Here is a 57,671-nt window from a genome sequence, read left to right on the forward strand (position 1 = left end):
CAGATGTTGGTTACCTAAGGGAAACAAAAATGCGACTCAACAAGTCGCATTTATTGAAAACTGAATCACTAACTGTCCAAAGAAAATACTAGATGACAAACCTCCCAGAGAGATTTGCAAAAGGGCTAACTTGAAATTTGACGAAAAAACTTTTACTCTCTAACGGAGATATTAAAAGTCTTCCTCTTGTAAACTATCTGCCAAATTTGCAAAATCCTCAATGGACAAAGCTTCACCACGTACATTGGGCTTAATGTTAGCCTTACCCAAAGCTTGCGTTAACCTTTTTTTTACCTCTTCTGACTTACCAAAGGCGCTGGTCAAGTTGTTCCAAAGAGTTTTGCGACGATGAACAAAGCTGATTTTTGAAACATGAAAAAAGAAATCTTCATTTTTGACTTGAACGAGTGGTTGTTTGCGACGAGTCATTTTTAAAATCGCAGAGTCCACATTTGGTGTTGGTACAAAGACTGTACGTGGTACAACAAAAGCAACTTTAGCTGTCATATAATATTGCACCGCAATTGATAATGACCCATAATCTTTGGTGTTTGGCTCTGCCGAAATACGGTCTGCCACTTCTTTTTGCATCATCACGACAAATTCCGCAAATGGGATTTTTGATGCAATTAAGTGCATCAAAATTGGTGTTGTGATGTAGTAGGGAAGATTTGCCACGACTTTAATTGGAAGGCTTGGGTTAGCAAATTCTTTGATACGACTTTGTAGGTCTGATTTCAAAATATCTTCATTGATAACTTTCACATTATCAAAATTGCGGAGCGTATCAGCTAAAATCGGAATCAAACGGTCGTCAATTTCAAAAGCCATGACTTCGGCAGCATTTTCAGCCAAAAATTCAGTCAAAGCACCGATACCAGGACCGATTTCAATAACATTGACGTTCTTATCAATTTCAGCAGTATCCACAATTTTCTGAAGAATGTTTGTATCTGTCAAAAAGTTTTGTCCAAATGATTTTTTAAACGTAAATCCATGACGCTCAAGAACAGCATGCGTCACACTGTAATCTGCAATTCTCATAGTATCTTCCTTATCCACAGGTTATCCCCAGAATAAAGTTTTCTTTCCTTTCATTTCTATCAATGCAAGTTACTATTGTATCACATCTGGCTCAATCGCAAAATGCTGCGACGCTTTCGCATGGTTGCTGTGATATGTAACTGTTTTTCAAGGAGGTACAGGCACTCACTACCAGCTTTCAAGATTTCAGCACCAAAATCCGTCTCTAGTAGTTCATTTAATATCTCTTGGTCAAGCTGGTCATTGGTAAATACCAAGTGAACACGTGAGTCATCGTAGCTTTCATCAAAGGGACTTTCAGAAAGAGCCGTCGTAAACCGTGCTTGCGTTTTGAGGATAACCGATAAATCAGCACCGATTTTTGCCTGAATCGTGTCATGAATCAATGCACAAACGTCATCGTCAGACAAGGTCGTCTCAAAAACGCTATTGCCACTTTGAATATATGTCTTAACATTGTCAAGACCTGCTTCTGTTAAAATCTCTGCCAGATAAGCCATTTTAGGAATACGATTCTGCCCAACTGGTGTAACTCCCCATAAAAGCGCAAAAGCGCCATTTTTTCATCCCTCATATCTCTCCATAGCTTCCTCTACTTCGGCTAAAGTGATGCCAAAGAGCTCTAGGCGTTTGAGAAGTTGTTTGCCGTTGCTGTAGCCAATGCGGAGCTTTTCGCCCAAATATTCACGGCGCCTGCGGCTATCATTTCCCATTAAAAGCCCCATACGCATTAGGTCAGCTCTTGTGATGTCGAATTGATTATCACCATCAAAATTTCCTAATACACCAGAAAGAGCTTTTTGCAAATCTTCGAAACTTGCGTGTTCAACACCGAGTGAACGCCCTTTACTTTTTGATTTTGGTGCAGCTTCATCACGATTTAAAAAAGCGTGTTTAACATTTGGGATAGCGTTCATGATGATTTTGCGAATGCGTTCTCCGTTATAATCTGGATCCGTAAAGACAATGACCCCACGAAGGTCATTTAATTTTTTGATACATTCAAGGTCACCTTCATTGATAGCTGACCCGCGAGTTTCATAGGTATCCACGTCATAAAAACGGCGCAAATTTGCAGTATCATCTTTTCCTTCAACGACTAAGACTTCGTATATTTTTTTCTTAATCAATACGGAACAACCTCACTGCATTGTCATAGGTAGCTTGTGCGACTTCTTTCACAGACAGACCACGAAGTTCTGCGATTTTCTCTACTACATAGCGGGTGTAAGCAGTTTTATTTTTACGACCACGTTTTGGAACAGGAGCAAGATAAGGAGCATCCGTTTCAACCAAAATCTTATCAAGCGGTAATTTCTGTGCAGCTTCTTGAACATCAAGCGCTTTTTTAAAGGTGACAACCCCTGAAAATGAAATCATCATGCCAAGATCGATAAAACGCTCTGCCATTTCCAAAGAACCTGAAAATGAATGAATAATTCCGCCGCGAGGCCCAACGCCTGCTTCTTTGATGACAGCATAAGTATCTTCAAGCGCATCACGAGTATGGACGATGAAAGGAAGGTTATGGTCTTTTGAAAGCTGAATCTGACGTTTAAAAACCTCAATTTGAACGTCCTTTGGGTCTTCCATCCAATGATAATCTAGCCCAATCTCACCAAGACCAATCACTTTGGGGTGTGATAGATTGGCAACAATCATATCCTCAATTTCTTGAGTATATGAACCTGCTTCCGTTGGATGCCAACCAATAATTGCATAGAGGTTGTCATAAGCATTTGCTAACTCTAAAGCACGATTGATAGTAGGATGATCAAAACCCACGACATTCATCTTGGTCACACCAAACTCACGTGCCAAAGCTATTTCCTCTTTTTCTTTACTTTCAAAATCATCCACATTAAGGTGAGTATGAGTATCAAATATTTGCATTATGTCTCCTTCGTTTATTTCTCTTATTATATCATAAAAACAGAAATCCTAAGATCTCCGTTTTAAAGCTATTTTGTTGTGAAATCTTGAAGTTGACCCGTATAGTTTGCCCAAGATTTTGACAAGAAAGCGTCATTAAGATGATAATTGGGTATAGCTTGTTTTTCTTCCAAAAAAGGAGCTATTGCCTTATCAAAAGCAAGCCATCCCTTCCAGCCCATATGGATTGTATCTTGCATAAAATAAGCTTTATTACCATCTTTTGAGAAGTCCGCTATATTTGTGAAGCCTTGACTCTCTAATTGATACTTAATTTTAGCTACTGCCTTTTGATACATCTCCTCATTAAGCCCTGTATAGGCAATCCATTTGCTATTGACAGAAGGAATAACAAAAATGACCTGACTATTGTTTTTAGCAAATTGACTCAGAACCAATTGTAAATCATTGTACTCAGGAGATCTGAGATAAGAAAACTTTTTTTGTGCTCCTTTGAGACGTTTTAGCTGATAACTGACACGCTGCGTGTAAAAACTGTTATCAATGTTAAAAGAATTATTCGTCGTTGACTTCTTGGCAATCTTTGTAGCTAATTTTTCTAAAGTTTTATAAGAAAAAGGCTGAGGAAGATGGCTAGCTTTCTTGACAACTTTTTCTTGGTAAGATCTTGAGAACGATAGTTTACTAAAGAGAGCGTCTTCTTTAAGAGCTATAAAACGTTCAACAGCTAAAATGTTCTTATCCAGACTGGATAAGGACTCTCCTTTTGAAACTTTAGCTACTAATTGATGTAACATCCCTTGGGGATAGAGTTTTAAAAAACGTTTAGCTGCATAGCGGTCATAGATGGTATCTGTTTGATTTTCCAAAAAACTGATCATCTGACCACTTGAAAAGTAATTTTGAAAAGCTGAAGCATTTGCTCCTTTTTTGACAAACCACTGTGGCGAAATAAAGTAAACTGCTTTTTTATTGCGCATCTGACTACTTATTTGTTGCATTCCAAAATATTGGGTCAGAGAAGCGGCTCCTTTTTGCCCTAGTAGATAAGGGGTATAGCTACGATTATAGGCTTCTGCCAACATAGATGGGTGGAAACTGTCCATACGATTCCACTCACTAGAGCCAAAAAAAGGAACAAAATTCTGCTTTTTATCGCTTAGCGCTCTGATTTTTTTAGCACGACTTTTAAAACTGATGTGTGTCAGAGCTACGGCATCATTTTTTTCTTCCTCAACAGAATGTGTTATTTTCGTAGGATAAACTATCAACAAAGCTAAAATAAGAAGAAAAGCGCAAACGACCGGCCCCAAAATCTGCCAAAGACGTCTAAGCATTGCGCAACTCCGTTATTCCAGCAATAATTTTATTAGCTGTATTCCAGTCGTCACGCCCAAACTCAGACACAGGGACAGTGATATCAAAACGGCTCTCAAGCTCCACAATCAACTCAACTGTACCCATGCTATCTAGTACACCTGCATCAAACAAATCCTCATCCATCATGTCAGAAACATCCTCCATGAATAGCTCATCAATAATTTCAATAACTTCTGATTTAATATCCATCATTTACTCCTTCATTTATTTAGGAAACCACAGTTGGTCTAAAAAGCCTGAGAATAATAAGAATGAGACCATCACAACATTAAAGGTAATGACAATACTCACCCCTCTAGTAAACCTATTTTCAGGAAGGGGGGGCTTACCAGTAGCTTTTCGTTCTTTATTTATTTTTTTCTTCTTACGTAGCCAAGCATCATTGATAATCAAACCTATTCCATGAAACAAGCCATAAGCGATATAATACCAGGTCACACCGTGCCAAAACCCCATGAGAAGCATATTGACCAGATAAGCAACACTTGATGTGGTATTGCGGTTTTTAAAGACCTTATTTTTAACTAAAATTTTTACCAAACGCATGAACACAAAGTCACGAAACCAAAAGGATAAACTCATGTGCCAACGATTCCAAAACTCTTTAAGATCATGCGATATAAACGGTTTATTAAAGTTTATCGGACTCTTGATACCCATTAAATTTGACATAGCTAGAGCAAAAAGCGTATAACCTGCAAAGTCAAAGAATAGGTCAAAACCAAAGACATACATGACACCTACTGTCGGAAGATTAATAACCCCACCATGCTCCAAAGCAAGCTCTTTTAGCGGTGGTAGAAGCAATTGTCCAAAAAAATAATCAATGATAAACTTATAAAGAAAACCTAACATGAGATACCAGATAGACTTCTCTAGCATATCAAGCAACTCATCGCGATCTGGGATACGTTCATAATCATCATTAAAACGTTTAAAACGATCAATCGGACCACTAGAAAAAGTAGGCAAAAACATCAAAAACCGTAGGAACTGCCACAATGTAAAATCTGTCAAAACACCATCTCTCATCTCAATAATCAGCCCAACCGCTCGGAAAGTGAGATAAGAAATTCCCAAAAAACCAAACAGACTCTGATTAACTGTGGCAATAGGCATTATCTTAACAAAAATAAGAGGCAAAACAGATAGAAGACACCACAAGTAAAAAATCCATTTGCCATTGCGTTGTCGTCTATAAACCTTATAAGAAAAGACAAGAATCGTTTCCCAAATAACATAGGCTAACAGCGACTTAAGTTGCAATTGTCCTTTCCCTGTCAACATCAAAATGATAAAGAAAAGACTGAATAGAGCCTCATAAATGGGAAAGCGTTTTTTGAAAAAGAGACCTATATAAATTGGCAAAACCGCCAAAATGAGGTAAAAGAAATATTGCAGATTACCATAAGCTTCCATGTGAGGGAGAGCATTCCATAATTGCATCATAAACGATTAACCTCGCTTATCAAACGTTTAATGTCAATTTTACCATTTGGTGTCAATGGTAGATCCTCTTTATAGAGAAATTTTGATGGCATCATATAATCCATCATAATCTCTTTCAAATCTGTTTTTATTGCCTTTGTAATATCCAAATCCCTCTCAAATTGTTGGCGAACACCTGTTTTTAAAACAATATAAGCCAAAAGGTTTTGCACTTTATGATCTTTATTGTAGCGTGGCACAGCAACTGCTGACTCAACATAGCGAGACTTTAACAAATTTTGTGAGACATCTTCTAGCTCAATACGGTAGCCGTTAAACTTAATTTGAAAATCCTTACGACCACCATAAAGCAAAAGCCCCTCGTCACTCATCTGACCCAAATCACCTGTATGATAAGCAGGCTGACCTTTAAAAATAAAGAAAGCTTCTTCTGTTTTTTCAGGATTGTTAAGATAACCTTTGGATACTGCAGGACCTGTGACGATGATTTCGCCTTGTTGACCATTTGCGACAATCTCACCTTCATCGTCTACAATGAAAGTAGGCGAATCTGGTTTTGGATAACCAATTGGCAAGCGTTTATAACTCTCTAACATCTCATTTGTAATAGCAACTGCTGACAAGGCAACGGTCGCTTCAGTTGGACCATAGGCATTAACAATACGAGCATGAGGAAAACGTTGACGCAATTTTTTAGCTGTCTTAACCGTCAATTCCTCACCATCAAAATAAAAATGTGTCAATTTTGGCAAATACTCCTCAGAAAAAGTATCTGATAATAAAGCCATATCCACAAAAGAAGGTGTTGAAGTCCAAACTTGAATCGGTAAATTCGAAATCGTCGCGAAAAGTTTTCTAAAATCACCAATAATCTCCTTTGGAAGAGCATAAAGCGTGCCACCCATAGCTAGCGTCGGTGCCCAATACATAACAGATAAGTCAAAAGAGTATGGTGGTTGTGCAAGCATTTGAGGCTGTTTAGGAACTGAAAAAGTCGCTTGACTAATCATCCAATTGGTAAAACTCAAGAGATTCTTATGCGAAATTTGGACACCCTTAGGCTGTCCAGTCGTTCCAGAAGTAAAGATAATATAATAATTATCATCCCCCTTAACAGGATGCACCAAGTTGTATGAGCTTTTCTTTTCAAAGATAGAGTGCAATTGTATCAAGTCTATAATCCTTACATCTGTCAGCGTTAATGGAAATTCCCCAACGCTAATCACGAGGCTAGGATGCGCAATAGCTATGATTGCTTCAATACGATCTAGCGCAGAGTGCTGATCAACAGGTATATAAGCATGACCAGACTTTGTCGCTCCAACAAAAGTTGCTAGCATCTCATACTCTTGTCCACCAAAAACAAGAATAGGTGACTGTGGATCCAATCCTAGGCTATCAATATAGGAAGCTAAACTATCGGAGTCACTCTTTAATTGTGCATAACTATATGTTTTTCCCAAAATATCATAGACAGGAAAATCAGGTTGCTGATGAGCAAACTCATCAATCGTTTCAATCATATCTCGTATCATAGATAACTCCTAAAATTCATTGTAGATAAAACTACCCTGACCACGACCAAGGTAATTAAAGAAGTAGAGTAGCATCATAAAGATAACAAAGAAAAACAACGTTTTTAATAAAAATCGGAGATACTTATTCATCTCGTACCTTCTCTCACATTGTATTAAACACTTACCTTTTTGAAATGAAAAATTAAAATGCTCACTTTCTTAACACTTATAATATAAGAGGAGAACCTCTACATTTTCTCATATCATTGTACTATGATTGTAGCAATAATACAAGAAAAAACCAATTGTGCTCATAGGTAACCGCTTTTAGTGCAAAAAGCCAACAGTCTCGAGTTTCCGTTGGCTTTTCCTTTATAAATCGTCTTAATTAAGCTGCCAATACTTTACGTCCTTTACGACGACGGGCAGCAAGCACACGACGTCCATTTTTAGTTGACATACGATGACGGAATCCGTGTTTACGTTGACGACGGATTTTACTTGGTTGATAAGTACGTTTCACTTTTAGTACCTCCTCATAGATTTCGTATTCGTTTAGCCGGCTATAGTTGATCAGTTACTAAACATACCTTATTATTTTACATCAGATACTATTTAGTTGTCAAGTGCTTTTTGATGATATGATTTGCCGACTTTAGCAAAACATTAATCTTTAACGGTGACGACAACATAACGATTAGGATCATTTCCTTCAGAGTAACTATCCACACCATTGATATGTGCAATCGTTTTATGAACAATCTTACGTTCGCTATTGCTCATCGGATCCATTCTAAAATCTTGACCACTAGCAAGAACACGACTCGCAATTTTCTGACTAAAATCTATCAAAGTCTCTGTACGATGTTCAACATAATCATGAACATTAACAGATACAGAAAAGGTTTTGGAATAGTGGTCATACAAATAATTCTGAGCTAATAGTTGTAGAGACTTTAAAACCTTGCCATGATAACCAATGATACGCCCTGGCTCTGGCGTCTCAATCTGCAAACTGATATGACGACGTTTGGTCATTATCTCTATGCTAGCCTCCAAATCCATCTCATAGATTATGCTTTCCACATAATTTTTCACTTGAGTAGCTGCTTCTAAAATATCTACTGTTTGCACTTTCGCCTTTTCATTATCAAAGCTTGATGCGACAAAAGTTTCAAAACTATCATCCGTTGCAGAAGATGCTGATGCTTCGTCTAAAGATTGACTCATCACAAGCTCACTATCGGTTTTCTTTTCCGTTTGAGTTTTAATCACATCTTGAGACACAACCACCTCACCTTTAGCAGAATATGGTTCATGACTTGTGTCTACAATAGTAACACTCTCACTTGGTTGCATCATATCTTGGTTTAAACGTTCTGTAATGCTGGTCACTTTATGATGTGCGGAGGAAACTTTAGCTGTTTTTTTTATCTCTAAGCTTTCAATATCAACTTGAGCAGGTCTTTTTCCGAAACCTAAAAATCCCTTTTTCTCACGTGCAATCACACGAATATGAGCTTTTAGGCGAGTCAAGTTTAGCTCATCAAGACCTTTAGAGATAGCTTCCTCTACTGTTCGCCCTGTAAATACTACCATATTAACTCCTTATTTCCGTTTTTTATGCGCTTTTTTCTGAGCACGACGGATACGTGCCTTACGCTCTTTTTCCTCTCTCGTTGCCACCTCACGCGCTTCAATAATTTTAAAAGGATTATTGAGTAACATGATTTGAAAGACCTGAAAAGCATTGGATACTGTCCAATAAAGAGCCACACCACTCGCAAAATTAAACCCAAAAATAAAAATCATTATTGGAAATCCATAGGTCATGATTGTCATCATTGGATTTTTCTCAGGAGCAGCTTTGTTAATCAACCAAGTTGACAAGAAAGTAAATAAAGCCGCTAAAAGAGGTAAGATAAAGTACGGGTCAGGTTTTGCGAGATCCAACCATAAGAAAGAGCCCTCACGTAAAAAAGAAACACGTGTCAAAGATTGATACAACGCCCACAAAATCGGCAATTGAATGAACAAAGGAACAAAACTTGCATAAAGGCTGACGCCATTTTCCTTGTAGAGCGCTTGCTGTGCTTCTGCTAATTTTAGACGACTATCGCTGTCGCGCCCTGCATATTGACGTTGTAATCCCCTTAACTTTGGCTGCAACTCTTGCATCTTCTGACTAGACTTCATCTGTTTACTAAAGAGAGGCATCAAAGCAGTTCGCAAGATAATAGTAAATAAAATAATCCCAATCGCTACACTTCCACCAAATGATAACCAGTCAATGGCCTTAGCAAAGCTGTAAACAATCTGACTCCAAGCTCCTTTTGAATGTCCTGTGACATCATCTCGTCCACAAGCAGAAAGCACAAGCAGTGCTAAGCTACCCAACCCCAATAGTTTAACGTTTTTTTTCACCTTCTATACCTTCCTGATAAATCGTTGCTAATCTTAAGACATGCAAAAGATTTTTTTTCATCTCGTGATAATTCAGTTGCTCAACACCTGACCTTGCAATCACCACAAAATCCTCTGGCATGAGAAAGGGCTTTGCTTCCTGCAGAATATGACGAAGGCAACGCTTGATGCGATTACGTGCTACAGCATTCCCTAGCTTTTTACTCACCGATAGTCCAACACGAAAATTCTTCTGCTCTATCTTTAGATGATAAATAACAAATTTTCGATTGGCAACACTCCTACCCTCATGAAATATCCTTTGAAAATCTTTATCACTCTTTACACGATAGGTTTTCTTCACAGTCCACTCCAAGTTTTCTATTTCTTTTTATTATAGCATATTTTCCCCATTAAAGCATCCCTCTTAGTAGCTATTTTCTTAATAAAACATAAAAACCAGACAGCGTCTGGTTTTCCTATATAAGAATGTTTGTACCAATTTTTAAATGACGCTCTTTTACCAACTAGCAGTTACCCCAAAGTGATCACTAAGAACAGGAGAGCTGTTTCCATTAAAAACTATTTGTGAGCTCTTAATGGGTGTATCTAAGTTTGTAAAGATATAATCAACTTTCAGAGCCTTTTTATTTCCTTCCCAACCATCAATATTAGCTTTGATAGTATGATTACCTGAAATCTCACTGGCAACGGTGTGACTGTCTCTTAAATCTAGCTTACTGTCAAGCACCATCTGATAACCTTCATAGCCATAAGGGTTGTTGAAATCCCCCATGATAAGGACTGGCATCTCTTTAGCAAGCAAAGCATCTTCCAATTTTTTCCATTCACCTTGAAATCCCTTATTCCACCATGATAGATGAACACTGACTGCTAAGATAGATTTTTGATTTAGCTCTGTCTTGACAGCCAAAGCCCGACGGGTGTGATAATCTGCCTCTTCATTCACATCAGATACCAAAATATCAAAAACTTCAATTGGTTGCTTAGATAAAATAGCAACTCCCTCATGATACTTATCATAACCGATATGATTGTAAGCCCAAGACCAATAGTAAGTTTTGCCTTTTTCTAAAAGTGCTAAAATCAAGAGCAAGGCGTAATTATCTACATGAATAGCAGGTGATGCCTTTAAAGCTTGATAGTGAGGCACGCTAGTCGCCACTTGACTGGTCATTTCTTGATTGATTTCCTGTAGACAAATAAGATTGTAATCATTTGTTGCGATATCATCTGCCAACTTTGCTAATTTTTCTAAAGGATTATTTTCCAACCAAGAATGCGTATTTAGGGTTAGAACCTTTGTTCCATCCTTTCCTATGTTATTTATCATTGAAGTACCTCATCACTTTAATTTAAGAAGAGTCTAGAAGCAATTGCTCTAAACTCGACATTCATTATATACTTAATGGTTAGAGTTCAACGGTTACAACTGGGGTTTTCGCTACTTGTTTACCCTCTTTGTTTAGTATCACACTCTTAATTTCAGCAGTATTTGTAAAGGCAACGATGATTGTTGTTTCACGTCCTGCTGCCTTGATTGCATCAAGGTCAGCTACAAGAAGCAAATCGCCCACTTCTACACGTTGACCGTCTAATACTTTAGCAGAAAATGGAGCTCCATTTAGTGCAACCGTATCAAGACCTACATGAACAAGGACTTCAAGACCGTTATCAGTCAATAAGCCGAGAGCATGTTTTGTTGGAAAGACACTGGTTACGATACCAGACACAGGTGCATAAACATTGCCATTTTCTGGTTCAACTGCAAAGCCATCACCCATCATTTTTTGTGAAAAGACAGGATCTTTGACAGCTGTAATAGGAATTACCTCACCGTCAGCTACAGAGGCAACCGTATCGCTCACCCCTTTAAACGGATTAGCTTCTGAAGGCTTGTCCTCAACTGCTCCAAGGTCGATTGTCGGAATATCAACGCCTGAATCAAGAAGATCTTGGATGTCCGATTTCAGAACATCAGCTTTTGGCCCATACACAGCCTGAACACCTGAGCCCTTAATAATCAATCCCATGGAGCCCGCACGTTTCCATGCATCTTCACTACCAACTTTTTTGACATCATTAACCGTTATGCGAAGACGAGTCATACACGCATCAACATCAGCGATATTTCCTTTACCGCCAAGAAGATTGATAATGGTAACAACTTGTGAATTGACGGGAACGTCAACACCAGCAGTTGCAGTATCCGTTGTCACATCAGAATCATCATAGTTACCGTTACGTCCTGATGTAGCAAGATTAAATCTCTTAATCATAAAATTAGAGATGAAGTACATAGCAACACCAAAAAGAGCGGTAACCCAGATAAAGTTCAACACATCTCCTAATAGTCCTGCTTTAATCGCCATTGGTACACGGGTCAAGAACTCGATATTACCAAATGAATGGACACGCAAATGAACGAGGTCAGCCATCGCAAAAGCACACCCTTGAACAACAGCGTAAACAAGATAGAGCGGAAGAGCCGCAAACATAAACATATACTCAATAGGTTCAGTAACCCCAGTCAAGAATGTTGCTGCTGCTGCCGAGAGGAACATAGACTTGTATTTGCGTTTTTTATCGTCATCAACATTGCGGTACATAGCAAGAGTAAGTCCCATAAGAACACCAGATGCACCAATCATCTGACCGACTTTAAAACGTGCTGGAGTGACCGTGTGCAAAAGATCATTATAAGCGGCAGTATTTCCTGAGCCTTTAAGATTGATAAGGTCAGTGACCCAAGCAAGCCACAGTGGATCTTGACCTAGCACTTGTGTCCCTCTAGCGGCACCTGTTAGGACAGTATAAGTACCACCCAGTTGTGTATAGTTCATTGGGATTGTCAACATGTGATGTAATCCAAATGGAAGGAGCAAACGCTCAAGAGTACCGTATAAGAATGGTGCTAAAAATGGTGCTGTATCTTGTGAGCTTGCAATCCACATACCAAAATCGTTGATACCTGCTTGGATAAGTGGCCAAATGACAGCAAGAACAAGAGCTACAATTGTTGAACGTAGAATAACGACGAACGGAACGAAACGTTTTCCATTAAAGAATGAGAGAGCATCCGGAAGTTTACGGAAATTGTAGTATTTGTTGTAAGCTGTTGCACCGACAAAGCCAGAGATAATCCCAACAAAAACACCCATATTGAGCGCTGGTTGACCTAGCACGTTGATGAAATAATCTGAGATGTGCATCACTCCGCCAAAGACATTGTGAACTGTGCCTTTTCCTGAGGCGATTTGATCAACACTAACACCGTAGAAGTGACCTGTAATCAAGTTAATCAAGATAAAGGCAATACCTGCGGCAAAAGCACCACCTGATCGCTCTTTTGCCCAACTACCACCGATAGCTAAGGCAAATAAAATATGCAGATTGTTGATAACTCCCCATCCGATTTGGGCAATAATATTACCAACTGTCGCCAGAATATGTGAGTTAGCATTGATAAGAGGTAGTGAGTTACCAACGCTAACCATCAAACCAGCTGCTGGCATAACAGCGATAACGACCATCAAAGCCTTGCCAAATTTTTGCCAAAATTCAAAGCTGGTCAAATTTTTGAACAACTGTTTCATATAGAGAACTCCTTTTCAGGTTACATTTAGCTCAATTTTGTGCAACCGTTTGCATTTGTTGACTCTATTTTATCATATTTTTTCATTTTGTAAACCTTTTCTAGAAAAAATATTTTTTATTTAGCAAGAATTTTCGCAATGACAAAAAGTACTTTTAAAGTAAGGGCTAACTTGACGAATGAGTTAATTCTAAGGCATAGCTAATAGCAGAAAGAGCATACAAGGGAGCTGTCTCTGCTCGCATAATCCGAGGTCCAAGACCAACTGTTTTTGCTCCTAGTCTCTCAAATGCAGCCATTTCATCTGGTGATATGCCCCCTTCTGGACCAAAGATAAGGAGGATTTTGTCGTTTTTAGACACATCACCTAAACTCGCCACAAAAGCTGTTTGCTCTCCTTTTTTGGCTGATTCCTCATAGGCGACAAGAACCTTGTCAAACTGCTCAAACCGTGCTAGAAAGTCTTTCTGACTAGCAAAGAGTTGCACATCAGACACATGATTTCTCTTACTCTGTTCGGCTGCACCTAGGGCAATTTTTTCCAGTTTTTCTGCTTTTTTAGCTAATTTTTTACTGTCCCACTTGACAACCGACCAGTCAGCTGGAAAAGCCCATAACTGACTTGCCCCTAATTCAGTTGTTTTTTGAGCAAGAAACTCTAATTTATCCCCTTTAGGAAAACCGCATGCAATCGTCACTTGAACAGGCAATTCCACCCAATCGGGCAAGGCTTTGACCAGCTTAAAACGACAGTCCAGCACATCAACTACTCGTGCCACATGTTTCACACCGTCATCAAAGACCAAGACCACCTCATCGTCCTCTTTCAAACGCATGACCTGAAACATGTGCTTAATAGTATCTTTATCTCTGATAGTGACTTCTGAACTTGCCTGTCCTTTTACAAAATACTGTTGCATTTATCCTCCTACAACACCTGAAATATCCTTTGTTTTCTTGAAAACACAAGCATGCCATTCCCCTTGAATCATCAGAGTTTCTAGGAAAAATCCTGCTTTCTCAGCCGACTCTCTCACCATTTCCCACTTGGAGGCGATAATCCCACTCATAATCAAGTAACCCTCATTTTTGAGCAGACGATAAGCATCATCTGTCAAATGTACTAAAATATCTGCTAAGATATTCGCCACAATCACATCCGCTTCTCTTTCTACTCCTCGCAAAAGGTCACCCGTTGCCACAGTGATATTATCAGTATGTTCATTCAAGTCAATATTTTCCTGAGCCACGCGCACTGCCACATCATCTAAATCATAAGCATAAATCTCTTTTGCTCCCAAAAGTGAACTAGCAATCGCTAACACACCACTTCCAGTCCCAACATCCAGCACCGTCTCACCCCCACGCAAAACCTGCGAAAGGGCAAATAAACTCATCTTCGTTGTCGGATGTGTTCCTGTTCCAAAAGCCATACCAGGATCCAGACGAATAACCTTTTCATCTGCTGTTGCTTCGTATTCCGTCCAAGACGGCACAATCGTTAAATCGTGCGTGATACGAGCAGGTTCATAATATTTCTTCCAATTATCCGCCCAGTCTTCCTCCTCCAAATCCTGATGAGAAAAATGGACTGTTGCTGGATTGATAAAATCACTCACTTTCTCCAAACGCTTTCTCAACTCAGCTACCACATCTTCAATAGCTACATTTTCTGGATAATAAGCAATCATGGTAATTTGTTCAAGTTGCTCCTTTTCAGGCACAATCTCCCCAAATAAATCCGCTTTGTTCAAATAATCTGCCGTATCTTCAATAGCTACCCCTTGAGCGCCTTGCTCAATCAAGAGATTAGAAACAATCTCCTCTCCCTCTCTATCTAGAGTCACCTTTAACTCTTGCCACATAATTACTCCTTATAGTTCTCTTTCTTCAATCTCTTTTAGGCTAATGCCCTCTTTATTTTTCCATTCAACTCGTCCATTAGCACTCATACCAAGAACAAACATCACTGCATAAGACGCACTATTAAAAAGCTGGTCTTCTTGTAAAACCCCATCCTTAATAAGCTGTTTTTCCATCAACTCAAGTCGCAAATCAATTATTTTTGGTGAAATGGCATGCCGAGCCTCTGCCACATCAATCATGCTCCCTTTCAAAACAACAAATCCTTCCGATGTCTGCTTACAAGTCGCCTGAATCGCTTTGTTAGATTTCTTTGTGCGACGTTTTAAATAAAGAAGGTCGTCATTCTGACCTCTTTCAGACTCAACTGGTTCTTTCTGGTTAATCGGCACAAACAATTTATAACCTAAACTACCAATAATCATCAGAGTATTATCGAGAATCTCGTCCAATTCTGCCTGTTTTTCTTCCGTCACATGACCAGGATTGGGGTCATTGTTATTTTTGACCACAAAACGCCCTGCCTCCTTAGCTAGATTGGTAAAGGAATTTTCCAAATAACTGATTTCTGTTGAACCAAAAGAGTTGTTTTGAGTTGTCAAAATCATGACATCATTAAAATAATCAGCATGAGCATCTCTCGTATGCTCTAACACTCGAAAAAGAACTCCCTCACCATTTTTTCTAGTCGTTGCCTGTCCGATATAGGCCATCTCCTTTTGCGTCTCATCATCGCGACCCAAAAGAAAATAAATACCACTTTGTTTCAAGTCTTCCCTATCTTTGACATCTTTCAGATACTTACGAGGAATCTTATAAAGCACCCCTGTCCAATTGGAGAGGGTACACTTCATTCGACCTGTCACATCACCATCCATCAGAAAAATATTGATATTTTTGCTCCTAGCCATCAACTAATACCTCGGATAAGGGTGGAAATCTTTTTCATCTACCCCTGCTCTGCCATTTTCAAAAGCCTGCTCGTCCCAAGTCATGGAAAATTCTTCTGCCGTATCGTCTGCCAAAAAGTCCATGAGGTCATCTATCCCCTTATGGGCAGTTTCGGCTAGAAAATCAACAAAATAAGCTAAAAATTCGCTAGATAATCCCTTTTTCTGCTCATAGGGAATGGTTGTGAGGTAATCCCCGGCATCAACCTTAGACTTCATGGGATTGTAAAAAAGAACAGCCTCCTCAAAGAAAATATCATCTGCCGTTTCATTGCCTTCATCGTCCACTGTTGCAACGCCCGCAGCATTTTTTACCTCTAACAAAAAAGCCAACTCCACCGCATGATTCTTCTTATCCCAGTTTATCTCGTAATCATAGGGAAAGTTCCTACTCATCATTTCATCTAAAACATCTAAAAATCCGTACTTGCTCATCTTGCCTCACTTACCTTAGAATATGATAGAATATATAGATAAGTGTACCATAAATCCCATAAAAATAACAGAAAGGACAAACCATGAACGACAATCTAGCACTTCGTATGCGTCCAAAAACCATTGACCAGATTATCGGACAAAATCATCTGGTTGGAGAAGGTAAAATTATCCGCCGTATGGTAGAGACAAAACGTCTATCCTCCATGATTTTATACGGTCCCCCAGGGATTGGAAAAACCAGCATTGCCTCTGCTATTGCAGGCACTTCAAAATATGCCTTTCGTACCTTTAATGCTACCATTGACAGTAAAAAACGTCTACAAGAAATCGCTGAGGAAGCCAAATTTTCAGGCGGTCTAGTCTTGCTCCTTGATGAGATTCACAGACTAGACAAAACCAAGCAGGATTTTTTACTTCCTCTACTTGAAAATAGTACCATTACTATGATTGGTGCAACCACAGAAAACCCATTCTTTTCAGTTACCCCTGCCATTCGCAGTCGAGTTCAGATTTTCGAACTAGAGCCTCTGACCAATGATGATATTAAAAAAGCTGTTTTAATAGCTGTCACAGACAGGAAGAGAGGTTTTGATTTTCCCATTGAACTAGACCCTGACGCTCTTGATTTTATCGCAACCAGTACCAACGGTGACGCTCGCTCTGCCTTAAATGCACTCGAATTAGCTGTTCTCTCTACTTCTGAAGAAACAGACGGCACACGGCATATCACCCTTGATATTATGGAAAATTGCTTTCAAAAAAGCTATATTACAATGGACAAAAGTGGAGACGGACATTATGATGTCCTATCCGCTCTCCAAAAATCCATTCGAGGAAGTGACGTCAATGCCAGTCTTCACTATGCAGCTCGCTTGATTGAAGCTGGTGATTTACAAAGTCTAGCCAGACGGCTCATGGTCATCGCCTACGAAGACATTGGACTTGCCAATCCAGATGCTCAAATCCACACGATGGCAGCTCTTGATGCTGCTCAAAAATTAGGATTTCCAGAAGCTCGCATTCCAATTGCTAATATCGTCATCGACTTAGCACTCTCTCCGAAATCCAATTCAGCTTATATGGCAATGAACGACGCTCTTACTGATTTGCAAAAACAAGGACATCTGCCTATCCCTCGTCACATCAGAGATGGTCACTACAAAGGTAGCCAAAAACTAGGTAATGCTCAAGGTTATCTCTATCCCCATGATTTTCCTGAAAAATGGGTTGACCAGCAATATTTACCCGATAAAATCAAACACGCCAACTATTTCACCCCAAATCAAACGGGTAAATATGAACGCGCATTGTCGGCTAACAAAGAGCGTATCGACTATTTATTGAATGAAAAAAGGGCATTAAAGAATAGTACTATCCTTTAGCAATCGTTTTCCAAAAAAATAAAATTTTCCTCTTGAAATTTTCTGAGAAAATGGTATCATAGGAGTATAGAAATATGCTGTGGCATACGAATTCACAGCGAGTGTTGACCGACTATTTTCTGTATTTTAGGGAAACATAAGTCTTCTAACAGTGTGCAAGCCGTTCCATGCGGAAGCGACTGAAGTTAGAGCGAGTTGCCCACCTGCTTATTTGTGCGGGTTCAATACAAAACGTGAATCACGGTGCCAATACAGCAACTAGCCTCCTTAGCTCAGTTGGTAGAGCAGTGGACTCTTAATCCATGGGTCACAGGTTCGAGCCCTGTAGGGGGCATTATAATATGCTTTGAAAGCCTTGTTTTAAAGGCTTTTTTCTTTTTTGGCACAAACCGCATTTTTCTGTGATAACTTATGACAAATAATGTCATGTTTTTTATAACGTTTTTCTTCTAAGAGATGACCGTACGTTTTCGTTACCTGCTCAATATCTCTGTTCCCACCACATTTGAGACAATCCAAATACCATTAGCCAACAAATAATACAGCAACTTATTTACATCTGCTGATGTCAGAACATCTATACGTTTTAACCACCTTATGCTCAAAATCAATACACTCCCAAGTCAAACCTAGATTTTCACCAGTTCGCAAAACTATTTTCAATGCTACAAGTATGAAAAAGACGACTTCCAATCGGAAATCGTCTTTTTTAATATTGTTGAAGATCCTACACCTAGACTTCAGTAGCTCTTCTATGTGGCATTTTGTTTTTTTATTATATTTACTGAAATCATCTACTGATTTTCAACTACTAGGAATATCTAAATCTAGCTTAGTAGAAAAATCCTTCATACTTACTATCCGAGAAACAATTTTTGAACATTCTTCACACTGTTAAAGTGTTAAACTTGATTTATCACGAAAAATGTTATAATCATCAATCATCCATTGCAGCCTTCCATATTTCTATGTCTACGACACGATTCGCTACATGCTCTATAAAGTAATAATCATGACTAACAAAAACCAAAATACCTGAAAAAGTGTTTAAAACTTTCTCACAAGCTTCGATGGTTTTCATATCGAGAAAGTTGGTAATTTCATCTAGCAGCAAAACATCCAAGTCACTGACCAACAAAGCCAAAAAGCTGATTTTCACCCGCTCACCTTGGCTGAGGTCTTTGATTTTCCGAAAGACTTTCTCTCTTTTAAAATCCAAAAGGGCGAGTAAGGTTCTCAGCTGATTTTCATCCAAACGTCCATCCGCTTTTTTGCTCACCGCTACTAAAACGGTGTCGTTGCTATCTAGAAAATCCAGATGTCTCTGGCGAAAATAGCCAACTTTATAGGCTTTTGGAAGCACCTTCATCAAGTAATTTAAAAAAGTAGTTTTTCCAGATCCATTAGCTCCCTTGATAGCCAACCTATCACCGCTTTTAAGCGTCAAGTCTTGTGACTTCCAAAGAAGTCTCTCACCGACAAAGGCGCTGTAAGCTGGTACGACTAACTGCCTTTTCGGACGGAGACTGACCTGAGTCAAAAATGAGATGCCATAGTCCTCTGTCACTTGCTTAGGTGGCTTGAGCTGGTTTAGCTTGTCCTCTTGTTGTGTAATCCCCTTTTGCAGTTTCTTTTGCTTGACATTGATAGTCGTTTTCACCCCTGCAATACGGTACTCAGAAGTGCTCATTTTTCTAGGCTTGCCCTTCTTCTTATCTTTCTTTTCCTTCATCTGCTGGAGCGATTTCTTGATTTTTCGCTTTTCACGCTCATAATTTTTGAGCTCACTTTGATAATGGCTGGTCTCGTAAGCTCGCTCGATCAGATAGTCCTCATAGGTACAGTCGTACTGCTTGACTTTCCCTTGCTCAATGACCCAGATTTTAGTAGCAACTTCTTCTAAAAGTGCCCTATCATGGCTAGCGATACAAAAGCTAGACGGAGAGCGCTTAATCATGGCGACAACTTTTTTTAAAATTGCGATTATCTAGATAAGTCGTCGGCTCATCAAGGAGGAAAAGGTCAGTGGGCGTCCTAAGAAGCTCTAAAAAATTTGCAATAGCAAGCTCACCACCACTTTTAAGGTCATCATCAGTCAATATCAGCTCACCAAAACAAGTCGAAGCATTGCTAGAAATGCTCCCCGAAAAATCTGTCAACTCACCTGATATTATCTTAAGTAGACAGGTCTTGCCAGCACCATTTTTCCCAATGAGACCGATGATATCTCCCTCCTCGATGGTCAGCTTATCTAACGAAAATAACTCTTTTCCCTCTATCTCTAAATGAATATCCTTTAATACGTGTAATGTCATAACAATACCTCTAAGATTCAAAAGCTCGTTGAATACTAGACAATCTTCCAGCAGCAACAGCAGCAAATAACATAATCACTGCAAATACAATAATCAAGATAGAAATAGGAGATATGATTACTAGAAAACCTGAAGTCAGAGCTGCTAAAGGATTTACCAAAGAAAACAACGTTAATATAGAACCTATGACACTTCCAATAATAACTTTGGGAACTTTAACCTGAAGACTACCAAAGTAAACAATAGAAAATACTGTATTTAGCACAGCATAGCTGAACCACATGGCTAACATAACAATATAGGAAATAATACCACTTAATAAGGCTAAGTTTATTCCTAAAAATAGTAACACCAAGCTTTGGCATAAAAGCGTTATCTTAAAAAGACTATACTTATTCTTAAAATTTAAAGAGTATTTTGATAACAACCATCCGCCCAATACACCACCTAAGGCAAAGGATAACTCTAACCCACTGTAGGATATGTTCCAAAAAGAAAAGTGGTCATTTGCAATCTTCGGCAATAAAAGAAAAATACTCCAAAAAGCAAAATTCATAATTAAAGCAATAGGCATTAAATCTCTAATATACGGTGTTTTTAAAATATAACGAATTCCACTAGTGATGTTTTTAAGAACAGATTGTGCCTGTAAAGGATTCTCAACGTGAGTACCTAATAACAACACAAAAGAGATGACTGCTAAAAGCAAAGAAAGAATGATAACTGCCCTAAAAGATAAAAACGTAATATATCCTGCAGAAACAATAATAGCCATAATACTAGCCAATTGAGTTAGACTAGCAACAACAGAATTAACTTGATAAAGTTCATCTTCCTCCTTTACTAAAAAAGGAATGAGCGATTCCAAAGTCGGAGATAAAAGATTGCCAATAATTGTAGAACTAAGCATAAATAAAGGTAATAAAATCTCTATACTTACACTCCCCTCCAAGAAAAATATTATTCCCAATAAAACGATCTTCAAAAATTTCAGACTTTTTATAAAGGATAACTTATTAACTCTATCTGATATGCCACCGCCAAATGTTGATAGTAGTACCCCACTTAATTGACCAAATCCAATTACAGACACCATAAATTGACTCAAAAAGTGGTGATAAGTAAACCAATAAATGTAAATCGTAAGTGCAGCTGAAAGTGTGGTATCAAGAATATCCGAAGCTATGATTCTTTTAAGTGACATATATTACTCCTTAAAGAAATGGAAAATGTTTTTTTAATAACAACATCTTTGTCGCTAGCTTTAAAAAACGTTTCGTTAATGGCACTGTATCACAATACAAGGTTGCTTATAAATCTCTTCTTTGCCACATAAAAGGGTGCAGATGTATTGGAAGGACAAAATTACCAAGATCTGAACCACCAAAAAATACCTCAGAAAAATTATTTTCTCCAATCATTCTCAATTCTTGAGATTCTATAATTGCCGCACTCATAGCCTTTTCTGCATTATCACTAGTAGCACAAGGGCGAAATGTACTCCCCTCAGTAAAGTGATAAGTAAAGAAATCTTTCAAACCTAATTGAATTAATCTAAACCACCTATGTCGCTCATTATATCATAAAATATATATTTTGTTAATATCTTGACTAGTTTTTATTTTCAAAAAATTATATAAAATGTGTTTAAAAATAAAATAAAAAACATTAGACAAAATTCCTTTTTAGGATAGCTTATGACGAATTGGCTCATCTTCCCTATCTTTTTCCTCCAAAATATTTCAACAGAATATACCGAAAAATCTGAATTTTTTATTGACATTATCTTTCATACGATGTATAATTGTCATGAAAATATGAAGAGGATAATCTTGAACTAACCATTCTTGGTTAATCACTTTTTATTATAAACGGAAAAGATTAATTTATGAAATATAAAACAAGCTTAACTGCTACTACATTAAAATCTAGCGAAAACTTGATTGGCATTGGTAGTAAACAATATACTGTTAACGATAATGAATTTAACCTATCATTAAAAATTTTAGAATTTTTGATGATAGAGAGATGAAGAGGAAATTTTAAAGTGGTTGACTGATAACAACTCCTTTGAAAAGTATACCTTACCGAATACTAAAGACCCTTATTGTAATATATGTGGCGGTACACCAGATGATTAAAAAGCAGATTTTTCATTACTTATTGGCGACTTTTTTAGTCACAGTTGCCTATACATTACCCCATTCAATATTGACAGTCTTATTATTAAAAAAAGGACTATCAATTCCTCAAATATTGCTCATACAATCAGCATATAGTCTGGCCATCATACTGTTTGAATTTCCAAGTGGTATGTTATCAGATAATTGGTCAAGAAAATATCTCTATTTATCATCGAGATTTCTGCTCATCCTGATGTTTCTTATTGTCCTTACAGCTTCTAACTTTTATTTTTTATATTTAGCTTGGTTTATCTATGGGATTGCAGCAGCATTTGAAAGTGGTACCTTAGACTCCTATTTAATCAATGCATTGAAATTATCAGCTAATGATAAACTAATAGAATCTTTTATCTCTAAAGATAATAAAATCCAGTTTATATCTATGATTATAGGGAGCGGTATGGGAGGCATTCTATATTTTATGATAGGGATAAAAATATATATTATTGCCATCGTATTAGTTTGTTTATCCATTTTTGATATTGGATTTTTCTTTAAAGAAGATAGGAATAATCACAAAGAAAAAATAAATCTGGATACTTTCAAAAAACAACTTTCTATAAGCTTTAAAGAGTTAAGAGAAAATAGTGTACTCAGGGTGATTATTATTTTCGACTTATTAACACAATTATTTTTTCAAGCACATTTTCAATTGTGGCAACCCTTTTTATTGGAAAAAGGTATTGATAAACAGTATTTCACATACTTCTATTTTCTTTTTCAAATAATCAGTATTCTATCTTATTCTATACACACAGAAAAACTACAAAAATGCATTCGTTATCGAGCTTGTTTTCTACTAGTTCTTACTTTACCCATATTTTTCTTCTCAAAATTACCTCCTGTTTATCTTATAGCCTATATTTTATATGTCTTTATATTTTATATCATTCAATTTGTCCTAACCATCTACTTTAATAAACAGGTATCAACAAAAACCATATCTTCACTCATATCTCTTAAGTCAACAATCTCTAGGATAGGCGGTTTATTTATTTTATATGCTTTAAGCTTCTTATTAAACTATACTACTGTTAGCCTAGTGGTAAGCTCGGTATTTATTGCCTCTCTTTTATCTATATTGTTATTATTAAATCACTTTCTTAGAGTAGAGAAACATTTTTAATAGCCAAAAAACTAGCCTCTTTAAAAGACTAGTTTTTTCTTTTATTTTTAAATTTTCTATAACGATGTCTCCAACGGTAATAATCCAATGTTAGGAGGATTTTATTTTTAATAGGATAATCGTGCTGGATAAATTTGGCACTTTCCCAAAAATGCTTGATGCCTAGTGTTTGCCAATTGGATTGAATCAAAAATTGCCCACGACTACGCTCCTTTTGTTCCTCTCTTTTGTAAAAAAATCGGCAAATCTTAGCCAAACGAATCGTTGGCTGAAAGTTGTTTTCTGCTGTGTAGGGTTCTGTTGCTATATTAATCAAGCCACCTCGCAGAAGTTCTTGCCAAAATCCACGATTGGCATAAAAATATTGGCGCATTGGCAATTGCAAATCTCTTGGTAACTGCAAGATACGGTGCATCCCATTGAGTTCTTCGACTTCAACATAAAAGTAAATTTTTCGCTTTGTCATTACATTTTCCAACTCTTCTGATGTGCTTCAATCAAACCTTTTTCTGTTTGTTCTTTATTATACCATATCTGAGCTGACATCATGAAAAAGTTGAACAGGACTCAACTTCTAGCCCAAAACGAGAGCATCATCTGTCAGTTCTTGACCACTATTTTTATGAAAGAGATCCATCAGCTGTGCTACAGTGAGAGTCTTTTTCTCCTCACCAGAAACATCTACAACAATTTTCCCATGATAGAGCATAACAAGACGATTACCATAGGTAATAGCATGTTCCATATTATGAGTAATCATTAAACTCGTGAGTTTTTGCTCCTTGACAATTTTATCGGTCAACTGCATAACCATCCCACTAGTCTTAGGATCTAAGGCAGCTGTATGTTCATCTAAAAGGAGGACTTTCGGACGAACAAGCGTTGCCATAGACAAGGTGAGCGCTTGACGTTGCCCTCCAGAAAGAAAGGCAGCATCAGTTTTGAGACGGTTTTCTAGACCTAATCCAAGCTCGCTAAGTACTTCCTTAAAGAAGTTGCGTTCTTTATCTGTAACAGCATTTTTGAAAAAGCTACGTTTTTTACCACGACGATAGGCAATTGCCATATTTTCTTCGATAGTTAGATTGGTTGCCGTTCCCATACGAGGATCCTGAAAAACACGACTGATAACATTTGCTCGTTTCTCAACAGACTCTTTTCGAATAGACTTGCCCTCAAGCCTAATATCACCTTCATCAATGGTAACAAGACCTGCGATACTGTTTAAGAGAGTGGATTTCCCAGCTCCATTACCTCCAATAACGGAGATAAAATCACCCTCATTGATAGTCAAATCAAGCCCACGCAAAACATGATTTTCGTTGACGGTGCCTTTTTCAAAGGTTTTATGAATACCAGAAAGTTCTAATAAAGTCATTCTTAATCACCTTCTTTCGTTAATGTTTTTGAAGGGCGTACGCCCAATTTTTCACGTAACTCTGGAATATATAGAATAATTGCGAGAAGAAGCGCTGATACCAGCTTAATCATTTGTGCCTCTATATCAGTCGTTAAGATAAAGACAATAATCAAGCGATAAATAACTGAACCCAAAACCAAGGACCATAGACGCTTTCCAAGTGGTAAATACTTAATAATCACTTCAGCCAAGATAATAGAGGCTAAACCAATAACGATAGTTCCTACTCCCATATTAAGATCGGCATAGCCATTATTTTGTGCTAAAAGGGCACCTGATAAAGCAATAAGACCATTCCCAATCATATAGCCTAAAATCTTCATCCGATCGACTTTGATACCATTGGCTTGTCCCATAGCGACGTTATCTCCTGTCGCACGTAAAGCTAGACCAAGCTGTGTATTCAAGAAAAGATATAAAATCAAAATAACTAAAATCACAAAAATGCTACCAATCAACAACACTGAGCTGGTTCTATCCAATCCCAGTTTTGCTACCATGGTCACAATTGTCTCATGTGTAGACAGATAAACATTTGAACTACCTAGAATGAGAAGGTTGACCGAATAGAGACCTGTCAGAGTGATAATCCCTGTCAAAAGAGATGGAATTTTCATTTTAGTATGCATGATGCCTGAGACAAAACCAGCCAACATTCCACCAAGCATACCAAGGATAGTTGCTAAAATAGGATTAATATCGTGCATGATGCAAAGTGCACAAACCGCTGCTCCCATAGGAAATGCACCTTCAGCAGATAAATCTGCAATATCTAAAATACGAAAGGTGATGAAAACACCTATTGCCATAATGGACCACAGTAGTCCTTGTGAAATTCCTGATAATACAATATCGAACATAAACTTCCCCTACTTACTATTTGTTATTTGACTCACATCAATACCTAAATATTTGGCTATTTTCTTATTGACGACGACCTTGACTTCCTTAGGGTATTCAGATGGTACATCTGAAGGCTTTTTTCCTTTTAAAATCTGAATCGCCATTTTAGCAGTCTGACGCCCTAGACTTTCATAATCTGCTCCGTAAGTGAATAAGACGCCTTGCTCAACAACATCGGCAGAACCTCCTATAACAGGTACTTTCATTTCCTTCGACAACTCTGTTACCAAATTGATGGAGCTAACAATAGTGTTATCCGTTGGAATAAAGAGAACATCACATTTTGACATGAGACTCTTTGCTGTATCTTGTACGTCGTTAGTTGAGGAAATACCCTTAATCACAGTTTCAATGCCAGCTTTTTTAAAAAGCTTCTTTGCCTGATTGACCTGCACCTCTGAATTGCGCTCACTCGTGGTATACATGATACCAACTTTTTTGACGTTGGGTATCACTTTTTTAAGCAATGTCACTTGCTTTGCAATCGGTGCCATATCACTAGTCCCCGTAGCAATGCCACCTGGATATTTCATACTTTTTACCAAACTGGCAGACACAGGATCAGTCACATCTGTAAAAATAATGGGAACATCTGTAGACAAACTCGCTAGCGATTGCGCAGCTGTTGTTGCAATTCCTAAAACAATATCGTTTTTCCTAATAAGCTTTTCAGAAATAGACTGAAGGTTAGACTGATCACCTTGGGCATTTTTATAATCAATCACAATATTCTTACCATCTACATAACCCTCTTTTTTCAGCTCATCAATAAATCCCTTTCTGGAAGCGCTCAGAGAAGGATGCTCCACATACTGCAAAATACCTATATGCTTAGCACTCCTATCAGCTGTTTTTTCACGTTCTGATGTACTTGAACATGCACTAAGTCCTGCTACAGCAATGATCAACACTAACAATCCCTTTAGGAAACGTTTCATTATTTCTCCTCTTCTAAAATGCTATCAAAAAACCAGCTAGAGAGATAAACTAGCTGGTTGATGCCTATCTGAGTACAGTGCAACAGCCAGTTAGAATATATTATTATCTAATCGGCTAATCACAAAAGGCTCTAGCTCCATAGATACAAACACCTAACGTTCGTACCACATAACTACAAACGTCTATCTAGAAACTAAAATAATATTCCTTTTTTATCTTCACAATTGCTAGTACACTTGGCATCCTATTTTCCTCATATTAGGGTTCAAAACACCCACTATTTAATACTACTATACCGTTATTTAAGAAACTTGTCAATAGATTTTTCAAGGATAAAACGCTAGAAGTCAACTCCTAGCGTTTTTGATGTATAACAGCTAATTTTGTTTGTAAATCATCAATCACACGATTAACATTTTGTTGCCCTTTGTAAATACCGTAGCCAAATAAAAGCATTCCTAAACATCCAATAATAACTAATCCTATACCGCTAAAGCGTAATAGTAGAGAGACTTTGGAGAAATAAAGAGCTACTACGCCAAGACTAGATACAATGAAAAGTGAGCTAAACCAACGCTTGAGATTAGCAATCATGTGTTTTTGGTAGCTGATTTCAGTCTGATAACCTGATAATAACTCTTTTTCCGTCATAATGGCTCTCCTAGTATTTAAGTCCTGGATTGAAGAATCCTAACAATACACCAACAAAAGCAATTGCCACTAAAAGTAACATGACTTTATTTGGTGAGATATTTTTCTTAGCCATTAGCCACCAACAAAAGACGATAAATAAAGCGGTTAATAGTCCTAGATAAACAGCGTCTAATTGATCTTGCAGGACTAGAAAAGCTTTTCCAGATGAGTTGGTTAATTTGAACGAAGTCTTTACAGATACCCATGTGGCAGCAACACCACCAATAACCATTCCTCCAATGATCCCAATAGCTCTTCTGATAGCTTGACCTTTGGGTCCTACTAGAAATTCAACTGCCTTATCCCCTAGCTCATAACCTTTGAAATAAGCAAACCGCATCCCAAAATAGGCTAATAGATTCCAAACGATGATGTAGAAAATAGCACCCACAGGTGAGCCACCTGTTGATAGACCTAGTGCAATCCCAAGTAGAACAGGAATGAGTGTCCCTACAACAAGGGAGTCACCGATACCTGCAATAGGGCCCATAAGCCCTGCACGCATCCCATTGATAGTCTCATCATCAACACCATCACCGTTTGCTCTAGCTTCTTCAAGACCAGCTGTAATACCAACAACTAGTGTCCCTAATTGTGGTTCTGTGTTAAAGAAAGCAGTATAGGTTTGCATTGCTTCTTTCTGTTCTTTTTTATCTGTATATAGTTCTTCAATGATAGGCAACATAGAAGTCAGATAACCAAAGGTTTGCATGTGTTCTTGAGAGAAACAAGTCAAGTGCCCATAATACCAGTGATGAAATGACTTTGTTAATGTTTTTTTCGTGAGTCTTTTTCTTTCCGCCATCTTAGATGTCCTCCTCATCATCTTCAAACTCAAAACTATCGTCACTTGTGCTTTCTTTTTTTATTTTAACCATGTCAATCTCAAAGAAGAGAAGCGCAAAAATCAAGGAAATAACAGCACAAGATACCAAATTAAGCCCTAGAGAAGCAGCCAGAGTAAAACCGACAAAGAATGGAACAAAGTCTGTCACTTTTTCAACCAGCTGTTTTAGTAAGATAGCTATCCCTACACATGGCAACAGAGCTCCTACAGTAAACAACGTTTTCATAGGGACACCATCCATTGGAAGAGCATGTTGCAAACTAGTAACCGCTGTCGCTCCTAATTTACACATAATCAATGTCGGTAAAAAAGAGAAGAGAAAATGTGAAATCCAAGGATAACCCCAATCAACAGCGTATAATTTTTTAAATTTCCCTTCCTCAACTGCCTTCCAACCGATATGTTGCCAGACAAGGTTCATAGTAGCTGTTCCGTAAAAGAGAACAGTCCCTATCGTTCCCACTAATGTTCCCATTGATTTGGCAAGGTCTGAAGCTTCTGATGAGTTTACGGAAATTCCTTGCGATTGAATGGCTACCATAGCAAGTGGAATGCCAATATAAGAAACTGCACGTACATCAGCAGATACTGTACCACCTGGTGTAACCAGAGCAATATAAACTAACTGCATAGCTACTCCACAAATGATACCTAGCTTAATATCTCCTAGAATAAGTCCACACACCAGTCCTCCAACTAAAGGACGTCCCAACGTATAATTACCAATACTAGAACCACCCATACCAGGCATGGATGCTAAGCTTGCAAACAATCCCAATAAAGCAGCCTGTAACCAAGATATTGTCATTTTAAACTCCTTTCTAGAAACCTTAGCCCTTTATCCTCAATAACCAAATTTGCTCTTGAAGTCAGACCAGTAGCCAATCGAAACATCTGGTAACAACTGAAACTTCACTTTATAGCCTGCTTCTTCAATCGCTTGAATAGCATCTGCTTCTTCTTGTGTAATAGACTGATTGTTTCCCAATTTAACCGCACCTGGTCTATCGTTAGCAGGTCCTACGATAATTTCCTTGACATCATCTGGAACAAAGCTTTGATCTACTAGGATTTCTTTCATATCGATAGGGTTTTTAGTGATAAGAAAATAACGGCTATCAGACTCTAATACTTTTTGAGATTTTTGAGCAAAAGCCTCTTTTGTCCAGACAAATGTTTTTTTATCAGAAGCACCCTTATAAGCTTGTATTAGTACTTTGTTTTTGGCAGCAGCATCATTAACTGCAATCAAGCCATCACAAGGATATTCTTTTGCCCAGCGTGTAACGGTTTGCCCATGAATCATACGATCATCAATTCTTACAAATGAAACAGTCATCTTTTTTCTCCTTTTCTTTTGTTACTATCAAATATCATCATCCATCACATCTTCATCAGAAACTACATCAAGCTCTTTCAAAGCAGCGCTTGCTTCCCCTAAAACCGTCTCAACAAACTCTTGCCCCTCAATAATGTCTTTCATAACGACTGCATTTAACGCCATCGGAAGATTCATCCCTCCTAAGACAATAGCATCATCTAAATACCCCAACTCATCTAGCACCTTGCAAGCTGTCGTCAAAGGACTGCCACCAACAATATCTGCTAGAATGACCACACGATCATCCTCTTTTAGATGCGCAATGGACTGCTTGAAATGATATTCAAAATCATCAGCACTCATGCCATCTTTAAGACCATTTGCAATCACATCACCAATCTTATCTTGGGCAAACATGGCAATAGAGGTCTTGAGACCAGAAGCAAACTCACCATGACTCACTAATAACAGATATTTCATAGCTCTTCCTCCTTTACTAACTGTATTTTACAACAAAGAAACCGTTTTCTCTATGGAGGATTGTCACTTTATACAGATGACAAATGTCATCATCTAAAAAATCCTAAAAGCAACCTGCTCTTAGGATTTAATCATTAGCTAATTGTTTTTCAATAGTAATTAAGTCATTATCAACTGTTTGTTGTTGAAGTGCTTTATTAATGAGATAGTCAGACTTGGCAAGAAGATTTTGATAGCCTTTAACCATTGGTTTTGCCTGCGAATGTTTGAGAATGTAATCAAGCGTTTGTGAAGTAATAACATCTGATCCTAGGTGCTTACTCTGAAAGATCTGTCGTGTTTCTTTGCTAAGCATTATCTTTTTGATAACGGAGGCTCCTTGGGAATATTTGACTAAAGATTGTTGCGTCTTATCCGAGATAAACTCGCCTAAAAGTTGACCAGCTAGCTTGGCATGCCTTGTCTTTTTACCAATAGCCAACAAAGAGACAGACAATTGACTTGCTTTGATGTGAGAGGACTCAGCAGGAAGAGGTAAGCAAGTCCAGGAAAAAGTAGTGTACTTAGCGCTGCGATAAGGGTAGGGCTTATAGGTACGATACTGAGCAAGCGTTATCGGTTTAAAAGCAACTTCCCCTTGATCAAAATCACTATCTGTCGCTTCTTTTACCTTAAGTTCTGAAAGCTGATGAATATAGTTGAGCGCTTTTTTCATCTGGGGAGTATTGATTGTCACATGATCATTAGCCGTTACAATCTGCCCACCGTAGGCTGATAGAGCCATTTGCCAATCATAGCCTGTCAAAGCGTAAACTTGCTGTGTGGGACTATCTGAATGCGTTAATTGCTTACAAATGGAAAGAAAAGTTGTCAAGTCCCATCCTTTTGGAGAAATAGCAATACCTTCCTTATCAAGAATATCGGTATTGACACAGAGAATGGTAGGATTACTTTCAAAAGGGAGAGCGTATTGTTGATGATTATAGCGACCTGCAGCTAAAGCAGATGTATAAAAACGGTAAAGTACTTTCTTTTTCCCAATCGAAAGAGAGGAGAGATTTTTCAGAGCATCTATCGAAGCAAGACGACTAAAGTCATCATCTGGCAGGATAAAAACATCTGGCTCATGACCACTCACGATTTTCTGTGCTAACCAGTCGGCATAGTCTTTCTTTCGAATACCTGTTTCATAAATAACCTTAACCTTAGGGTGCTTTTTCTCAAAGCGAGTAATCGCCTCATCAATCACTTTCGTATGTGAAGAAGGGACAGCCCAGCTACTGTCAGCATAAATACCTAGCTTTAGCACTATAGGTCGCTGTTGGTACCACCTGTAGCCAACAACCAAACCTATCACTAAGACTAAACCTAATACAACAAAGTACAAACGTCGCCTAATCATCGTGATTCCCCACTTGATAAGAGGTCATACCTGCCTGCGTTGCCCAAATAGCTAACTGCATGCGGTCACGCAAACCTAACTTCGCAAAAATTGTAGACAAATAGTTACGCACTGTTCCCTCAGATAAGAATAAATCGGCTGCAATTTCTTTATTTGATTTGCCATAAGCAACATCCTTGATAATCTGATGTTCTACGGTAGACAAACTTTCGATTTTTTTAGGAGCGACCGAAACGGTAAAGTTTGACTGCGCCATTTGCGAAAAAATGGTCACCACTTTACTAGCAATATCAGGATTGATCATCGCACCTCCACTATAGACTGTGTGAATAGCTTTGTGTAACTCTTCTGTTGAAACACCTTTTAATAAATACCCTGATGCGCCATACTTAAGGGCACTAAAGATAAACTCGTCATCATCAAACGTTGTTAAGATAATAATTTTAATATCACTATATCTTTCTTTGACACGCTTGGTACACAAGACACCATCAAGAGTAGGCATCCTGACGTCCATCAAGATTACGTCTGGACGAATCGTTTTTAGTTTTTCTAAAACCTCTTTACCATCTGAAGCTGTGGCTACAACTTTTATATCCTCAAATGAGCTCAAAATAATACTAAGTGACTCTCGGATAAGTTCTTGGTCATCAGCAATCAATACTTTAATCATAGTTACTCTCCTTTTTGCCTTGGAATATCAACAATCGTTTTAAAGCCATCTTCACTCCGAAATACTACCGTTGCTCCTATGATAGCGAGACGCTCGCGCATCTGCGTAAGTCCATAGCCAAAATGCAATGTCTCAAAACCTATCCCATCATCTTGGATAATCAGATGGTAACTGTCATCTCGTGTCATCGAAATGTCCACATGATGTGCACCCCCATGACGAAGACTATTTGTTAAGGACTCTTGAACAACTCTAAAGATAATATCTTCTTTTGTAACTTCCAAATCAACAGCACCCCATTGATAATCGAGTGTAATCGCTAAGTCTGATAACACCTCATAATCACGGATAATCTTCTCCAGTGCCACTTGTAAAGACTGCTCTTCAAGTGCGCCTGGTCTTAACTTTTCAATGGATCGTCTTACATCTTTGATACCTTCTCTGACAACTTTTGAGATATCTTTCAATTGTTTTTTAGCTCTGTCAGAATCAAAGTCAATCAAAACTAGAACAGCATCTATCCCAGCAGAAATTCCTGTCAAAGCATGCCCTAGTGTATCGTGTATCTCTCTTGCAATGCGCTTTCTCTCTTTATCTTTTGCATTTTTTTCGCTAATAGCGAGATAGCTGTGCAGTTCTCTATTTGCTTGCTCTGCCATACGAAGTTCCTCTTCAATCTTATGCGTTTCTGCCACAGAGTAAATAATAGCTAAGATAAGATTAATAATAAAAATCATCACGCTGAAAGAGGAAAGAAAGGACTTGATAAAAAGGGTTAATATATGGTAGTGAGTTGGCAGAAAACTAAGATAAACCTCTAGTGTTGGTAATTTAACAACCATTGCCAAAATTTGACTGTTTGACAACAAGAGCATCGCAAAACTAAGAATGAGAAAAATAGCCCAATAACGCTTCTGTCTAGCAGTGTAAAAATCTGTATAAGTCTGGAAAATATCTAACAAAACAAGAAGGATAACACCATTGTAACTCCCTTGTAAAAAGCTAAAGGTAATCAATAACAAACAAATTTCAAGAAGCAAAAACCATTCTTCGTAAAAACTCTTTTCAAACAGAAAATGACGCAAATAAATGAGAGAAAGTAGCAACACAAAAGAGAAAATGCTCCCCAAAAATATCAAATGCGGTGCCATGGGGATAATACCAATCTTATCCAAAAAGTCTTGGCTAGCACCTGTCTGCGTGATATAGGTTGAGCAGAGCAGATACAAAGAAGCATGATAAATCACTGCAAAAAGTGTCACCACTATAAAACTTCTCCAAAGAAACAGGCGTGATTTTGCATAAGTCATTATTGCCACCCCATTTCTATAGGACTATTGCGATCATACCAAGATACTTTAATAGTGATATTTTTAGGCACTTTCTTTCCCTTTAGAAGCGAATAGACAGAAGCTGACGCTTGTTTTCCCATGGTTATCGGCGATTGGGCAACCGTTCCTTTTAGCATTGTGGTTTGACTCAGCAACTGTTTCAAATCTCGTGAACCATCTACACTATAAATAGCAACAGAGGTCAACTGATGCGACTGAAGAGCAGCTAGAGCTCCAAGTGCAACACGATCATTTAGTGACATAATAACATTAAAATGCAATCCACTTGCAATCACACGCTCAACTTGTGGCATTGCTACTTCTGTCTGTCCTTTTGTCTCTTTTCTAGCAACAATATGATAATCACTATGGGAAGCCAGAGTGTCTAAGAAACCTTGAACACGACTGCTTGCTGATACTGTCTTTTTATGCTCTAAAATCAAGATATTGGCACTTTTTTGATCTGCCATCACATGATGAGCAATTATCACACCTGCTTGATAGTTATCAGATACAATGGTTGTATCAGCTAGCTTTTTATCTGATAGCTGTGTATCAACGACTATGATTTTAATTCCTTTTTGCTTTGCCTTTCTCAAACAGCTAAGCAACTTCTGACTATGACTATCAACTGGGTTAATGATAATCGCATTAACCCTTTGATCAATAAACATTTTGATTTGCTGACACTGTCTCTTGACACTTAATTGTGGGTCTCGTGTATAGACACGATTGCCCCGCTTTTCTAGCTGACGTACAATCACATCATTTACCACTTGATAAAAATCATTATTCATCGTCATGTAGGTCGTCCCAACAATTATTTGGTTAGGATTCAATGCTCTTTGTTGCCCCCAAAGATATACCCCTAAAGTCAATAGCACCGTGATACCAGTGACAATGATAGGAAATGACAATGTCTTTTTCATACTAGCCTCTTCCTTAAAGCAATATAAAAATAACCTCCCTTTCACTATACCATAGAAACAAACTTTTTGAAAGGTAACTTTTTTGCATCACAAAAACCCTTGAAATATCAAGGGTTTGTTATTTATATTACATCATACCACCCATCATTGATGGATCCATAGCTGGAGTTGCTGGAGCCTCTGGAGCTGGCTTGTCCGCAACGACCGCCTCGGTTGTTAAAATAAGACTTGCTACTGAAGCAGCATTTTGAAGAGCAGAGCGGGTCACTTTGACAGGGTCAATGATACCTGCATCAACCATATTAACCCACTCACCATTAGCGGCGTTAAAACCAGTTCCTAGTTCACTATTTTTCAAGCGCTCAATGATAACAGAACCCTCATAACCAGCGTTATAGGCAATTTGGCGAACAGGTTCTTCAAGAGCACGAAGCACGATATTACGTCCTGTTGCTTCATCACCTGAGAGTTCGAGACTTGCTACTTTATTGACGACATTGACTAGAGCTGTTCCACCACCAGCGACGATACCTTCTTCGACAGCTGCACGTGTGGCATTTAAAGCATCTTCAATACGAAGTTTCATTTCTTTTAGTTCGGTTTCAGTAGCTGCACCAACTTTGATAACTGCAACACCGCCAGCAAGTTTTGCTAAACGTTCTTGTAATTTTTCACGATCAAATTCTGATGTTGTACTTTCAATTTGTGATTTGATGGTATTGACACGGTTAGCGATAGCCTCTGCTTGACCAGCACCTTCAACGATAACTGTATTATCCTTGTCAACAGTTACTTTAGCCGCTTGACCTAAAACTTCCATTGTTGCATCTTTCAACTCAAGACCAAGGTCTTCTGTAATAACAGTACCGCCTGTTAAAATAGCAATATCCTCAAGCATTGCTTTACGACGGTCACCAAATCCAGGAGCCTTAACTGCTACAACATTGAATGTACCACGGATTTTGTTAAGGACAAGTGTTGGAAGAGCTTCACCGTCAACATCATCAGCAATGATAAGAAGTGGACGACTAGTCTTAAGCACTTCTTCAAGAAGTGGCAAAATGTCCTGAATGTTTGAGACTTTTTTATCTGTAATCAAGATGTATGGATTTTCAAGATCAGCAACCATTTTTTCATTGTCAGTAACCATGTATTGTGACAGGTAACCGCGGTCAAATTGCATACCTTCAACAACATCAAGTTCTGTCTCCATACCACGAGATTCTTCAATAGTGATAACACCATCGTTGCCAACTTTTTCCATAGCTTCTGAAATGTATTCACCAACTTTTTCTGATCGTGATGATACAGCAGCTACTTGGGCAATCGCTTCTTTACCTGACACAGGTTGAGAAATAGCTTTCAACTCTTCAACAGCAGCAACTACAGCTGCTTCAATCCCACGACGAATGCCAAGAGGATTTGCTCCTGCTGTTACGTTTTTAAGTCCTTCGCGTACAATAGCTTGGGTCAAAACAGTTGCTGTTGTGGTACCATCACCTGCAATGTCGTTTGTTTTTGAAGCGACTTCAGAGACGAGTTTAGCTCCCATATTTTCAAAATGATCTTCTAATTCGATTTCTTTGGCGATAGTCACACCATCGTTTGTAATAAGGGGTGAGCCAAAGGATTTTTCAAGGACAACATTGCGTCCCTTAGGACCAAGCGTTACTTTGACTGTGTCTGCTAAGATGTCAACACCACGTACCATCGCTGTTCTTGCATCTGATGAAAATTTAATATCTTTTGCCATTTTATTACCTCAACTAAATTTCGTTTCTATTATCTATTAGCTCAAAATCGCCAATACATCTGACTCACGTACAATAACATAAGTCTCGTCGCCGTCTTTGACTTCTACACCTGAATATGACTCAAACACAACAGTATCACCTACTGACAAGCTAGGAGATACCAACTCGCCACTAAGGGTACGTGTCCCCTCACCAACAGCAACTACAGCTGCTGTTTTAGTTTTGTCTTCGCTAGCACCAGCAATCACAAAGCCACCAATTTTTTGTTCTTTTTCTTTTGTTACACTAAGAACCACACGGTCTCCTAATGGTTTTAACATAATATGACCTCCATGTCTATTCATTTTATTAGCACTCTTCATATATGAGTGCTAACTTATAATTCTATTTTAGCACTTAGTCAGAAATAGTCAAGAAAAAACAACTCGAATTTTCTAATTTTTATTGAAACTTTTTTATCTTCCTTTTTTCGCATTTACATTCAATGGGGTAGCACATATCAAAAAACACCCTTACACCGATAAGACTATCTATCAGCATAAAGGTGATATTATATTCGTTATCCACTAATCCACTGCAAAAACCAGTTGTTGTCTACGACAACCAATTTTAAGACTTTGTGCTGTATCTAACTCGCCACTGAGGAGCATCTCAGCTAGTGTATCCTCAACATCTGTCTGAAGTGTACGACGCAAAGGTCGTGCGCCCATATCTGCATCATATCCCTTCTTTGCCAAATATTTGAGAGCTGCTGGTTGTATTTTTAGGGCAACACCTTTTTCAGCAAGACGATTAACTAGTGGTTTAATCATAATCTTAACCACCTCTTTTATATTCTCTTGTGTCAAACTATGAAAGACAACTTTCTCATCAATGCGGTTAAGAAACTCTGGACGATAGGCACGTTTCAACTCTTCAAAAATACGAGACTGCACTGCCTGATAAGAGTGCGCCATAGCTTGCGCTCCAAAGCCGACAGTTTTATCATCACGTAGTGCAGTAGCTCCCAAGTTGCTGGTCATGATGATAATCGTGTTTGAAAAGTCGACTTTGCGACCTTTACTATCTGTTAAGATACCATCATCTAGTACTTGTAATAAAAGATTGAAAATATCAGGATGTGCTTTTTCCACCTCATCAAAGAGAAGAACAGAGTAAGGTTTGTTGCGGACTTTTTCTGTCAACTCTCCTCCCTCATCATAGCCAACATAACCAGGGGGTGCTCCATTTAATCGGCTTGCTGCAAATTTCTCCATATACTCAGACATGTCAAAGCGAATAAGTGCGGACTCATCGCCAAAGAGAACTTCAGCCAGTGCCTTAGCAAGTTCTGTCTTTCCAACACCTGTCGGACCAAGAAACATAAATGAACCAATTGGACGTTTACCTGATCGAATGCCAGATCGGTTACGACGAATAGCACGGCTAATGCTAGAGACCGCCTCATCCTGACCAATCACGCGCTTATGAAGTTCTTTTTCCAGATTGAGGTATTTCTTATTATCAGAAGCAGTCATCTTCTCAACTGGAATACCTGATAAGCGACTTAGAGTTGTTAGAATATGATCTGATGTTACTTCTTGGTATGGCTTCTGCCTTTGACTTGTAGCTTTTTTAAGCAATTTTGTAGCCAATGCTATATCAGCATTTAAGATAGCTTCGTCCACAGGAGTTAAAAAGCCAGTGTCTTCTTTTTTTATCATCGTCTGGATAGTCGCACTCGCCTCATCCAACAAGTCAATAGCAGAATCCGGCAATTGTTTGCTGGTCAAGTACTGGTGAGCTGCTGTAACAGCTGTTTTGACTGCCTCATTTGAGATGCTCACATGGTGAAAATCTTCATAAGAGGCTTTTAAGCCGAGTAAGATTTCATAAGCCTGATCAACCGTTGGTTCTTCAACTAAAATCTTAGCGAAACGGCGAGACAGTGCTGCATCTTTTTCGATATGTTTTTGGTATTCTTCTTGAGTAGTGGCTCCTACAGTGCGCAAAGTTCCACGAGAAAGAGCTGGCTTTAAAATATTTGCCGCATCCAATGTACCATCAATCCCACTTCCAGAACCCATAATCGTATGCAACTCGTCAATAAAGAGAATAATATGTCCATCTTCCTCAATATCTGTGATAATCTGATTCATACGCTCCTCAAAATCCCCACGAAAGCGAGTACCAGCAACGACACTCATCATATCAAGCTCTAGCACACGCATATCCCGTAGCTCATAAGGAATGTCACCTGTTGCAATACGCTGTGCCAAACCGTAAGCAAGAGCCGTCTTTCCAACACCGGCATCACCAACAAGAACAGGGTTATTTTTTGTTTTGCGACTTAGCACTTGAACCATTCTGGTAATTTCTTTATCTCGACCAAAGACAGGCTCTAGCTTCCCAGCTTCTGCCTGCGCTGTCAAATCACGAGTAAAATCTGCCAAATCTCCAGCCGTGCCTTGCGGACGCATCATATCCGAAAAATTACCACTAGATTTTGTCGACTTAGGACTACGAAGAGCATGGATTGACTTGATATTTTCCTTACTAAAACCAGCGTTGCGCTCAAGTGACTTTCTCAAATCTAAAAGACGTAAAGAATCTCCATCATCCTTATACTTAAATCCTGCTAATTCCAGAAGTCTTGTCGCTAATAAATCTTTATTAAGCAAGATAGCAAGTAAAACATGTTCCGTACCAACAGCTTCACTTGATGTCACTTTTTGCATCTTTTGCGCTAAGTCCATCACTTTAGATAAAGCCCTTGATTGAGGACGAAAAGCAACTGTTACATCGCTCTTTGGCGATTTATTCATCGCCAAAATTGCAGCATTCTCATAATTCTCAGGAGACACCTTATCCTCGTATTCTGCAAAGGTCAACCCAGCAATGGAATCTCTAATTCCTACCATAGCTAATAAAACATGCCAAGTCTCCAAATAAGCACTTTCATAGCGTGCAGCCTCATACTGAGCAAGGCTAAATACCTCCTGCAATTTATATGAATAATCACTCATAAATGAAACCCCTTTCTATCCAATCTTTGTAATAGTTTACGTAACATACGCGCTCGAATCTTAGGAGCCTGATCCCCCAAAACTTCATCGCAAGCTGTCACCAAAAGTAAATACCCTTCACGTTCACTAATCATCCCATCTTCAAATAAAAACTGGATAATATCCTCATACACCTGTTGGCTAATCTGATTACCAATAGTTGCTTGGAGATTACCAATCATCTGATGTTTATCTGAAAAGCGAACTTTGGCAATACGGATATAGCCACCACCACCACGCTTACTCTCTACAGCATAGCCACGACTCTCTGTAAAACGTGTCTTAATCACATAGTTAATCTGACTTGGCACGACTTGAAAGGTATCAGCTAATAGCGAACGCTTAATTTCTACGATACCAGATTGTGCTAATAAGTTTTTGATGTAGTCCTCAATACTATCTGAGGTATTTTTTGTAGCCACTAGCGTCTCCTTTCTTCTTTGACTAATACTGACGTTTATTATATCAAAAATAAAGCTATTCGCAAACTAAGACGCAAGACAAAAGTGGTTCTAGGGTTGTTATTCTCATAGAGATAAGATAAAATAAAGAGAATATCTCTATGAGAAAAATATTCCAAATGAAGAAAGGTTATCATTATGAATTACTTGATTACGCTGCTCGTTTCTATGGTTCCTTTGATTGAGCTACGTGGGGCAGTTCCTTATGCTATTGCAACAGGCATCCCATATTGGCAAGCTTTAGTTATTGGTGTTATCGGCAATATGTTGCCTGTTCCCATCATCTTTTTCTTTGCAAGAAGGGTTCTTGAATGGGGAGCTGATAAACCGATTGTCGGCGCTTTTTTCACTTGGTGCTTAAAAAAAGGGCACAGTGGCGGACAAAAGCTCGAAAGAGTAGCCGGTGAGCGAGGTATTTTCATTGCGCTATTACTCTTTGTTGGTATTCCCATTCCAGGGACAGGCGCTTGGACCGGAACGTTAGCTGCAAGCATCCTTGATTGGAACTTTAAGAAAAGTATCATTGCTGTTATGCTGGGAGTTATTCTAGCGGGTCTCATTATGGGAACCATCGCACTTTTAGGTCTCAAAGCAATCGCTAGTTAACATACAAAAAAGCCCCTAGGGGCTTTTTTGTATGTTAACTGATAGAACTTAGTTTTCAAGAGCAGCAGCCATCGTTGCAGCAACTTCTGCTTCAAAATCATTAGCCGCTTTTTCAATACCGTCCCCAACTTCAAAACGCACAAATGCAATGGCTTTTGCGTTAACAGAGTCAAGGTAAGCTTCGACAGTCTTGCTATCATCCATAATGTAAACTTGTGAAAGAAGTGTATAAGCCTGATCAACTTGAGTGTTATCAAGCATAAAACGAGCCATCTTACCAGGAATAATCTTATCCCAAATTTTTTCTGGTTTACCTTCTGCAGCAAGTTCTTCTCTAATCGCTTTTTCAGCGTTAGCAATAACTTCATCTGTCAACTCAGCTTTAGAACCATATTGCAAGAATGGAAGAGCAGGTTTACCAACCATTGCACGACTTTCGTTATCTTGTTCAATTTTATGGTTAAGTTGGGCAAGCTCATCTTTCACAAATTGAGGATCTAATTCTTCGTAAGAGAGCACTGTTGGTTTCATCGCAGCGATGTGCATCGCCACTTGTTTAGCTGTTGCTTCGTCTGCACCTTCAAGAACAGCCACAACACCGATACGTCCACCGTTATGTTGGTAAGCGCCAAAAACTTGCTCGTCAGTTTTTTCAACCAAAGCAAAGCGACGGAATGAAATTTTTTCTCCGATGGTTGCTGTTGCAGCAACAAATGCTTGCTCTAATGTTTCACCTGAAACAGTTGTTAAAGCAAGAGCTTCTGCTTCGTTAGCTGGTTTACCTTCTGCGATAATTTTTGCAGCTTCATTGACCAAAGCAACAAATTGGTCGTTTTTAGCAACAAAGTCTGTTTCTGAGTTCACTTCTACAACAGCTGCGACGTTACCATCAACATAAACACCTGTCAAACCCTCTGCGGCAACGCGATTAGCTTTCTTAGCTGCTTTTGCCATTCCTTTTTCACGAAGCAATTCAATTGCTTTGTCAATATCACCTTCTGTTTCAACCAATGCTTTTTTAGCGTCCATGACACCCGCACCAGATTTTTCACGCAATTCTTTAACAAGTTTAGCTGTGATTTCTGCCATTTTAACGTCTCCTATAATTTGTATTTGATTTTTATATTATAAAAACGAGACAGAGCGGTTTGCATCTGCCCCGTTTAACAATTTATTAACACCATCTGCAAAACAAATTGACAATAGTCTTTACACACTCGTCAATCTTGCTTGAATCGTCATTAGTCGTTTGAACCTTCAACAGCCTCAACGATTTCTTCAATAGAATCTGCTTCTGCTGCTTCTTCAAAGTCAACATCTGCATCTTCACCTTGACGTCCTTCAATCACAGCATCAGCCAATTTAGAAGTAATCAACTTAACTGCACGGATAGCGTCATCGTTAGCTGGGATGATAACATCGATATCATCTGGATCAGCATTTGTATCCACCATCGCAACGATTGGGATACCAAGTTTTTTAGCTTCTTTAACTGCGATTTGTTCTTTGTGTGGATCCACGATGTAAATCACATCTGGAATACGTGGCATATCTTCAATACCACCTAAGAATTTTTCAAGACGTGCACGTTGTTTATTAAGAAGTGCAACTTCTTTTTTAGGAAGAACTTCAAAAATGCCGTCAGCTTCCATTTTTTTGATTTCTTTCAAGCGAGCAATACGTTTTTGAATGGTATCCCAGTTTGTCAAAGTTCCACCCAACCAACGGTGATTGATATAGTATTGACCCGCACGAGTAGCTTCCTCAGCAATAGCCTCAGCGGCTTGCTTTTTCGTACCAACAAACAAGATAACAGCATCGTTTGCAGCTGCATCACGAACAAAGTCATAAGCTTGATCTGCTAATTTTACAGTTTGTTGAAGGTCAATCACATGGATTCCGTTGCGTTCTGTAAAAATATACTTAGCCATCTTAGGATTCCAGCGACGTGTTTGATGTCCAAAGTGAACACCAGCTTCAAGAAGTTGTTTCATTGAAATTACTGCCATGAGTAAGTTCTCCTTTAATTATGTTTTTTTAACCTCTCTCAAACTTCAGCTCGCACGACCACCACAGGGGCAACAATCAAACGATTGGTTTGAGATGAGTATTTGTTGCAAGATGCAACTCCCTTATAATATCATGAATAAGTAGAAAAAGCAAGACTTTATCACCATCATGTACGCCGTACGCATGAAAAATTTCTCTTGCCCTTTTTGTGCCCACCTCCAATTTTTGAAATTGTATCGCTTAACCATCATCTTAGTCTCTCTTGCCAAATAATTGTTCTAAATAATCCCCTAAATGGACAGAAATATAGCGTTGTTTACGACGATAGCTGAGGTCTTTCTTAGGGAAGCCCATCACTTTAAGGAAATAAAGGCACATCTTCCGAATCATATTCAAGTTGAAAGCCGTATGTTTATCTAATGTCTGATTGTGGTCTTCACGATAAACCACATCTGGCAAAGCTCTCGACATCACCCTTAAAACTGAAAATGAAGTAGCCTGTCTCCGGACTAACCTTACCTTCCTTTTCAACGGTATTACGTGTCATACCGATACCCCGTAATTTTTGCCATTTAAAGTGATTTTGTGTTAGCCATTTAACATTGGTCGAAATCCAGTAATCGCGCGTCTCTATCTGACCTCTTGCTTTCTCAATGGTCTGATAATGTTATCCTTTTTGCACTAATTTATCCAATAATTTGGCATCACTAAAATAGAGGACAATATCCTCATGTACAGCCCCCTGATTTCCTTTGACGGCAAGGCAATAGTCCCCCTTTCCCTTGATAATCTCATTGACAATCTCGGTTTGAGTCCCCATAGCGTCAATCGTGACAATGTCTTTTCGGATGTCGATTGTCCGTAGAAGCCTAGGAATAGCAGTAATTTCATTACTTTTTTCATCAACGGCTACCTGACTTAAGCTAATCTTATTGTCAGCACTATAGGCTGTCACAATGTGAGTTGGAGCTTGATTTTGGCTACGATTGCCTCGGATGGTTTTTCCATCAATCGCAATCAGCCGTTGAAGAGCTGGTATGTCACCAGCTGATTGTCCCATGTGACTTTTCAATTCTTTTAATCGGGTCTGGATTGACTAGACTCACCACACGTTCTAAGGTATCATGTGATGGACAACCTTCACTCAAATCCACATACTTGCCTAGCACTTCAACGTGCATTTCGATGAAGTCTCCCATCTCTTTCCAGCTCTCAATACCCGATAATTGGCAGACGAAGACTAGAAAGAGAATCGTTGATAAGCGGTAATGAACTTTCCAAGCTTGCCAGCTATCTAATTCCGCAGCCTGCTCATCAACACAAACGAAAAAATCAATCATTGTAGTCACCTCAGTTATAGTTTACTACTTTGATTGATTTTCTCAATAGGATTATCGCTTTCTGAAAACTTAACTTTCTTCATGCGTTTGTCCTGTTAAAAAAATGGGTGTCAACGGAAGTTGATGCCTTTTATTGTATTCCAGAAAGGAGGATTGAGTGGTGATTCATCAGCTTTATAGCCTTATTTTAAAAGATGGCTTAAGAACATTTAAATTTAAAAATAGTAGCCATCAGAATCCGCCTTTAGAGGAACAAAAAGGCTCAATTTTCTGTTATCGAAGTAAATCTAATATGATTAGTGCAAAAGGGATTGTAGTGACTTCTCTTGAAGCTGTTCAAGAGAATGCTTCTAGTTTAAGTCATTGGACACCGAATGTTTATTGCTATGGAACATATGAGAACAAGAAATTGAGAATAACAAAAGGGCATAGTGAGGAAAACTTAAGGCAAATCAATACTTTCTATGTTGATTTTGATATTAAAAGTCAAGATGAGACCATTAATTCTGGCGATATCCTTGTTTCATCTCTTGAACTTGGATTCATGCCCACATGTATCTTAAAAACAAAGCAGGGTTATCAAGTATATTTTGTCTTAGAGGATGCTGCTTATGTGACCGCAGACAGTGATTTTAAAGTAGTGAAAGTCGCAAAAATGATTTCTCAAAATATTCGACATCATTTTGCCAAGACGTTACCAGTTGATATGACCTGTAATCACTTTGGAATTGCTCGGATTCCAAGAGAGGATAACCTGGAGTATTTTGATAAAAATAATATCTATTCGTTTGCTGAGTGGTTTAGATGGTCCATGCATCAAGATGATTTAGTGTACCTTAACAAACCAAATTCATTCCTCTTGTCAGGTACAGAAGGTCAGAAGCATATAGATGAGCCTTGGTATAACTTATTAAGGAATACTTCAGAGATTCGAGGTGAAAAAGCGCTCATGGGACGTAATAATGTCATTTTCACCTTAGCTTTGGCTTGCTATTCATCAGGAGTGCTTATTCAGGTAAATATGAAGCTGCTAGTCGAGATTTTGTGAAAGAATTGTGCCAAATCTGGGTAGATGACTCTTTGACAAGCAAAGATTTATTTATTCGTCAAGGATGGTATAAGTTCAAAAAAGCACGTGCAGACCGTCAGAGAAGTCATTTCTCTGAATGGAAGGAAGATTTACTAACGTACATTGAAGAGAACACGTCTAAGAGTAGCCCTTATTTAAATATTAAGAAAAAAGATATTATTAGTCATTTAGGTATTCCAGAACGTTCTTTGGACTATGTATTAAAAGAATTGAAGAATGATTATAAAATCTTATATACTTTTAAACGTGGTAGAGGTGGAGGCATCAGAGTGGCTTCTATTTCAGCTATTTTAATGGCTATTATTGCTTTAAATAAAGAAAATAGACAGAGATACTACCAGCACTTTCAGAGCTGTTAGAGAGCTCTCAGAAGGCTATAAAAGTTGTTATCGAGAGACAGTTGCACAATTTACTCAAAGATCAGAAAAATAGTTTATTTGAGCTTGATATAGGATAAAATTAAAACCCGCAATCTGCCATTACATTATATCTATGATAATGGGTTAGTGGAGAATGGACAATAGGGTGTACTTAAGTGGACTTTTTTAAATATTGGTTTTAGTTCTTTTCTGATTGGGACAATAAAGTGGAGCAAAAATATGAGAATTGGTTATTGTAGGGTTAGTAGTAAAGGGCAGAATTTAGATCGTCAATTGGAGTTGTTGACGGGTATTTTTAAGGTGTTCTCAGATAGGGAAACTGGAAATAGATTTGATAGAAAAGGCTTGAATGATTTATTAGATTTTATTCGAGAGGGTGATGTTGTGGTTGTAACTGAGTTGGATCGATTAGGTAGGAATAATCGGGAGTTAACGGAGGTTATTTCTAGGATTCATAGTAAAGGGGCTACTGTGGAGGTTTTAAATTTACCTTCTTTATCTGGAATTCAGGATGAGAATTTGAGAAGGTTACTGTCTAATTTAATTTTAGAGATTTATAAATATCAGGCAGAGTCAGAAAGGATAAGGATTTTAGAACGTCAACGTCAAGGGATAGAGATAGCTAAGAAAAAAGGAAAGTATAAAGGACGTCAGCGATTATTTACTAGAAATAGTCCTCAGTTACAGCATGCTTTTGAGCTTTTTCAGTCTGGATGTTCGGATAGAGAAGTTGAGAGATTGGTAGGGATTAATGCTAGGACTTTTAGAAGGTATAGAGAGAGGTATGAAATAAAAAGAAGACCCAATTGTTAAATTGGGTCTGGGAGTTACTTTAGTTCTTTCTTTTGGAATAAATAATAGCTAGCCCCTAGATAAATCAAGGAAAAGAGGCAGGCAATAAGGGTGCTGCCATTCCAAGTGCTTTCCGTATTCTGCAAGGTAAGAAAGAGATAGATGTTCTTTGGAAGAGGTAGATGGAGGAGATTTTCACTAATCAGATGAAGAACATTATCAAAAAGGAGAGCTATGAGGATAAAGGAAAGATAGGCTTGATTGATTTTTGGAAGAGTAATAAAAATGATGGAAGCAAGGAGAATGATACAGGTGTAAAGGGGGACTTGATGAATAAAGATTGACCAGACATCTGCGAAGTTAACTGCTCCTCCAAGAATAAGCCGAAAAGCACAGGAAAGACCGTAAGCTAAAGAGATATAGAGGAGATTGAGGATGAGATTTGCAAGGATTTTATAGAGAAAGATAGACTTTCTTTCTTGCCGTTTGACGATGAGATTGTTAATAGTCCGATGGTGGAAATCTTCCCCAAAGAGGAGATTGGTAGGGACAAGGAAGAAGAGGGGGAGAAATTGGGTCAAGAGCTGGATAAGGGTAAGGGTTTCTTCACTTGATGGGACGCTGCTGAGTAAGAGAGCAGCCAGGAGGGTCAATCCCAATAAAATGGCTAAAGATAGGACCAATTTTCTCTCTTTTAGGATACGGTAGAGGTCAGCTTTAAGATAATTCATGGCTAGTTTCTCCTTTTTGGATGAGTTGTAGATAGTAGCTTTCAAAGGCTATTTTCTTGTTAAAAATCTCTTTGAGGTCAATATTTTCCTGAATGAGGTCTGTGATAAGGGGCATCACTGCTGTTTCCTTAGGAAGAATGAAATAGTGGTCCTCTTCTTGGAAAGGAATGGCTTGTTTTTGGAGAAGAAGAGCAGTTTTTTCTTGATCAGAAGTCGCTAGGTAGAGCTTTTCGTCTAGTTCCTGCTGGAGTTGCTCTTTTGAAAATTCTTTTAAAACCTTCCCCTTGTGCATGATAATGTAGCGGTCAACGACTAGTTCCAGCTCAGACAGGATATGGCTGGAAATCAAAATAGTCATTTGGTACTGTTCACGGAGCTTGAGGATAATATTTCGCATATCTCGAATGCCTGCGGGGTCTAAGCCGTTGATAGGTTCATCGAGAATGAGAAAATCCGGTTGATCCAAGATAGCCATAGCAATGGCAAGTCTTTGTCGCATACCAAGAGAGAAATCCTTGGCTTTCTTGTGGGGGTCAACCTGTCCTAGACCGACTGTTTCAAGAGCTTTCTGAATCGTTTCTTTCTTGTTTTTTAACCCTAATTGCAAGGCAATATAGTGGAGATTACCCTCGGCAGAAAGATTGGGTTGGAGGGCTGGAGATTCAATCAAGGCTCCGATTCGGTAGGCTTGATCCTTGAGAATTTGGCCAGAGCTTGCAGGAATCAGGCCAGAGAGGATTCGCAAAAGCGTCGTCTTTCCAGCGCCGTTTTCCCCGACCAGACCGCAGATTTCCCCTTTTTGAATGGAGAAAGAAATGTGGTCAACAGCGAACTGTTGCTTGTATTGCTTGGTGAGTTTGTCAAGAGTGAGAAGTGTAGTCATATCATGCTCCTTTATCAGTTAGAAATGTTTTTTTAAAGTAGTTATCATGAGTATTATTGATAAAAATAGATAGATGTAGATAATATTTTTAAATGAAATGATTAAGATTAGAGTAGTGAAACTGAGTTGAATAATCAATGTACCTATTTGAAAAATTGTACTAATGCTACCTGTCAAGATACCTATTTTTTCTTGAGATAGGTTGTTGAGGATAAATGCATAAAATTTAGGATTGATGCTTCCGCTTAAAAAACCTAAACTAAATAGAATAAAGCTATATAGCCAGATATTCTGCAATAAGAAAGATAGGAAGAGGAGAGGGAGACACAATGTTGCTATGATTATACATGATTCTAGGGTTCTATTTCCTAAGATTGTTGCTCCACTGATATTTCCGATGATATTACTAATTATCAAAATCGTGCTGACTAATGCAATAGTTGTAGCATTATTGATGATCACAAATTGTTGATATTGAGAAATCATTGTAACTGTTAGAGGAGTAATGATTGAAAAGAGTCCATTAATTACCATGATTATCATTAAGAAATTTTTGAGCAGTGGAACTCTGAATATTTCTTTTAGAGCTAGTTGAATAGATTCTTTTAAACTTTCTGTTTCTTCTATAGTTATATCATCATTGGATACTTTTTGCAATTTAGAACGAATAACCAGCATTATGAGAGCACAGATTAGAAAGATAAAGGCATTCATAAAAGCTAGTGTGTGGTAACTAATCCAAGTGATAAGAACAGCTCCACTAAGTTTAAAGAGAATATCCGCAATAGCTGAAATACTTTGAGTAGATGCGAATATTTTTTCCCTATCTTCTTCTGAAATGAGCTGGATTTCAATTGGTAAATAGAGTGCATTTTCGTATTGTCCAAGTAAATCAGATAATAAATTTAGAATAGATATGATTAAGATAATCCAAAGAGAAGGAGAAAATCTCAAAATAAATCCTGCACTGAGATAGATTATAAATCTTAGAACCTGAGTTAAAAGGATTCCTTCTATTTTTTAGTTGTTTTATCTGCTAAGTGTCCTAGGACTATTTTAAATAGAATAGGGAGACTTTCAGATAAAGTTACAATTGAGATAGCAAATTGATGTTCAGGAACAAGTAGAACATAGTTCATCAGAGCTAAATAGTATAGAGTGTCCCCAAAATCAGACAAGAGATCGCTAATAAAAACTGATATATAAATCTGATATTTTTTTAAAATATTCATAGTCATTACCACTCATGAGTAATTTTAATAGATCTACTCTCAAATATAGGATTAGTAGATGGAAAATGATTTTCATGATATTTTGACGTCATTGGTTTAGGTAAAATGTTCATGGGTAGAATGGATAGTAGTGGGAACATTTTTTTCATGGGGGTATAACCTCTTTCATATTTTCTTTTTATTTCTCTTTATTTCTTTTTATTTCTTTTTAAATATGATATAATTTTTTTAGCGCATGATTATTTTTATTACATAAGTGTAAAAAAGGATAGAGAAATGGAAGAATTTGGCAAAGTTTTTAAAATTATTCGGGAATCGAAAAATATGTCTTTGAAAGAGGTTGCTGGAGAGTATGTAACTCCAGCACAATTATCACGTTTTGAGAATGGAAAGAGTAATTTATCAGTTGATACGTTTTTCCACTGTTTGAATAATATGGATGTTTTACAGGGCGAGTTTTTTACACTATATAGTATGTATTACCAAGTAGAAGATATTCGTTTGTCTCAGGAACTATATAAGGCTTTAGATAGTGGGAATATTGCTTATTTTAAAAATAAAATTATGGAATATGAAAAGAAGTATGCTACCACAAATAGAAAGTCAGACCGATTACTGATTTCAGTCTTTCATGTTTTCATTTATGATTGTGATTCTTCCTATGTTATTCCTGAAAAGGAGAAGACGAATATTGTAGACTATTTATTGTCGATTGATGAATGGTGTCTTTATGAATTATGGATTTTGGGAAATTGTGTGCGATCTTTGAGTACAAAAACTTTAAGTATTTTAGGGATGGAGTTGATAAAACACACTCAATTTTACCATAATATAGAGGAAAACAGAAGGAGAGTCTACAGGGTTTTATTAAATATAACGGGTGAGTTATTGGGAAGAAGAGAAGAAAAATATGCTATAAAGTTTATTAGAACCTTGAATAATTTAGAAATTTTAGAGAAAGACTTAATAGAAAGATTACAACTAAAATTTTGTAAAGCCCATTTAAGATATTTGCAAGGTTTTGAGGATGCATTAGATATTATGAAAGAGTGTTTAAAAATGACAGATTTTTTAGAGTGTTATAGAATTTCTAGACAAATTGAACAAACTATTATCCAACTTACAGAAATTACAGATATGTAATGATTTTAAAGTTGATGAGTTTTTCCTGTAGAATGATTCTTGTAAGTCTTACAAACAACAGAAATATTTCGGAGGAAAAACAAATGACTAAGTTTGTAAAAAATGTAAATCGTAACCCTAAATTGGTGAAGTCTGGTCGAAGAAAAACAGTGAATACATTTATCTGTTTTGGTAAATTTTAATCAGGTTTCAATGAAAAAAGATATTGCTAATATTAAACAGCAATATCTCTTTTTAATATATAAGTAATTAAAGGAGCATGCCATCATGAAAAAAATGATTATTATTACAGTTACACTTTTATTAGGAGTTGGTTTTCTATCATTCTTTGAGCTTGTAAAACCATCAACTGCAAAGCCAACAAACCACAAATTTATTACATTTGGAAAGGTTGATTTTTCAGACGATGATTCTGATAACGATTATGATTCAGACGATGATTCTGATTCAGACGATTCAGATGAAAACACAAGTTGGTTTGAAAATTTTATTGAGAATCATAAAACACCATTCTCTAAGACAATTCAAAAATAGAGATGTAGGTGGTATATATGAGTATTTCTTTTACTTATAGAAATATAAAATATAAACCTTCAAATATCTTTGGTTTCAAAATTCATATATCAGCTACTTTTGAGAACTATAAGACAATAGTAGAAGCCGTCATCCCTTTTTTAGATAAGGAAAAAATAGCTTACAAATTTATAGAGAATGAATCAGATATTTTTTATAATTTTTCTGTTTTTGAGGATGCAGCTGAGTCTGGCAAATTAATTACTATATATCCTCAACCTCATCAATTTAGAGAAGTCGTTGAAAAATTGTATCAAATATTACCAAGAGAAGCTGAAGGCATTTATATTTTAAGTGACCGAAATTACAAAGATTCGAGTATCTTATTTTATCGATTTGGTTTAATTCAATACTCATCAACTTCTTTTCAAGAGGGTATTCCTACATTAACCACTATAGAAGGAGATATTTGGCAGGACTATCAGAAAACTTATTTTGATTTACCGCCTTGGATAGATGATATCCAGGAAGAAATAGTAGAAGAAGAGGGTTATCTTGAAAAGAATTATGAAGTACTGGATTCACTTCATAACAGCAATGGTGGAAATATTTACCTTTGTCAAGATAAGAAATTTTCTTCTCTTGTTGTACTAAAGGAGAGTCGCCCTCATATTCTTAGTTTTCAAAATATAGAGAAGAGAGAACTGCGTCAGAAAGAATATGACATAACAATACGTTTACAAGAATTAGGGGTAGAAAATATCCTAAGACCTGTTGAATGTGTTGACGAATGGATTAATAGATACTTTATTTATAACTATATAGAGGGAGAAAACTTACTAGATATTTGTAAGGAGTTTGGAATAAATGCCTATTCCAGAAGCCACAAATCAAAAAACTTGAGATTATTTAACCAATTTCTATCCTTAGTAAAATCTTTATCTACTCAGATTAATTATTTTCACTCTAAACAGTTGATTCTTAATGATATACATCCAGAGAATTTTATAATGGATAGTTCAGGGAAAATACATTTTATAGACCTGGAAAATTCTTATTTCTATGGTGAAAAACCATTTGTTGGAATCGAGAGTAAAATTAGTTTGAAACAATGGAATCACTTAGATGGTAAGGTAGCAGATTATCATAAGTTAGGAAATACTCTTTTGTGTCTATTAGCACGTCTATATATTGGGGAACAGCCTAACAAAGAATTAGAAATCCTAGATGATCTACTACTATCTTATGGTATAAAAACTAATTTATCTAGTTTTATTGATTATTTATTATCTGATGAGGTTAATGCTGAAGGGGTGAAAAATTGGCTAGAAAAGCTATACTCTCAGCCTATTCTAATAGAAGAAACTTTGCCAGAGCTGCAGCCAATAGTACCAGTATCATTTTTAGACAGAGTTAAAACACTTTGTTTTTCATACAAGAAATATGAGCACTATTTATCAAACGGCAAAGATATAACTGCTCAAGATGAAACTTCAGTTAGGTCTCTCATGAGTACTGAGAATAATTTGGGGATAGGTGGACTATCAGGAATTATTATCTTATTTTCTGAGATGGGATTAAATAGCCTAGTTGAAGATGGAGTAAATTTGTTATTAAGTCGTTTAGTAGAAATTGATGAGGAGCTTTTGGTGCCTATTGGTAATGGTTTCTACTCTCCATACATTTACAATGGATTAGCAGGAGTTATCCAAGCATTGTACTATGTAGATAAAAACAAATATCGTAAGTTGATTATGAAATTACGAAAAAGTCTTTTAGTGCAGTTTGCTCAATATGAAGATTACGATCGAGGAATGTTGGGAATAGCAGACACATTATTATTGACAATGAAATATCAAACTAATAAATCTGTTATGCAGTATATAGAATCTTTGATGTTGAATAGTCACATATATCATAGACATCGTAATCATGAATTATCAAATTTTAATCAAGTTTTAGATACTTATAATCAAATATGTAGTAAGTATTGATTTGGAAATTTTAAATCAAATTAGGAGTAGTTATGGTAAATTTGAAGGACAACTTTTATGAGGCAGTTAATAGTAGCTGGTTACAACAAGTAACATTAAAAGAAACTCAAACTCATGTAGATAATTTTACGGTAACTACAGACCTTATAGAGAGTATTTTACATCAAAAAATTAGAGAATGGATGGAAGGAGAAAAACTTCCAGAAGGTTCGTATCTAGATGATTTTCTAAAGTTTTATTCTCAAGCAGTAGATTTTAAAGAAAGAGAGAGAATAGGAATCACGCCTATTTTATCCGCTATTGATGAGTATAGAGAAATAAAATCATTTAAAGATTATACTTCTAAAATTTCTTCAATGGAATTAGAAGGAAAACCTAATTTTTTACCTTTTAATGTAGCACCTGACTTATTCAATACACAATTGAATGTTTTGTGGGCTGATGCTCCTAACTTGATTTTACATGATATTAGTTATTATGATGATAATGAAGAAGGAAATTTCTTACTTCAAGAATGGAAAAAATGTCAAAAAGAGTTATTGATGGAATTAGGTTTCTCAGTAGCTGAGTCAGAAGATGTTTTAGACAAGGTCATTGAACTAGATAAATTAATATCTAAACACCTACTATCAAATGAAGAACGGTTAGACGTGAAAAATACTTATATTTCATACGACTTCCACTCATTTTCTAAGCTAGTACCAGAGTTACCTTTAATTTCTTTTTTTGAAGATATATTAGGAGAAGTTCCTTCTAAAATAATTGTTTCAGAGCAACGTTTTTGGGAAGATTTTGCTAAAGAGCTATATTCAGAAAAGTATTGGGAATATCTCAAAGCTCGATTAATCTATATAATCTCTACAACCTGTATTTCATGTCTGACAGAAAATATTCGCTGTCTTTCTGAATCTTTTAATAGATTTTTAATGGGAACAGAAGAAGTTGACCCTCCAGAAGTAGGAGCATTTAACTTAGCACAATTTGCATTTAGTAATGAACTAGGCTATTGGTACTCACAAAATTATTTGTCTTTTGAAGATATACAATATATTCGAGAAATGGTTGACGGTATAATAAGTATGTATTGCTGTCAGATTCGTAATACAAAACAATTAGAAGAACATTCTCGAAAAAAATCTTTGGAGAAGCTGAAAAATATGGTAATTCAAATAGGCGGTCCTACAGAGCTAATGACTACAACACTAGTTAGTCAGGATCGAAATCTTTATGAGAATGCTAGAAATATTTTAAAACAATCAATCATAAATAATTGGAAAAAGTGGAATCAAAAAGTAGAACGTACAGATTGGGAGGTGCCTGCTTTTTCAGTAGACCCATTATATTATTCTCAGTTAAATAAAATTATACTTCCAGCAGGTCTGCTACAGAAACCTTTTTATTCTAGAGAGTACTCTAGAACTAAAAATCTATCAAGAATTGGTTTTTTAATTGCTCATGAAATTTCTCACGCTTTTGATATTGAGGGAGCTCTATTTGATGAAGTAGGTAATTTTGGTAACTGGTGGTCAGAAAAGGATAGTGTTGTATTCCAAGAGATGACTATGAAAATTATAGATCATTATAATCAAAGAGAAATGTTAGATTTAAAAGTTGATGGCTATTTAACTGCATCAGAAAACATTGCAGATATTGCAGGATTCTCATGTATATTAGAAATTGTAAAACAAGAATCAAGTACTGCCTTACAAGAATTGTTTATCAACTATGCTAAGCTATGGCGTTGTCTGTCTCGTAAAGAATATCTAGAATTTTCAATAATGAGCGATAATCATTCACCAAATAAACTTAGAGCAAATCTTGTATTGTCAAATACTAAAGAATTCTTAGAAACATTTGATATAGCAGAAGAAGATGGTATGTGGCAAGATCTAAATAAATGCATTACAATTTGGTAAAAAATATACTGGTTTTTTATAAACTAGTATATTTTTTTGAACAATATGATGTACTATGTTACAATATATTTGAGGTGAGTTTTAAGATAATAACAGTAAATATCAATAATACTTTTTTTGTAACTTAACGTTCTCTTTTCAAAATTTAAAAGAAAATCAATTTTTGATATTTTTCAAACAGGAAAATTTGATATTAATCATGTTAGTGAAAATTTAGATTTTATAAAAGGTTCGGAACTTTTAACTGATGATACTTTAGAATTGAGAAAGCGACAAAATAACTGTTTAATTTTGTTCATGTGAATTGCTGACAATCTCCAATTACTTTCCAGCTATGATTACATTATTGTAGATACTCATAATGATTCCAGTCTCCAGTCTGGTAACATCAAATTTCATATCTATAGCAGATAGTGTAATCGGGATAGCAGAGTCATATTTAATTACTAATAAAATTGAATACATCGGCAATACCTCAAAAGAATTTTTAGCAGCTGTTTCAGAAGAAAAAGTCCATCTTGGACAATTTTCTTCAATCTTTTTTGTTTTAATGGTAAATTTAAAAACTCTTAGAAACATCGTTATATCCGCATTTCTAAGAGTTTATATTATACGATAGTCAGACTCTAACATTACTATTTGTCTATTGTTGATAGGGTTTGTCTACGTTCTGAAACCAAGGTATGCACCTTGATCTTTCTTATTATGTGACTTTAATCCGTCTCGCTTGAATACTATTAAAGTATTTAATCCAATATGGTATAATAGAAGATGTAGAAAAGTAGAGACGGTAGCTCTTGTTTTCTGAAAGTGAGGTGGTACTTAATGTTGCATTCATCAAAATCCTACAGGAAGGAGGAGCATTGTTTGTCAGTGGCAGAAGCACTGCAAGTAATGTTTGCTTTTGGTGATTTCATCATCAGCTTGCTCACACTTGTAGTAGCTTTAATTGTTATGGGTAAACAAAAATAGCCGTCTACTTTAGCTGAGTTACGGCTATTTTTTTGTAACTATACTTAGCTACCGTCTTAAACGGTTCTACATGGAGTTGAGTTCCAGCTCAACTCCCTTCTATTTTCATTATATCATTTTTGAGCCAAAAGGCAACTCATTAACTATGTGAATCACGCCCGTACGCATGAAAAATTTCTCTTGCCCTTTTTGTGCCCACCTCCAATTTTTGAAATGATGACTGTATCGCTTAACCATCATATTATCAGTTGTCCCAATCACCATAAAAGAAATGCTTTTCTTAAACTTATAGCTATAATAATCTTTATCTACTTTTATAGCAATCACTTTTAGAAATTTTGTTATAATAAAACAGGAATGTAATTAGAAAGTGAAGCCTTATGACACCAAATAAAGAGGATTACTTAAAATGTATTTATGAATTAGGACAGAATTCTAATAAAATCACAAACAAACAAATTTCAGAAAGCATGGATGTCTCTGCACCAGCAGCTTCTGAGATGACCAAAAAAATGATTGCCCAAGAACTCATTCAAAAAGACAAGGAAAGGGGTTACATTTTATTAGAAAAAGGCTCAAGACTGGTATCTAAGCTCTACCGCAAACATCGCTTAATTGAGATACTGCTTTTAAATCATCTTAATTACTCAACAGATGAAGTACATGACGAGGCAGAAGTACTCGAGCATGTGGTTTCAGATCGTTTTATTGACCGCTTAGATAAAATGCTAGGATATCCTAAGGAATGCCCACACGGTGGTTCTATTCCGTCTCCAAACGAACCACTTGTAGAGGCTCATCAGCAAACGCTAAGCCAAATTAAAAAGCTAGGTGATTACACCATAGTACGTGTACGCGATAGTCACAATCTCCTCAACTATATGGAAAAATACCACTTAACCATTGGTACTAAACTCCAAGTACTAGAACACGATACCTACGCTGGTACTTTTACCATTATAGCAAACGGAAATACCTCTCAAATAACAGAAATTATCGCCAATCATATCTATGTTGACTAGAAAAACTCTGAACCGTTATCCAGAGTTTTTCTTGATTTTAACTTTAGATTAAAATAGCTAGAGTTTGATAAGGATTGAGAAGTAGTTTCTCATCAAGATTAGTATTTTCGTAATTACTGAGAAGCACTTGACCTTTAGTGTAAACCTCTGGTAAGGCGATTTCTGCCTTATCAGCACTGAAGTTATTGAGAACAAGGAGTTTTTGTCCAGCCAGTTGCCGCTCGAAAGCGTAAACTTGCTTACTGTCTTGATAAGCGGCTTTGTAATCTCCCTCTGAGATGATGGGGTAGTTTTTACGCAGAGCAATGAGTTTTTGATAAAAAGGAAAAATTTTCCCTGATTTTTCAGCAGTAACATTTATCTCTTTATAGGTTTTTCCAACGGCTAGCCAAGGTTTAGCGTTAGAAAAACCGGCATAGGCACTGTCATCCCATTGCATTGGCGTTCTAGAGTTATCACGTGACTTTGCCTTAATAATAGCAAAAGCTTCTTGTTCGCTTTTTCCTGAGTCAACCAATCCTTTATAAGCATTGAGACTTTCAATATCAACATAATCAGACATAGATGTAAAGTCAGGATCAAGCATACCAATCTCCTCACCCATGTAAACATATGGTGTCCCTCTTGAGAGATGGATGCTAGCAGCTAGCATCGTTGCCCCTTCGTTACGAAAGTTTTTCACATCCACAAAACGATTCAATGCACGCGGTTGATCATGATTATTCCAAAAAAGAGCACTCCAACCTCCACCCTCACTCATAGCCTCACCCCAAGTATGAAAGAGAGTTTTAAGACTATCAAAGTCAAAAGCTTTTAATGTCCATTTTTGCCCCTTATCATAGTCTACCTTGAGATGATGAAAATTAAAGACCATTGATAACTCACGTCGATTTGGGTTGCTATACTTGACACAGTTGTCAATTGTTGTAGAACTCATCTCACCGACAGTCATACTATTACTATCTTGCCCAAAACTAGCTTCGTTTAGCTCTCTTAGATACTCGTGTGTAATTGGACGATCGGTATAGGCGGGTTTTCCATCATTGATAGGACAATCCACTAAAGTCTCATCTTTACCGATGAGATTAACCACATCAAAGCGGAAATGCTTGACCCCTTTATCACGCCAAAAGTTGACAACCTTGAACAGTTCTTCTCGAACATTAGGATTACGCCAGTTAAGGTCGGCTTGTGTAACATCAAAAAGATGCAGATAATATTTCCCAGTATGACCAAAAGGTGCCCAAGCATTCCCACCAAATTTGGAAAGCCAGTCTGTTGGTTTATCCCT

Annotated in this window: 58 protein-coding genes, 1 tRNA gene, 1 other RNA gene and 3 pseudogenes (1 of these 63 running past the window's edge); 13 read left to right on the forward strand and 50 right to left on the reverse strand. The window is 37.3% G+C overall.

Annotation, left to right across the window (positions count from 1 at the left end):
* Window positions 1–171: 171 nt before the first annotated feature.
* The 19 genes and pseudogenes from rsmA to NXS10_RS02620 form a co-directional block, all read right to left on the reverse strand.
* Window positions 172–1,044 (reverse strand): 16S rRNA (adenine(1518)-N(6)/adenine(1519)-N(6))-dimethyltransferase RsmA, encoded by an 873-nt coding sequence (gene rsmA / locus NXS10_RS02530; RefSeq protein ID WP_259137352.1) that lies wholly within the window; start codon window positions 1,042–1,044, stop codon window positions 172–174.
* Between the two features lie 80 nt (window positions 1,045–1,124).
* A pseudogene (locus NXS10_RS02535) lies at window positions 1,125–1,592 on the reverse strand (DUF1697 domain-containing protein); the annotation flags it as partial.
* A 15-nt stretch (window positions 1,593–1,607) separates the two neighbouring features.
* Entirely contained in the window at window positions 1,608–2,174 is a 567-nt protein-coding gene (gene rnmV / locus NXS10_RS02540) for a ribonuclease M5 (protein ID WP_259137354.1), read from the reverse strand.
* Window positions 2,167–2,940, reverse strand: coding sequence for a TatD family hydrolase (locus tag NXS10_RS02545; RefSeq protein ID WP_259137617.1), 774 nt, complete (start codon window positions 2,938–2,940; stop codon window positions 2,167–2,169). The genes rnmV and NXS10_RS02545 overlap by 8 nt, the downstream gene beginning before the upstream one ends.
* A 65-nt stretch (window positions 2,941–3,005) precedes the next feature.
* Window positions 3,006–4,274, reverse strand: coding sequence for a D-alanyl-lipoteichoic acid biosynthesis protein DltD (gene dltD, locus NXS10_RS02550; RefSeq protein ID WP_259137356.1), 1,269 nt, complete (start codon window positions 4,272–4,274; stop codon window positions 3,006–3,008).
* The gene (gene dltC / locus NXS10_RS02555; RefSeq protein WP_259137359.1) at window positions 4,267–4,506 is read right to left on the reverse strand and encodes a D-alanine--poly(phosphoribitol) ligase subunit DltC; all 240 of its coding nucleotides are present in this window, start codon (window positions 4,504–4,506) and stop codon (window positions 4,267–4,269) included. Before dltC ends, dltD begins: the two co-directional genes overlap by 8 nt.
* A 15-nt stretch (window positions 4,507–4,521) precedes the next feature.
* Window positions 4,522–5,766 (reverse strand): D-alanyl-lipoteichoic acid biosynthesis protein DltB, encoded by a 1,245-nt coding sequence (dltB, locus tag NXS10_RS02560; RefSeq protein ID WP_259137362.1) that lies wholly within the window; start codon window positions 5,764–5,766, stop codon window positions 4,522–4,524.
* Window positions 5,763–7,301 (reverse strand): D-alanine--poly(phosphoribitol) ligase subunit DltA, encoded by a 1,539-nt coding sequence (gene dltA / locus NXS10_RS02565; RefSeq protein WP_259137365.1) that lies wholly within the window; start codon window positions 7,299–7,301, stop codon window positions 5,763–5,765. The genes dltB and dltA overlap by 4 nt, the downstream gene beginning before the upstream one ends.
* A gap of 9 nt (window positions 7,302–7,310) precedes the next feature.
* Window positions 7,311–7,433 carry a teichoic acid D-Ala incorporation-associated protein DltX gene (locus tag NXS10_RS02570; protein ID WP_259137367.1) on the reverse strand — a complete coding sequence of 41 codons (123 nt, stop codon included), beginning with the start codon at window positions 7,431–7,433 and terminating at the stop codon, window positions 7,311–7,313.
* Window positions 7,434–7,671: 238 nt separating this feature from the next.
* Window positions 7,672–7,806 carry a 50S ribosomal protein L34 gene (gene rpmH, locus NXS10_RS02575; RefSeq protein WP_002953513.1) on the reverse strand — a complete coding sequence of 45 codons (135 nt, stop codon included), beginning with the start codon at window positions 7,804–7,806 and terminating at the stop codon, window positions 7,672–7,674.
* Between the two features lie 143 nt (window positions 7,807–7,949).
* Window positions 7,950–8,882, reverse strand: coding sequence for an RNA-binding cell elongation regulator Jag/EloR (gene jag / locus NXS10_RS02580; RefSeq protein WP_259137369.1), 933 nt, complete (start codon window positions 8,880–8,882; stop codon window positions 7,950–7,952).
* Window positions 8,883–8,891: 9 nt separating this feature from the next.
* Window positions 8,892–9,707: a YidC/Oxa1 family membrane protein insertase gene (locus NXS10_RS02585; protein WP_259137371.1), complete on the reverse strand. Its 816-nt coding sequence runs from the start codon at window positions 9,705–9,707 to the stop codon at window positions 8,892–8,894.
* Window positions 9,691–10,050, reverse strand: coding sequence for a ribonuclease P protein component (gene rnpA / locus NXS10_RS02590; protein WP_259137373.1), 360 nt, complete (start codon window positions 10,048–10,050; stop codon window positions 9,691–9,693). Before rnpA ends, NXS10_RS02585 begins: the two co-directional genes overlap by 17 nt.
* Before the next feature lie 156 nt (window positions 10,051–10,206).
* Entirely contained in the window at window positions 10,207–11,040 is an 834-nt protein-coding gene (locus tag NXS10_RS02595; protein WP_259137375.1) for an endonuclease/exonuclease/phosphatase family protein, read from the reverse strand.
* Between the two features lie 79 nt (window positions 11,041–11,119).
* The gene (locus NXS10_RS02600; RefSeq protein ID WP_259137376.1) at window positions 11,120–13,303 is read right to left on the reverse strand and encodes a PTS transporter subunit IIBC; all 2,184 of its coding nucleotides are present in this window, start codon (window positions 13,301–13,303) and stop codon (window positions 11,120–11,122) included.
* Between the two features lie 166 nt (window positions 13,304–13,469).
* Window positions 13,470–14,222 (reverse strand): 16S rRNA (uracil(1498)-N(3))-methyltransferase, encoded by a 753-nt coding sequence (locus NXS10_RS02605; protein WP_259137378.1) that lies wholly within the window; start codon window positions 14,220–14,222, stop codon window positions 13,470–13,472.
* Window positions 14,223–15,167, reverse strand: coding sequence for a 50S ribosomal protein L11 methyltransferase (gene prmA, locus NXS10_RS02610; RefSeq protein ID WP_259137379.1), 945 nt, complete (start codon window positions 15,165–15,167; stop codon window positions 14,223–14,225). It abuts the gene before it with no gap.
* Window positions 15,168–15,176: 9 nt separating this feature from the next.
* Window positions 15,177–16,076: a GIY-YIG nuclease family protein gene (locus NXS10_RS02615; RefSeq protein ID WP_259137381.1), complete on the reverse strand. Its 900-nt coding sequence runs from the start codon at window positions 16,074–16,076 to the stop codon at window positions 15,177–15,179.
* Window positions 16,077–16,079: 3 nt separating this feature from the next.
* A complete protein-coding gene (locus NXS10_RS02620) occupies window positions 16,080–16,550 on the reverse strand; it encodes a DUF3013 family protein (RefSeq protein WP_259137383.1) in 471 nt (156 codons plus the stop codon).
* Window positions 16,551–16,633: 83 nt separating this feature from the next.
* Between NXS10_RS02620 and NXS10_RS02625 the strand changes: the two genes are divergently transcribed.
* From NXS10_RS02625 to NXS10_RS02635, 3 genes are all read left to right on the forward strand, one after another.
* The gene (locus NXS10_RS02625; protein WP_259137384.1) at window positions 16,634–17,935 is read left to right on the forward strand and encodes a replication-associated recombination protein A; all 1,302 of its coding nucleotides are present in this window, start codon (window positions 16,634–16,636) and stop codon (window positions 17,933–17,935) included.
* A 71-nt stretch (window positions 17,936–18,006) separates the two neighbouring features.
* Window positions 18,007–18,197: non-coding RNA, 6S RNA (gene ssrS, locus NXS10_RS02630), on the forward strand.
* Window positions 18,197–18,269: transfer RNA gene (locus NXS10_RS02635), tRNA-Lys, on the forward strand. The genes ssrS and NXS10_RS02635 overlap by 1 nt, the downstream gene beginning before the upstream one ends.
* 603 nt (window positions 18,270–18,872) lie before the next feature.
* Here NXS10_RS02635 and NXS10_RS02640 read toward each other — a convergent pair.
* The 4 genes from NXS10_RS02640 to NXS10_RS02655 all read right to left on the reverse strand — a co-directional run bounded on the left by NXS10_RS02640 (window position 18,873) and on the right by NXS10_RS02655 (window position 21,788).
* A complete protein-coding gene (locus tag NXS10_RS02640; protein ID WP_259137385.1) occupies window positions 18,873–19,892 on the reverse strand; it encodes an ATP-binding cassette domain-containing protein in 1,020 nt (339 codons plus the stop codon).
* On the reverse strand, window positions 19,885–20,250 hold the full coding sequence (locus tag NXS10_RS02645; protein ID WP_259137386.1) for an ATP-binding cassette domain-containing protein: 366 nt from the start codon (window positions 20,248–20,250) through the stop codon (window positions 19,885–19,887). Before NXS10_RS02645 ends, NXS10_RS02640 begins: the two co-directional genes overlap by 8 nt.
* Before the next feature lie 10 nt (window positions 20,251–20,260).
* Window positions 20,261–21,454 carry an MFS transporter gene (locus NXS10_RS02650; RefSeq protein ID WP_259137387.1) on the reverse strand — a complete coding sequence of 398 codons (1,194 nt, stop codon included), beginning with the start codon at window positions 21,452–21,454 and terminating at the stop codon, window positions 20,261–20,263.
* 106 nt (window positions 21,455–21,560) lie between these two features.
* The gene (locus tag NXS10_RS02655) at window positions 21,561–21,788 is read right to left on the reverse strand and encodes a hypothetical protein (protein WP_259137388.1); all 228 of its coding nucleotides are present in this window, start codon (window positions 21,786–21,788) and stop codon (window positions 21,561–21,563) included.
* A gap of 595 nt (window positions 21,789–22,383) precedes the next feature.
* On the opposite strand from NXS10_RS02655, the gene NXS10_RS02660 reads away from it, so the two are divergent.
* Window positions 22,384–23,559, forward strand: a complete 1,176-nt coding sequence (locus NXS10_RS02660) for an MFS transporter (RefSeq protein ID WP_259137390.1) — start codon at window positions 22,384–22,386, stop codon at window positions 23,557–23,559.
* Window positions 23,560–23,587: 28 nt separating this feature from the next.
* Here NXS10_RS02660 and NXS10_RS02665 read toward each other — a convergent pair whose 3' ends face one another.
* The 17 genes from NXS10_RS02665 to NXS10_RS02745 form a co-directional block, all read right to left on the reverse strand.
* Window positions 23,588–24,025 (reverse strand): DUF7679 family protein, encoded by a 438-nt coding sequence (locus NXS10_RS02665; protein WP_259137392.1) that lies wholly within the window; start codon window positions 24,023–24,025, stop codon window positions 23,588–23,590.
* 108 nt (window positions 24,026–24,133) lie between these two features.
* Window positions 24,134–24,937, reverse strand: coding sequence for an ABC transporter ATP-binding protein (locus NXS10_RS02670; protein WP_259137394.1), 804 nt, complete (start codon window positions 24,935–24,937; stop codon window positions 24,134–24,136).
* A 2-nt stretch (window positions 24,938–24,939) separates the two neighbouring features.
* Entirely contained in the window at window positions 24,940–25,839 is a 900-nt protein-coding gene (locus NXS10_RS02675) for an ABC transporter permease (protein WP_259137396.1), read from the reverse strand.
* Between the two features lie 9 nt (window positions 25,840–25,848).
* Complete coding sequence (locus tag NXS10_RS02680; RefSeq protein WP_259137399.1) at window positions 25,849–26,820, reverse strand: ABC transporter substrate-binding protein; 972 nt, start codon at window positions 26,818–26,820, stop codon at window positions 25,849–25,851.
* Window positions 26,821–27,175: 355 nt separating this feature from the next.
* Complete coding sequence (locus NXS10_RS02685) at window positions 27,176–27,472, reverse strand: DUF202 domain-containing protein (RefSeq protein ID WP_259137401.1); 297 nt, start codon at window positions 27,470–27,472, stop codon at window positions 27,176–27,178.
* Window positions 27,473–27,482: 10 nt separating this feature from the next.
* Window positions 27,483–28,337 carry a PTS system mannose/fructose/sorbose family transporter subunit IID gene (locus NXS10_RS02690; RefSeq protein ID WP_373317982.1) on the reverse strand — a complete coding sequence of 285 codons (855 nt, stop codon included), beginning with the start codon at window positions 28,335–28,337 and terminating at the stop codon, window positions 27,483–27,485.
* On the reverse strand, window positions 28,321–29,169 hold the full coding sequence (locus tag NXS10_RS02695) for a PTS mannose/fructose/sorbose/N-acetylgalactosamine transporter subunit IIC (RefSeq protein WP_259137405.1): 849 nt from the start codon (window positions 29,167–29,169) through the stop codon (window positions 28,321–28,323). The genes NXS10_RS02690 and NXS10_RS02695 overlap by 17 nt, the downstream gene beginning before the upstream one ends.
* Window positions 29,170–29,205: 36 nt before the next feature.
* The gene (locus NXS10_RS02700; RefSeq protein ID WP_259137407.1) at window positions 29,206–29,700 is read right to left on the reverse strand and encodes a PTS sugar transporter subunit IIB; all 495 of its coding nucleotides are present in this window, start codon (window positions 29,698–29,700) and stop codon (window positions 29,206–29,208) included.
* A gap of 27 nt (window positions 29,701–29,727) precedes the next feature.
* Window positions 29,728–30,162 carry a PTS sugar transporter subunit IIA gene (locus NXS10_RS02705; RefSeq protein ID WP_259137408.1) on the reverse strand — a complete coding sequence of 145 codons (435 nt, stop codon included), beginning with the start codon at window positions 30,160–30,162 and terminating at the stop codon, window positions 29,728–29,730.
* A 127-nt stretch (window positions 30,163–30,289) separates the two neighbouring features.
* Window positions 30,290–31,564, reverse strand: a complete 1,275-nt coding sequence (locus NXS10_RS02710) for an ABC transporter substrate-binding protein (protein WP_259137411.1) — start codon at window positions 31,562–31,564, stop codon at window positions 30,290–30,292.
* Complete coding sequence (locus NXS10_RS02715; protein WP_259137413.1) at window positions 31,557–32,237, reverse strand: response regulator transcription factor; 681 nt, start codon at window positions 32,235–32,237, stop codon at window positions 31,557–31,559. Before NXS10_RS02715 ends, NXS10_RS02710 begins: the two co-directional genes overlap by 8 nt.
* 2 nt (window positions 32,238–32,239) lie before the next feature.
* Window positions 32,240–33,547: a sensor histidine kinase gene (locus NXS10_RS02720; protein ID WP_259137414.1), complete on the reverse strand. Its 1,308-nt coding sequence runs from the start codon at window positions 33,545–33,547 to the stop codon at window positions 32,240–32,242.
* Complete coding sequence (locus NXS10_RS02725; protein WP_259137416.1) at window positions 33,547–34,497, reverse strand: substrate-binding domain-containing protein; 951 nt, start codon at window positions 34,495–34,497, stop codon at window positions 33,547–33,549. Before NXS10_RS02725 ends, NXS10_RS02720 begins: the two co-directional genes overlap by 1 nt.
* A 127-nt stretch (window positions 34,498–34,624) precedes the next feature.
* Window positions 34,625–36,250 (reverse strand): chaperonin GroEL, encoded by a 1,626-nt coding sequence (groL, locus tag NXS10_RS02730; protein WP_259137418.1) that lies wholly within the window; start codon window positions 36,248–36,250, stop codon window positions 34,625–34,627.
* Between the two features lie 36 nt (window positions 36,251–36,286).
* Window positions 36,287–36,571 carry a co-chaperone GroES gene (gene groES, locus NXS10_RS02735; RefSeq protein ID WP_259137420.1) on the reverse strand — a complete coding sequence of 95 codons (285 nt, stop codon included), beginning with the start codon at window positions 36,569–36,571 and terminating at the stop codon, window positions 36,287–36,289.
* A gap of 246 nt (window positions 36,572–36,817) precedes the next feature.
* A complete protein-coding gene (locus NXS10_RS02740; RefSeq protein WP_259137422.1) occupies window positions 36,818–39,256 on the reverse strand; it encodes an ATP-dependent Clp protease ATP-binding subunit in 2,439 nt (812 codons plus the stop codon).
* Window positions 39,253–39,717 (reverse strand): CtsR family transcriptional regulator, encoded by a 465-nt coding sequence (locus NXS10_RS02745; RefSeq protein ID WP_259137424.1) that lies wholly within the window; start codon window positions 39,715–39,717, stop codon window positions 39,253–39,255. Before NXS10_RS02745 ends, NXS10_RS02740 begins: the two co-directional genes overlap by 4 nt.
* Window positions 39,718–39,894: 177 nt before the next feature.
* Between NXS10_RS02745 and NXS10_RS02750 the strand changes: the two genes are divergently transcribed.
* Window positions 39,895–40,362 carry a COG2426 family protein gene (locus NXS10_RS02750; RefSeq protein ID WP_259137426.1) on the forward strand — a complete coding sequence of 156 codons (468 nt, stop codon included), beginning with the start codon at window positions 39,895–39,897 and terminating at the stop codon, window positions 40,360–40,362.
* A gap of 48 nt (window positions 40,363–40,410) precedes the next feature.
* Here NXS10_RS02750 and tsf read toward each other — a convergent pair whose 3' ends face one another.
* From tsf to NXS10_RS02765, 3 genes and pseudogenes are all read right to left on the reverse strand, one after another.
* Window positions 40,411–41,451 carry a translation elongation factor Ts gene (tsf, locus tag NXS10_RS02755; RefSeq protein ID WP_259137428.1) on the reverse strand — a complete coding sequence of 347 codons (1,041 nt, stop codon included), beginning with the start codon at window positions 41,449–41,451 and terminating at the stop codon, window positions 40,411–40,413.
* A 152-nt stretch (window positions 41,452–41,603) separates the two neighbouring features.
* Window positions 41,604–42,371 (reverse strand): 30S ribosomal protein S2, encoded by a 768-nt coding sequence (rpsB, locus tag NXS10_RS02760; protein ID WP_259137430.1) that lies wholly within the window; start codon window positions 42,369–42,371, stop codon window positions 41,604–41,606.
* 253 nt (window positions 42,372–42,624) lie between these two features.
* Window positions 42,625–43,712: pseudogene (locus tag NXS10_RS02765) on the reverse strand (ISAs1 family transposase).
* Window positions 43,713–43,869: 157 nt separating this feature from the next.
* Here NXS10_RS02765 and NXS10_RS02770 point away from each other — a divergent pair.
* Window positions 43,870–45,259: pseudogene (locus NXS10_RS02770) on the forward strand (primase C-terminal domain-containing protein).
* Between the two features lie 142 nt (window positions 45,260–45,401).
* Window positions 45,402–45,995 (forward strand): recombinase family protein, encoded by a 594-nt coding sequence (locus NXS10_RS02775; RefSeq protein WP_259137432.1) that lies wholly within the window; start codon window positions 45,402–45,404, stop codon window positions 45,993–45,995.
* A 14-nt stretch (window positions 45,996–46,009) separates the two neighbouring features.
* Here the strand turns inward: NXS10_RS02775 and NXS10_RS02780 are convergent, their stop codons facing one another.
* Genes NXS10_RS02780 through NXS10_RS02795 form a run of 4 tightly spaced genes read right to left on the reverse strand, consistent with a single transcriptional unit; the run spans window position 46,010 to window position 48,826 of the window.
* Window positions 46,010–46,705, reverse strand: coding sequence for an ABC transporter permease (locus NXS10_RS02780; protein WP_259137434.1), 696 nt, complete (start codon window positions 46,703–46,705; stop codon window positions 46,010–46,012).
* Window positions 46,692–47,588, reverse strand: coding sequence for an ATP-binding cassette domain-containing protein (locus tag NXS10_RS02785; protein ID WP_259137436.1), 897 nt, complete (start codon window positions 47,586–47,588; stop codon window positions 46,692–46,694). The genes NXS10_RS02780 and NXS10_RS02785 overlap by 14 nt, the downstream gene beginning before the upstream one ends.
* Before the next feature lie 18 nt (window positions 47,589–47,606).
* Window positions 47,607–48,605 carry an MFS transporter gene (locus tag NXS10_RS02790; RefSeq protein ID WP_308445754.1) on the reverse strand — a complete coding sequence of 333 codons (999 nt, stop codon included), beginning with the start codon at window positions 48,603–48,605 and terminating at the stop codon, window positions 47,607–47,609.
* The gene (locus tag NXS10_RS02795) at window positions 48,602–48,826 is read right to left on the reverse strand and encodes a hypothetical protein (RefSeq protein WP_259137438.1); all 225 of its coding nucleotides are present in this window, start codon (window positions 48,824–48,826) and stop codon (window positions 48,602–48,604) included. Before NXS10_RS02795 ends, NXS10_RS02790 begins: the two co-directional genes overlap by 4 nt.
* A gap of 270 nt (window positions 48,827–49,096) precedes the next feature.
* On the opposite strand from NXS10_RS02795, the gene NXS10_RS02800 reads away from it, so the two are divergent.
* The 4 genes from NXS10_RS02800 (at window position 49,097) to NXS10_RS02815 (ending at window position 54,386) form a co-directional block, all read left to right on the forward strand.
* Window positions 49,097–49,963 (forward strand): helix-turn-helix domain-containing protein, encoded by an 867-nt coding sequence (locus tag NXS10_RS02800; RefSeq protein WP_259137440.1) that lies wholly within the window; start codon window positions 49,097–49,099, stop codon window positions 49,961–49,963.
* 267 nt (window positions 49,964–50,230) lie between these two features.
* Complete coding sequence (locus NXS10_RS02805; protein ID WP_259137441.1) at window positions 50,231–50,497, forward strand: hypothetical protein; 267 nt, start codon at window positions 50,231–50,233, stop codon at window positions 50,495–50,497.
* 17 nt (window positions 50,498–50,514) lie between these two features.
* Window positions 50,515–52,470: a class III lanthionine synthetase LanKC N-terminal domain-containing protein gene (locus NXS10_RS02810; protein ID WP_259137443.1), complete on the forward strand. Its 1,956-nt coding sequence runs from the start codon at window positions 50,515–50,517 to the stop codon at window positions 52,468–52,470.
* A gap of 32 nt (window positions 52,471–52,502) precedes the next feature.
* Entirely contained in the window at window positions 52,503–54,386 is a 1,884-nt protein-coding gene (locus NXS10_RS02815) for a M13 family metallopeptidase (RefSeq protein ID WP_259137444.1), read from the forward strand.
* Between the two features lie 321 nt (window positions 54,387–54,707).
* Here NXS10_RS02815 and NXS10_RS02820 read toward each other — a convergent pair whose 3' ends face one another.
* Window positions 54,708–54,965 carry a hypothetical protein gene (locus tag NXS10_RS02820; RefSeq protein ID WP_259137446.1) on the reverse strand — a complete coding sequence of 86 codons (258 nt, stop codon included), beginning with the start codon at window positions 54,963–54,965 and terminating at the stop codon, window positions 54,708–54,710.
* Between the two features lie 294 nt (window positions 54,966–55,259).
* Here NXS10_RS02820 and NXS10_RS02825 point away from each other — a divergent pair, with 294 nt between their 5' ends.
* A complete protein-coding gene (locus tag NXS10_RS02825) occupies window positions 55,260–55,358 on the forward strand; it encodes a putative holin-like toxin (protein WP_259137621.1) in 99 nt (32 codons plus the stop codon).
* A gap of 108 nt (window positions 55,359–55,466) precedes the next feature.
* Here the strand turns inward: NXS10_RS02825 and NXS10_RS02830 are convergent, their stop codons facing one another.
* Window positions 55,467–55,685 (reverse strand): hypothetical protein, encoded by a 219-nt coding sequence (locus NXS10_RS02830; protein WP_259137448.1) that lies wholly within the window; start codon window positions 55,683–55,685, stop codon window positions 55,467–55,469.
* A gap of 53 nt (window positions 55,686–55,738) precedes the next feature.
* Between NXS10_RS02830 and NXS10_RS02835 the strand changes: the two genes are divergently transcribed.
* Window positions 55,739–56,380, forward strand: coding sequence for a metal-dependent transcriptional regulator (locus NXS10_RS02835; RefSeq protein ID WP_259137450.1), 642 nt, complete (start codon window positions 55,739–55,741; stop codon window positions 56,378–56,380).
* A gap of 43 nt (window positions 56,381–56,423) precedes the next feature.
* Here the strand turns inward: NXS10_RS02835 and treC are convergent, their stop codons facing one another.
* Window positions 56,424–57,671, reverse strand: the 3' portion of a protein-coding gene (gene treC, locus NXS10_RS02840) for an alpha,alpha-phosphotrehalase (protein WP_259137452.1). 375 nt of this gene lie beyond the right edge of the window; 1,248 of the gene's 1,623 nt are visible here — the last part of the coding sequence; the start codon falls outside the window, past its right edge; its stop codon occupies window positions 56,424–56,426.

Origin of the sequence: Streptococcus sciuri, assembly GCF_024814375.1 — a bacterium.
GTDB classification, from domain to species: domain Bacteria; phylum Bacillota; class Bacilli; order Lactobacillales; family Streptococcaceae; genus Streptococcus; species Streptococcus sciuri.

Bases quoted from the DNA above. Each gene is read 5' to 3' on its own strand.
- NXS10_RS02775 (WP_259137432.1), top strand. From the start codon at position 45,402: ATGAGAATTGGTTATTGTAGGGTTAGTAGTAAAGGGCAGAATTTAGAT.
- NXS10_RS02720 (WP_259137414.1), bottom strand. From the start codon at position 33,547: ATGACTTATGCAAAATCACGCCTGTTTCTTTGGAGAAGTTTTATAGTG.
- NXS10_RS02795 (WP_259137438.1), bottom strand. From the start codon at position 48,826: ATGACTATGAATATTTTAAAAAAATATCAGATTTATATATCAGTTTTT.
- NXS10_RS02805 (WP_259137441.1), top strand. From the start codon at position 50,231: ATGAAAAAAATGATTATTATTACAGTTACACTTTTATTAGGAGTTGGT.
- NXS10_RS02710 (WP_259137411.1), bottom strand. From the start codon at position 31,564: ATGATTAGGCGACGTTTGTACTTTGTTGTATTAGGTTTAGTCTTAGTG.
- NXS10_RS02620 (WP_259137383.1), bottom strand. From the start codon at position 16,550: ATGAGCAAGTACGGATTTTTAGATGTTTTAGATGAAATGATGAGTAGG.
- NXS10_RS02800 (WP_259137440.1), top strand. From the start codon at position 49,097: ATGGAAGAATTTGGCAAAGTTTTTAAAATTATTCGGGAATCGAAAAAT.
- dltA (WP_259137365.1), bottom strand. From the start codon at position 7,301: ATGATACGAGATATGATTGAAACGATTGATGAGTTTGCTCATCAGCAA.
- NXS10_RS02690 (WP_373317982.1), bottom strand. From the start codon at position 28,337: ATGAGGAGGACATCTAAGATGGCGGAAAGAAAAAGACTCACGAAAAAA.
- NXS10_RS02595 (WP_259137375.1), bottom strand. From the start codon at position 11,040: ATGATAAATAACATAGGAAAGGATGGAACAAAGGTTCTAACCCTAAAT.
- NXS10_RS02680 (WP_259137399.1), bottom strand. From the start codon at position 26,820: ATGAAACGTTTCCTAAAGGGATTGTTAGTGTTGATCATTGCTGTAGCA.
- NXS10_RS02625 (WP_259137384.1), top strand. From the start codon at position 16,634: ATGAACGACAATCTAGCACTTCGTATGCGTCCAAAAACCATTGACCAG.
- NXS10_RS02640 (WP_259137385.1), bottom strand. From the start codon at position 19,892: ATGATTAAGCGCTCTCCGTCTAGCTTTTGTATCGCTAGCCATGATAGG.
- NXS10_RS02785 (WP_259137436.1), bottom strand. From the start codon at position 47,588: ATGACTACACTTCTCACTCTTGACAAACTCACCAAGCAATACAAGCAA.
- groL (WP_259137418.1), bottom strand. From the start codon at position 36,250: ATGGCAAAAGATATTAAATTTTCATCAGATGCAAGAACAGCGATGGTA.
- NXS10_RS02695 (WP_259137405.1), bottom strand. From the start codon at position 29,169: ATGACAATATCTTGGTTACAGGCTGCTTTATTGGGATTGTTTGCAAGC.
- tsf (WP_259137428.1), bottom strand. From the start codon at position 41,451: ATGGCAGAAATCACAGCTAAACTTGTTAAAGAATTGCGTGAAAAATCT.
- NXS10_RS02650 (WP_259137387.1), bottom strand. From the start codon at position 21,454: ATGTCACTTAAAAGAATCATAGCTTCGGATATTCTTGATACCACACTT.
- NXS10_RS02715 (WP_259137413.1), bottom strand. From the start codon at position 32,237: ATGATTAAAGTATTGATTGCTGATGACCAAGAACTTATCCGAGAGTCA.
- NXS10_RS02820 (WP_259137446.1), bottom strand. From the start codon at position 54,965: ATGTTTCTAAGAGTTTTTAAATTTACCATTAAAACAAAAAAGATTGAA.
- NXS10_RS02615 (WP_259137381.1), bottom strand. From the start codon at position 16,076: ATGGCTAGGAGCAAAAATATCAATATTTTTCTGATGGATGGTGATGTG.
- dltC (WP_259137359.1), bottom strand. From the start codon at position 4,506: ATGGATATTAAATCAGAAGTTATTGAAATTATTGATGAGCTATTCATG.
- NXS10_RS02675 (WP_259137396.1), bottom strand. From the start codon at position 25,839: ATGTTCGATATTGTATTATCAGGAATTTCACAAGGACTACTGTGGTCC.
- NXS10_RS02670 (WP_259137394.1), bottom strand. From the start codon at position 24,937: ATGACTTTATTAGAACTTTCTGGTATTCATAAAACCTTTGAAAAAGGC.
- rpsB (WP_259137430.1), bottom strand. From the start codon at position 42,371: ATGGCAGTAATTTCAATGAAACAACTTCTTGAAGCTGGTGTTCACTTT.
- NXS10_RS02835 (WP_259137450.1), top strand. From the start codon at position 55,739: ATGACACCAAATAAAGAGGATTACTTAAAATGTATTTATGAATTAGGA.
- NXS10_RS02605 (WP_259137378.1), bottom strand. From the start codon at position 14,222: ATGCAACAGTATTTTGTAAAAGGACAGGCAAGTTCAGAAGTCACTATC.
- rsmA (WP_259137352.1), bottom strand. From the start codon at position 1,044: ATGAGAATTGCAGATTACAGTGTGACGCATGCTGTTCTTGAGCGTCAT.
- NXS10_RS02700 (WP_259137407.1), bottom strand. From the start codon at position 29,700: ATGACTGTTTCATTTGTAAGAATTGATGATCGTATGATTCATGGGCAA.
- NXS10_RS02815 (WP_259137444.1), top strand. From the start codon at position 52,503: ATGGTAAATTTGAAGGACAACTTTTATGAGGCAGTTAATAGTAGCTGG.
- prmA (WP_259137379.1), bottom strand. From the start codon at position 15,167: ATGTGGCAAGAGTTAAAGGTGACTCTAGATAGAGAGGGAGAGGAGATT.
- dltD (WP_259137356.1), bottom strand. From the start codon at position 4,274: ATGCTTAGACGTCTTTGGCAGATTTTGGGGCCGGTCGTTTGCGCTTTT.
- NXS10_RS02750 (WP_259137426.1), top strand. From the start codon at position 39,895: ATGAATTACTTGATTACGCTGCTCGTTTCTATGGTTCCTTTGATTGAG.
- groES (WP_259137420.1), bottom strand. From the start codon at position 36,571: ATGTTAAAACCATTAGGAGACCGTGTGGTTCTTAGTGTAACAAAAGAA.
- NXS10_RS02780 (WP_259137434.1), bottom strand. From the start codon at position 46,705: ATGAATTATCTTAAAGCTGACCTCTACCGTATCCTAAAAGAGAGAAAA.
- NXS10_RS02645 (WP_259137386.1), bottom strand. From the start codon at position 20,250: ATGACATTACACGTATTAAAGGATATTCATTTAGAGATAGAGGGAAAA.
- NXS10_RS02740 (WP_259137422.1), bottom strand. From the start codon at position 39,256: ATGAGTGATTATTCATATAAATTGCAGGAGGTATTTAGCCTTGCTCAG.
- dltB (WP_259137362.1), bottom strand. From the start codon at position 5,766: ATGATGCAATTATGGAATGCTCTCCCTCACATGGAAGCTTATGGTAAT.
- NXS10_RS02685 (WP_259137401.1), bottom strand. From the start codon at position 27,472: ATGACGGAAAAAGAGTTATTATCAGGTTATCAGACTGAAATCAGCTAC.
- NXS10_RS02600 (WP_259137376.1), bottom strand. From the start codon at position 13,303: ATGAAACAGTTGTTCAAAAATTTGACCAGCTTTGAATTTTGGCAAAAA.
- NXS10_RS02725 (WP_259137416.1), bottom strand. From the start codon at position 34,497: ATGAAAAAGACATTGTCATTTCCTATCATTGTCACTGGTATCACGGTG.
- NXS10_RS02810 (WP_259137443.1), top strand. From the start codon at position 50,515: ATGAGTATTTCTTTTACTTATAGAAATATAAAATATAAACCTTCAAAT.
- NXS10_RS02660 (WP_259137390.1), top strand. From the start codon at position 22,384: ATGATTAAAAAGCAGATTTTTCATTACTTATTGGCGACTTTTTTAGTC.
- jag (WP_259137369.1), bottom strand. From the start codon at position 8,882: ATGGTAGTATTTACAGGGCGAACAGTAGAGGAAGCTATCTCTAAAGGT.
- NXS10_RS02570 (WP_259137367.1), bottom strand. From the start codon at position 7,433: ATGAATAAGTATCTCCGATTTTTATTAAAAACGTTGTTTTTCTTTGTT.
- NXS10_RS02665 (WP_259137392.1), bottom strand. From the start codon at position 24,025: ATGACAAAGCGAAAAATTTACTTTTATGTTGAAGTCGAAGAACTCAAT.
- NXS10_RS02705 (WP_259137408.1), bottom strand. From the start codon at position 30,162: ATGAAATATCTGTTATTAGTGAGTCATGGTGAGTTTGCTTCTGGTCTC.